We start from the raw sequence: 57671 nt of genomic DNA, 5'->3' as shown, positions 1-57671 counted from the left end.
GGCGCCACCGCATTCCATCTGGGGCGTCTGGTGCGCACAGGGTAGGCCGGGCAGCCTGCGCATGCGCGAGCAAGGGGATCGCATCCTTCTCGATGGTGAAAAATCCTGGTGCTCGGGCGCCGCCGCCCTTACCCATGCCCTGCTTGGCCATCGCGACGAGCATGACCAATACTGGCTGCTCGCCATCGAGCTGGGCCAGCCAGGCGTGACCCTCATCGAGGACGACTGGGCCGCCGTCGGCATGGCCGCCACCCGCACTGCGCGCCTGCAACTGCACGGCGTCACCGCGCAGGTGATCGGCGGTCCCGGCTTTTACCTGGAACGTCCCGGTTTCTGGCAGGGCGGCATCGGCATTGCAGCCTGCTGGTACGGCGCTGCTGCCGCACTGGTATCGCTGCTGCGCGACAGCCTGGCGCAGCGTGCAGACAGCCACGCGCTGGCCCGGCTGGGCAACGCCCTGTGCCTGCAGCATTGCGCCGCGGCCTGCCTGCGCGAAAGCGCAGCTCGCATCGATTCCCACCCCGGCGCCAAGCTCATGCAGGAAGCGCTGCGCACCCGTCTCATCGTGGAACGCGCCTGCCTGCAAATCATCGAGGACCTGGGCGCAGCGCTCGGTCCGCATCCCTATTGCGGCAGCCGGCGCAGTGCGCGCCTGCTGGCCGACCTGCCGGTGTGGCTGCGCCAGAGCCACGCCGAACGCGACCTGGCGGCACTGGCCCAGGCCAGTCTTGAAGAGGAGTCGTCCCCATGCTCATTGTGAACCCCACGCCGCCCGCCAATGCGGCGGTCCATGTCCGCCATATCGATATCACGCACGGCACGGCCGAAGAGGTGTGGCAATCCTGCCAGCGCCTGCACGCCCTGCCCGAACTGGAGCTGTGCCACCTGGTGCCGGCGCGCTCGCGTGCCGTCATCCTGGCTCCGCATCCGGATGACGAGACCCTGGGCTGCGGCGGACTGATCGCCCAGCTCGCCGGGATGATGCGGGAGATCGCCGTGGTCGCCGTCAGCGATGGCGAGCGCAGCCACCCGGAGTCCTCTGCACTGGCATCACGCCTGCCGCTGTTGCGCCCTGCCGAGAGCATGGCCGCCCTCGAATGCCTGGGTGCAGGCCAGGCGCAGATCCTGCGGGCACGCATTCCCGACGGCCAGATCCGCCAGCACCGCCTGGAACTGAAAGCCTGGCTGATCGCGCAATTGCGCCATACCGACATCGTCTTCGCCCCCTGGCGCCTTGATGGCCATCCCGACCATGAAACCGTGGGCGAAGTGGCGGCCGAACTGGAGCATGAACTGGGCTGCAAGCTGGTGGAAGTGCCGATCTGGGGCTGGCACTGGGCGCAGCCGCTGGGCGGGGAATTCCCCTGGGGCCGCGCACGCAAGCTGGCCTTCGACGCCGAGACCGGCATGATGAAGCGACGCGCCCTGCGCTGCTACCACAGCCAGATCGGCCGGGACGGTGAGCGTGATCCGGTATTGCCGGCCGGGGTGCTGGCGCATTTCGTGCGACCTTACGAAGTGTTCTTCCTATGAGGGCAGCGCAACTGAGAAACACCCGCCATTTCGACCAGCTCTATGCCGGCAGCGAGGATCCCTGGAAGACCCGGGACAGCTGGTATGAACAACGCAAGCGCGCCCTGGTCGAGGCGATCCTGCCCCACCAGCACTGCACCGCGATCTTCGAGCCCGGATGTGGCAGCGGTGAACTGACCCTGCAACTGGCACAGCGCTGCCAGTGGCTGATGGCCTCCGATTTCTGCGCGGAGGCCGTGCGCATCACGCGCGAAAAGACGGCCCACCTGCCGCACGTACAAGTGCGCAGGCAGTCGCTGCCCGAACAATGGCCCGCCGGTGGACACGACATGCCGCAGGTCGACCTGATCCTCTTCTCGGAGCTCTGCTACTACTTCGATGCGCCCAACGTGGCCGAGATGGTGGCCCTGGCCACCACAGCGCTGGCACCCGCCGGCCACCTGTTGGCCTGCCACTGGAAGAAGGATTTCGATGACCGGCTGCTGGCCACGCGTCCCATGCACCAGCTCATCGATGCACACGCGCGCCTGAAGCGCCAGGCCTGTTATGAAGACGAGGACATCCTCATCGATCTCTGGCGCAAGATCTGATCCGCTTCACACCATCACCCTCGAGGAGAGAGCATGATCGGCATCGTCATCCCCGCCCACGACGAAGAAGCCACCCTGCACGCTTGCCTGCGCGCGGCCCGGGAGGCGGCGTCGCATCCACTGCTGCAGGGTGAAGCGGTCCGCATTGCAGTGGTGCTCGACAGTTGCAGCGATGCCTCCGAGAGAATTGCCCGGGGTCATCCTGTGACGGTGCTGCCATTGCAGGTGCGCAATGTCGGGCTGGCCCGTCATCACGGCGCCCAGGCGCTCATCGCCGAGGGCGCGCGCTGGCTGGCCTTTACCGATGCCGATACGCTGGTGGCGCCCGACTGGCTGGCGTCGCAACTGCAGTTGCAGGCCGATGCCGTCTGCGGCACCGTCACGCCTGACAGCTGGCGCGAGCATCCTTTGGAGGTGCAGCAGCGCTTCGCGCGCGACTATCATGACCGCGACGGACATCGCCATATCCACGGCGCCAATTTCGGGGTATGCGCGCAAGCGTATGCGCGTGCGGGAGGATTTCCGCCGCTGGCCTGCCACGAGGATGTAGGGCTGGTGCAAGCCCTGCAGGCCATCGGCGCGCACATCGCCTGGAGTGCCCGCGTGCGCGTGGTCACCAGCACCCGCAGCGCGAGCAAGGCACGCGGCGGCTTTGGCGATACCCTGCGCCAGTGGGCCGTCGAAGAATGCACGGCCATGCTGCCGGTTCAGCGCGCGCTGTCTCCGGCACGTACCACCTGCTGAGCCTGCTGGATGCTCACATGATGGTCCTGCACCGTATTGACCAGCCGCTGGCGTTTTGCGCGTGAGCCGAAATTGTTGGCGTAGATCCAGGTGAACTCCGCGCCCAGCAGGAAGATCTGCGCCGAGTAGTAAATCCACAGCAGCAGCAGCGCAAACGAGCCGGCCGCACCGAAGCCCGAGGTCATGCCGGTGCTGCCCAGGTAGAGGCCGATGAGGTACTTGCCGATGATGAAGAGCACCGTGGTGGCGACCGCACCGATCCAGACGTCATGCCAGGACAGCGTCACGCGCGGCATGAACTTGTAGATCATCGAGAAGAGCGTGGAAAACACCACGAAGGAGAGCACGAAGTTGAGCATCTGCAGCAGCAGTTGCCAGCCCTCGAACCAGCCGCCCCACCAGCGCCCCAGGGCGGCCAGCGCCGCACTGACCACCAGCGAGATGATCAGCAGGAAACCCAGGCCGATGATGAGCCCGAAGGACAGCAGCCGCGTGCGCGCCAGTTGCCATACGCCGCTCTTGCGCTTGACGGCGGGAATGCGCCAGATGCGGTCCAGCGCGCTCTGCAGTTCGGAGAACACGGCGGTGGCACCGATGACCAGCGTCACCACGGAAATGGCTGCGGCAATCAAGCCCTCGCGCGGCTGGCTCACCGATTTCAGCAAACCCTGGATGGCGAAGGCGCCTTCGGTACCGACGATGTCGCGGATCTGGTTGACGATCTCGCCCTGTGCCGCGTCGTGGCCGAAGAGCATGCCGGCCACCGCAATGGCGATCACCAGCATGGGCGCAATAGAGAAGATGGTGTAGTAGGCGATGGCCGCGCCCATGCTGGGCGCGAAGTCATCGATCCAGGCATTGATGGCCGCCACCGTCATCTGCCAGGCCTGCTGGGCGCGGGTACCGCCCTTGAGCATCTTGACCTCGGCGGCCGGGTCCAGGTAATCCGACGGTGCCGGTTCCAGCTTGGCCTTGACGATGTCGATGCGCGCGGGCGCGTCCGCCGGTGGCACAACGTCGTTGCGGGCCTTCTCGGCGGCCGCCTTGGCCCGCTCGGAACCCTTGCGCCAGGCGGCAATGAGCGGCATGGCCAGCGTGACCACGCGCAGGGCGCGCTCGAGCCCGGGCGGCACCGCTTCATGCCCGCCATGCCCGGCGTGGCTGTCATGAGCGGCCACCGCAGGCCGTGCGCGCGGCGCTGCCGCGCGTTTCTGGCGGCGCTTTCTTCCCAGCCACAGACCCACTCCCGCACTGAGCAGCGCACCGGCAACCAGGCCCCCCGTGGAGGGAGCGGCACGCTCGGCGGGATCACGGGTGGTCGCAGCAGTCTGGCGAGACGATGGGGAAGGGTCGTAAGAGCTGCTCATGGGGTCCTCGGCTTGGCATCTTGTTGTGGCAGTGTGACCGACACGCATGAACGATTGTTCCTGCTGCCCGCAAGCGCTTCCAGCCTTGTAGGAAGCCACTGTCAGCGTTCCGGACGGGCGACGGGAAAGCGCCGCACATGGTATAAAGTGAATCTTCGCGCAAGTAGCCACGGCTTGCAAAAAAGCCTGGATTTCGCACTGCGCATGAACCAGGCCGGCGCGAGCCGGTCTGTCTGAATTCTCCCCAGGCCATAGCGCCTGCCCTGCGTTTGCGCAACCTCATTGCGCGACGCGTCCGGGCGGCGCCGGCCCTTCCCCAACCTGACGAACGAGGATTGCCCATGTATAAGGACGTACAGCTTTTCATCAACGGCGAATGGACCGCCAGCGCCTCCGGCCGCACCATCGATGTCGTCAATCCGGCGACCGAAGAAGTGATCGGCAAGATCGCCCACGCCGACCGCAGCGATCTGGATCGCGCCTTGGAAGCCGCCAAAAAGGGTTTCGAGACCTGGCGCAACATGTCCGCCTTCGAGCGTTCCAAGATCATGCGCCGCGCGGCTGACCTGCTGCGTGAACGCGCCGACGATATCGCGCGCCTGATGACCATGGAACAAGGCAAGCCGCTGGGCGAATCCAAAATGGAAACCCTGGGTGCCGCCGACACCATCGACTGGTTCGCCGAAGAAGCCCGCCGCACCTACGGTCGCCTGGTACCAGCCCGCGTGCCGGGTGCCTACCAGATGGTGATCAAGGAGCCGGTCGGTCCGGTGGCCGCCTTCACGCCCTGGAATTTCCCGATCAACCAGGTGGTGCGCAAGCTCTCGGCGGCCCTGGCCGCAGGCTGCTCCATCATCGTCAAGGCGCCGGAAGAAACCCCGGCCTCCCCGGCTGAACTGATCCGCGCCTACGCCGATGCGGGCGTGCCGGCCGGTGTCATCAACCTGGTCTACGGCGTGCCGGCCGAGATCTCGGAATACCTGATCCCGCATCCGGTGATCAAGAAGATTTCCTTCACCGGCTCCACCCCGGTGGGCAAGCAGCTCGCGGCCCTGGCCGGCCAGCACATGAAGCGTGCCACCATGGAACTGGGCGGCCACGCTCCGGCCATGGTGTTCGATGACGTGGATGTGGAACTGGCCGCCAAGACCCTGGCCACCTCCAAGTTCCGCAATGCCGGCCAGGTGTGCGTCTCGCCGACCCGCTTCCTGGTGCAGAAGGGTGTCTTCAATGCCTTCGTCGACAAGTTCGTCACCTATGCCGAACAGCTGAAGGTGGGCAATGGCCTGGAGGCTGGCGTGGGCATGGGCCCGGTGGCCAACAAGCGCCGCATCCCGGCGCTGGAAGCCTTGATCGACGATGCCGTCTCGCAAGGCGCGCAGCTGCGTACCGGTGGCAAGCGCATTGGTAACAAGGGTTACTTCTTCCAGCCGACCGTGCTGACCAATGTGCCGCTGGACGCCCGCGTGATGAACGAGGAGCCCTTCGGTCCGCTGGCCATCATCAATTCCTTCGAGACCCTGGATGAGGTGATCACCGAAGCCAACCGCCTGCCCTTCGGCCTGGCCGCCTATGCCTTTGCCAAGTCGGCCAAGACCAAGCACGCCCTGGCCGCGCGCGTGGAAAGCGGCATGCTGACCATCAACCACCTGGGCCTGGCGCTGCCGGAACTGCCTTTCGGCGGCATCAAGGACAGCGGCTACGGTTCCGAAGGCGGTACCGAGGCCATCGAGGCTTACATCAACACCAAGCTGGTGACGCAGCTGGATGTCTGATGCCGCGCAGGTCGCATGACCTGCTGCAATGATCGCCCTGCGTGATCAAAAAAAATCGGCGGACCTGCAAGGGTCCGCCGATTTTCTTTTGGGGCTGTGCTGTTCATTCTTCGCCACCACCACCCGAGGGCGGCACCAAAATATCGCGGCTGCCATTGCGCGACATGGCCGAAAGCACGCCCGCCGTTTCCATCTGCTCCACCAGCCGCGCGGCGCGGTTGTAGCCGATGCGCAATTGCCGCTGCACCGAGGAGATGGAAGCGCGGCGCGTCTTGAGCACGAAGGCCACCGCTTCGTCGTAGAGCGGATCGGATTCGGCATCGCCCCCCTCGCCGCCGGCGAACATGTCGGCCTGGGTCGTGTCTTCGGAGATCGGCGGGGCCAGGATTTCTTCGATGTAGCGCGGTTCGCCGAAGGACTTCAGGTATTCCACCACGCGATGCACTTCTTCATCAGAGACGAAGGCACCATGCACCCGCTGCGGATAACCCGAGCCCGGCGGCAGGAACAGCATGTCGCCATGGCCCAGCAGCGATTCGGCCCCCATCTGGTCCAGCACGGTGCGCGAGTCGATCTTGGAAGACACCTGGAAGGCCACGCGGGTCGGGATGTTGGCCTTGATGAGGCCGGTGATCACGTCCACCGAGGGCCGCTGCGTGGCCAGGATCAGGTGGATGCCGGCCGCGCGCGCCTTCTGGGCCAGGCGCGCAATCAGTTCTTCCACCTTCTTGCCGACCACCATCATGAGGTCGGCCAGTTCGTCGATGACGATCACAATCGTCGGCAATTTTTCCAGCGGCTCGGGCGCGTCCGGCGTCAAGCTGAAGGGATTGGGGATCTTCTCGCCACGGGCGGCGGCATCGTCGAGCTTCTGGTTGTAGCCCGCCAGGTTGCGCACGCCCAGCTTGGACATCTTCTTGTAGCGGCGCTCCATTTCTTCCACCGCCCAGTTCAGCGCATGGGCTGCTTCGCGCATGTCGGTCACTACCGGTGCCAGCAGGTGCGGAATGCCTTCATAGATCGACAGCTCCAGCATCTTGGGGTCGATCATGATCAGGCGCACTTCCTCGGGGGTCGCCTTGTAGAGCAGCGAGAGGATCATGGCATTGATGGCCACCGACTTGCCCGACCCGGTGGTACCGGCCACCAGCATGTGCGGGGCGCGCGCCAGGTCGGTCACCACGGGCGTGCCGGTGATGTCCTTGCCCATGGCAATGGTCAGGTGCGAAGCGGATTTGCGATACGCCTGAGAATGCACGATCTCGGAGAGCTTGATCATCTGCCGGCGCGCATTGGGCAGCTCCAGGCCCATGCAGGTCTTGCCGGGAATGGTCTCGACCACGCGGATGGAGGTCAGGCCCAGGGCACGTGAAAGATCCTTCACCAGGTTCACCACCTGTGCGCCACGAACGCCTTGTGCCGGCTCCACTTCGAAACGGGTGATCACCGGACCGGCCTCGGCACCGAGCACCGTCACCGGCACCTTGAATTCGCGCAGGCGCTGCTCGATCAGGCGGCCGGTTTCCTGCAGTTGCTCGGGGTCGACCTCGATGCGGGATTCGGGGACTTCATCGAGCAGATCCAATGACGGCAGGGGGATGTCCACGCGCGGCTCGTCAACGTAGCCCTCGGGGGCCACGGCCGCCGGCTGTACGTAGCCCGGAACGGCGTCGGGCATGCGGACGGTGAAGGCCGCAGGGGACTGGAGCGGCGGCGCTTCAGCCGCGGGGTCCGGCAGCATGTCGAACCAGGGCGCATTGAAGGTGCCGAGGTCGATCGGTTCCGGTTGCGGCTCGGGCAGCGGTGTTGCCGGCTCGGGGGCGGCCATCGGGGCCATCGGTGCGGTGAAGGGCGGCACCACAGGAGCGACGGCCGCTGGCGGCAAGGGGATGGGCGCGGGCACTGGCCCCAGGGATTGCGGCAACGGCTGTCCCTGCGAGTTTAGCGGCACGATAGGCTGCACCTGCGGCGGCAAGGGTGCGGCCGGTGGCGTTTCCTGCTCGCCGTCGGCCTGCTGCAGGGAACGCATCAAGCGCGTCGGTACGACATCGGCACGCTCGGCCGGTTTGCCGGGCGCGCTCCCCGGTTCCGGGGTACGGCCCACGCTGCTGATGCGGATGCTGCGGGTAGGCTGGGCCGGTGCCGGATTGCCGCGGGCAATGGAGGGCGGGATCGGCCGAATCGGCGGCGACGGCGTGGCCGCGCGCGACAGGCTGGCATCAGCTGCCGCACTGGCCGCCGAAATGGCTCGGCTGGCGGCGGCACGGGCCAGCATGGCTTCGGTCGGACGCAGGCTTTCAAAGGCAGCCCATTCGGATTCCGGACGCGGCTTGGCTGCCGGGTCGGTCTGGCGCGGATTGATGGCAGGCCACTTGCCGCCCTGCGTGCTGCCGGCAGGTGCGGCCTGGCTGTTGCGGCTGCCACCGGTGAGGGCCGACAGCGGCACTTTCCAGTCGTCACGCGGCGCATTGTCTGCCGGGCGTTCCGGCGCCGGGGCCGGTGTCAGGCGCGCCGGCCGCGGACGCGGTGCGAAGGGCGACGCCGGCGGCATGCGCTTGGCCGCTGCGGAACCAGGGGAAGGCGCGCGCGGCATCGAGCTACGGCGTTCGGTGCTGGCAGGAAAACTGCTGCGGGCAGGTCCGGCACTGCCGTGCAGGCTGTTCATGCGCAATCGTTCACTTTCGGCGCTGCCGCGGCGCGGCGGGCCCAGGTCCAGTTCGGGATGCTCATCGCGGCCAGCCGGTGCGCCTCGGCCAAACATGGCGCCCAGCAGCCATTTCAGGCCCAGTGCCAGCAAACCCAGCATCAGGATGGCGGCAATGCCACGGCTGATCTTGCCGCCCACGGCATCCATCAGGGCGGCACCGAACAGGGCGCTGCCCGGCCCCTCTTCGCCCGTGACCAGTTGCGAACGTACCAGCGACTCGACCGCGCTGCTGGCAGCCAGCAGCAGCAGGCTGCCGCACCACAGGCGAATGGCGCCGCGCCCGCCGAAGATGGACTTGCGGCCGAGCGCGCGCGCTACCGTGCGCAGCAGCAGCGGCAGCAGCCAGAGGACCGACCAGCCAAACCATTTGACGAAAATCATGCTACTCCCAAACTTCACCGGCCTGGCAGCGCGCCAGCCGGCCTCGTGAATCCGAGCGATGCGAGCCGATGCTGCATCGCAGGCTGCGAGTGTAAACCAAACCGGTACCCTGCCGCCGCACATCGGGCGGCCTTTTGGTGCAGAGCACGCCCGGCCTCAACGGCCATGGCAATGACAATCCAGCACGTGATCGTTGATCACGCCCACGCCTTGCAGGTAGGCATAGATGATGGTGGAGCCGACAAACTTGAAGCCGCGCTTGGCCAGCTCCTTGGAAATCGCATCCGACAGCGGCGTCTTGGCCGGGCAGTCAGCCAGCGAGGCCCAGCGGTTGACGATGGGCTGGCCATCGACCTTACCCCACAGATAGGCATCGAGCCCGCCGACGTCTTGGCGCAGCTGCAGGTAGGCACGCGCATTGCCGATGGTGGCAGCCACCTTCAGGCGATTGCGCACGATGCCGGGATTGTTCAGCAATTGCGCCACCTTGCGCTCGTCATAACGGGCGATCTTCTCGGCATCCCAGTCGTCGAAGGCTTCCCGGTAGCTGTCGCGCTTGTTGAGCACGGTTTCCCAGGAGAGTCCGGCCTGGGCGCCTTCGAGGTTCAGCATCTCGAAAAGACGCCTTTCATCGTGGCAGGGCACGCCCCACTCGTGGTCGTGATACTGCACATAGCGGGGATTGGCCAGATTGACCCAGCCGCAGCGGACAAGTGTTTGCGTCATGATGGTGTTGTTTTCGTTCATTTCGCCGGATTCAGACCGGCGACAAGGGAGGTTCATCCATCAGCGCGATCTGCTCGCGCAGTTCCAGGATGCGGTCCTGCCAGTAACGTTGGGTGTTGAACCAGGGGAAGGCCACCGGGAAAGCCGGGTCATCCCAGCGCCGTGCCAGCCAGGCGGAATAATGGATCAGGCGCAGCGTGCGCAGGGCTTCGATGAGGTACAGCTCGCGCGGCTCGAATTCGCAGAAACTTTCATATCCTGCCAACAGGTCGGCCAATTGCCCCACCATCTCGCGCCGTTCGCCCGAGAGCAGCATCCACAGGTCCTGTACGGCCGGGCCGCTGCGGCTGTCGTCGAAATCGACGAAGTGCGGGCCGGCATCGGTCCACAGGACGTTGCCGACATGGCAATCGCCATGCAGGCGCAGGGTGCGAATCTCCCCTGCCCGCTCGTAGCAGCGCCGCACGCCCTCCAGCGCCTGCTCGACCGTGGTGCGCCAGGCGGTGGCCACGTCCATGGGGATGAAATCGTTCGCCAGCAGCCAGTCACGCGGTTCCTCGCCGAAGCTGGCGATGTCCAGCGCCGGGCGGGACTGGAAGGGGCTGCGCAGGCCGACCGCATGGATGCGGCCGATGAAGCGGCCAAGACGTTCCAGCGTGTCGGCATCGTCCAGTTCGGGGGCACGGCCACCGTGGCGGCGGAATACGGCAAAGCGGAAACCGGCGTGGCGATGCAGGGTGGCGCCATTGTCCAGACGCATGGCGGGCACGACGGGCACCTCTTCGTCGGCCAACTCCTGCGAAAAAGCATGTTCTTCGAGGATTTGTTCGTCAGTCCAGCGCAAGGGGCGATAAAACTTGGCCACCAGCGGCGGGCCGTCTTCCATGCCGACCTGGTAGACGCGGTTTTCGTAGCTGTTCAAGGCCAGCAGGCGGCCGTCGCCGTACAGGCCCAGCCCGTCGAGGGCATCGAGGACCGTATCGGGCGAGAGCGTGGCGAAGGAAGTGGCGTCGGGAAGGTCAGCAGATTGGGCGGGGGAATTCATGCGCCTATTGTACTGTCCACCAGCCTACCCGCCCCATCAGATTGCACGATCCGGGCCAGCAAACGGGCCGCAACACTCGCGCCCCCGGCCCAATGCCTTTACACTCCTGCCTTTAGCATCAGTCATTGGAACCATCATGCATCTCGACCAGCCCCTTTCCGACGCCGAATTCGACGAACTCGACGATTTTCTCCTCTCCGATCGCTGCGCCGATGACGTGATGACCATGGACACCCTGCACGGCTACCTGACGGCCCTGGCCATCGGTCCGCAGGAAGTGCTGATGGCCGAATGGCTGCCGCGCGTCTGGGGCAGCCGTCCGGAAGACACCCCCAAGTTCAAGAATGGCAAGGAAGCCGAGCGCATCACCAGCCTGATCGCGCGCAGCATGAACGAAATCGCCATCACCTTCGAGGTCGCTCCCAAGGAATATGAACCGCTCTTCTGCGAGCGCGAGCACGAAGGCAAGCCGCTGCTCGACGCCGAAGCCTGGGCCTGGGGCTTCTGGGAAGGCATTCAATTGCGCGCGGCGCAGTGGGACGAAATCTTCCACTCCAACCTGGCCCCGCTGATGCGCCCGATCTATCTGCTGGGCTCGGAAGAGCTGGAAGAGGAAGAAACCAAGCTCATCGACGACCCGATCAAGACCCACAAGCTGGCCATCGAGATCGAATCGGCCATTCCGCACATCTACCGCTACTGGGCGCCCAAGCGCAAGTCGGCGGTCGAGCAGGTCCAGCGCGATGCACCCAAGACCGGCCGCAACGATCCCTGCCCCTGCGGCAGTGGCAAGAAATACAAGAAGTGCTGCGGGGCGGACTCGGAAGAATGATTCACCAGGCCCCATGAAAAAGGCGCGCCGGATGCCGGGCGCGCCTTTTTGCTTCATACAGGACGGTTTTTGCTGCCAACCGCCCACTCCGCGGGGATCACTCCTTGATGAAGTGCTCGCGGTAGTACTTCAGTTCTTCGATCGATTCCAGGATATCGGCCAGGGCGGTGTGCATCTGGCGCTTCTTGAAACCGGTGGCGATTTCGGGCTTCCAGCGCTTGCACAGTTCCTTCAGGGTCGACACATCGAGATTGCGATAGTGGAAGAATTCTTCCAGCTTGGGCATGCCGCGCACCATGAAACGGCGGTCCTGGCAGATGGAATTGCCGCACATGGGCGACTTGCCGGCCGGGACGTATTGCTTCAGGAAGGCGATGATCTGCTGTTCGGCGTCGGCTTCGGTGACGGTGGAGGCCTTGACGCGGTCGATCAGGCCGGAGCGGCCGTGGGTGCCCTTGTTCCAGGCGTCCATGCCGTCCAGCAGCTCGTCGGACTGGTGGATGGCCAGCACCGGGCCTTCGCCCAGCACGTTCAGTTCGGCATCGGTAACCACCACGGCCACTTCGATGATGCGATCCTTGTCCGGATCCAGACCGGTCATTTCCATATCGACCCAGACCAGGTTCATTTCATTGGGCCGGACAGGCGCGGCGGGGGCTTGTGACATAATTCTTCCTTATTGACGGGATGGGGCCTGGCCCCATCTACTGCAGGGTTCATTGCTGGGTTCGCTCGCCCGGATCGCACCGGACGGCACGGCCAACAGGCCCGCCACCTCTGCCGGCTGGGGCAGGGAGCGGGCCTGGGCCTCGAACTTCCGCCATTTTCGCACAGGGAAAGCATGTCTTCACTTTCGTTTTCAGTTTTGTTCGTCGTATTCCTGGCCATCAGCCTGGGCGTGCGTTTCTGGCTGGCTTCGCGCCAACTCCGCCATGTGATCGCCCACCGCGCGGCGGTGCCGCCCGAGTTCGCGGAAAAGATCCCGCTGTCGGCCCACCAGAAAGCGGCCGACTACACCGTTGCGCGCACCAAGTTCGGCCTGGTGACGCTCATCGTCAATGCTGCGGTGCTGATCGGCTTCACCCTGCTGGGCGGGCTGCAGTGGCTCTCCAGCCTGCTGCTGGGCTGGACGGGCGAGCCGGGCATGGTCTACCAGATCGCGCTGGTGGCGGGCTTCGGGCTCATTTCGGGGGCGGTCGACCTGCCCTTCGACTACTACCGCCAGTTCAGGCTGGAAGCCGGCTTCGGCTTCAACAAGATGACGCGTGGCCTGTTCTTCAGCGACATGATCAAGCAAACCCTGCTGGGTGCCGTGATCGGCCTGCCGCTGCTGTGGGTGGTGCTGGTGCTGATGGAAAAGGCCGGCGCACTCTGGTGGTTCTATACCTGGATCGTGCTGTGCGCCTTCCAGCTGCTGATGCTGGTGATCTATCCCAGCTTCATCGCGCCGCTGTTCAACAAATTCACCGCGCTGGAAGACGACAGCCTGCGCAGCCGCATCGAAGGATTGATGCAGCGCGTCGGTTTCGCCTCCAAAGGCCTGTTCGTGATGGATGGGTCCAAGCGCAGCGCGCATGGCAACGCCTACTTCTCGGGCTTCGGTTCGGGCAAGCGCATCGTCTTCTTCGACACCCTGCTGGCGCGCCTGGCCCCGCATGAGATCGAAGCGGTGCTGGCCCACGAGCTGGGCCACTTCAAGCTCAAGCACATCCTCAAGCGCGTGGTCGTCATGTTCGGCCTGTCACTGGCCTTCCTGGCCTTGCTGGGCTACCTGAAGGGCCAGGCCTGGTTCTATACCGGCCTGGGCGTGGAGCCGCTGCTGCTGGGCAGCAACGATGCGATGGCATTGATCCTGTTCATGCTGGTGCTGCCGATCTTCACTTTCCTGTTCTCGCCGCTGTCCTCGCTCTCCTCGCGCAAGCACGAGTTCGAGGCCGATGCCTTCGCCGCGCAGCATACCGATGCGCAGGACCTGGTATCGGCACTGGTCAAGCTGTACGAGGACAACGCCTCTACCCTCACGCCCGATCCGCTGCACTCGGCCTTCTACGATTCGCACCCGCCGGCGTCGCTGCGCATCCAGCACCTGCACGCTGCCATCGCCGCCCATCGCGCAACGCCCGGCACGGCCGCCGCAGCGGGCAGCCACTGAATTTTTTGATCATCTACAAGGCGGGCTGCATGAATGAAACAGCCCGCCGCAGGAGAACCCCATGAGCATCACCGCAAGCACCCTCGCCGCATCCCGCAGCGTCCAGCCCATCGCCGCGCTGGATGACGCTGCCATCGCCGCCCACCTGGCCGCGCTGCCCGACTGGAAGATCGACGGCGGCAAGCTGGCGCGCAGCTTCGCCTTCGGCAACTATTACGAGACCCTGGCCTTCGTCAACGCGATGGCCTGGATCATCCATGCCGAAGACCACCACCCGGAACTGACCGTCACCTACAACCGCTGCAGCGTGAAGTTCGACACCCACAGCGTCAACGAAGGCCGTGGCGGATTGTCTGCCAATGACTTCATTTGCGCGGCCAAGGTCGACGCCATTTTCGCCCAGCGCGCCCCGGCCTGATGGGAGTCCGCAAGCAAGGCGCGCGCAGCGCCAGGGCAGGATCGGCCGCCAACCAGGCCGCGCTGGAACAGGGGCTGGTCATTGCCGCCCACGGCCGTCACTATCTGGTGCAGGCCGGTGAACAAAAACTCAATTGCGTCACCCGTGGCAAGAAGAGCGACGTGGCCGTGGGCGACCACATCCGCCTGGCCCGCACCTCGGCGGACCAGGGCGTGGTGGAGAGCATCGACGAGCGCCGCACCCTGCTCTATCGCTCCGACCAGTACAAGTCCAAGCTGCTGGCGGCCAATGTGGATCAACTCTTCATCGTGGTGGCCACTGAACCGAGCTTTTCGGATGACCTGGTCTCGCGTTCGCTGGTGGCAGCCGAGTCGGCCGGCGTCTCGGCGCACCTGATCCTGAACAAGACCGACATCACCGAAGCCTTGCCCAAGACCCGCGAGCGCCTGCAGGTGTATGCGCGCCTGGGTTATCCGGTGCACGAGGTCTCGGCCAAGGCCCAGCCGGAAGAAACGCGCGCGGCCTTCATGCCGCTGTTGGCCGGCAAGAGCACCATCCTGATCGGGCAGTCGGGGATGGGCAAGTCTTCCATCATCAACCTGATCGTGCCGGACGCCGACATCGCCACCCGCGAGATTTCGGCCGCGCTCGATACCGGCAAGCACACCACCACCTTCACCCGGCTGTACCAGATGGAGCAGGAGGCCAGCATCATCGATTCGCCGGGCTTCCAGGAGTTCGGCCTGTACCAGCTCTCCGAAGGCATGCTGGAACGCGCCTTCCGCGACTTCACGCCCTACCTGGGCAAGTGCCGCTTCTACAACTGCCATCACCTCAACGAGCCGGGCTGCGCGGTGCTGGAGGCAGTACAGGCCGGCGCGATTGCGGGGATGCGGCACCAGCTGTATGCGCAGCTGGTGCATGAGTCTTCGCAGACCTTGTACTGATCCCGCTCGCGCCCAGTCAGAACTTGTAGGCCGCCGTGAGCACCAGCGCACGCGGCGCGCCCGGCACGATCTGCGACACGCCGGTGGCGCTGGCATGGTATCGGCGGTTGGCCAGGTTGGTGGCCGCCAGCGTGTATTCAGCGCGCGCCAGGCGATAGCCCAGCAAGGCGTCCCAGCGGGCATAGCCGGGCAGTTCGAGCAGGTTCTCGCGATCGGCAAAGCGTGCGCCTTCATAGACCACGCCGGTCTCGCCAAACCAGCCTAGCGGTGGCGCATAAGAAATGAACAAGCTGCCGTTGCGCGCCGAAACTCCCGACGGGCGCTTGCCCGCCAGTTGCGCCTCGGCCTGGACAACGCGGGAATTCTGCTGGGTCCAGCCACCGCGCACGAACCAATCGCGTGCCAATTCCCCTGCCACGCTGAACTCGATACCACGATTGCGCTCCAGCCCGGTCTGGGTGAATTGCTCAGGCTGCACCGGATCGCGCACGAGGCGGTTGTAGAGTTCCAGTTCGAACCAGGCCAGGGTGGTACTGATGCGGCGCTGGAACCAGTCGCTCTTGACCCCGGCTTCCAGCTGGCGGCTGAACTGTGGCCCCAGGTCGTTGACATTGCCCTTTGCTCCTGGCGTGATGCCGATCACGTCGCCGCCGACCGGCGCGTAATTCTTGCTCCATGACGCATAGACGTGATGATCCGGCAGCGCCTCCCACACTGCGCCGATGCGCGGGCTCAGGGCAGTGGTGGAGCGCTCGCTGCGCAGCTTCTGCAGCTGGTTGCGGGAATCCACCTCGAAGTGGTCCCAGCGCAAGCCCACCAGCCCTTTTATACGGCCACCCAGGTCGATCTGGTCTTGCGCATAGAAACCGGCCGTCTTGACCTTGTGGTAGTTCATCTGCCAGGGCTCGGGCCGGGAGCCCTCATTGTCGTGCTGGTCAGGCTCAGTCAGGGACACCGGGCGCGCCGAGCCCATCCACAGGCGCGGCTCGCGCTTCTGCCAGCCGTACTCGGCGCCCGCCAACAACTGGTGCCGCATTGCGCCCGTGGCGAGATTGCCCAGCACTTCCAGGTTGGCCTGCACGTTGCGCTGCTGCAGGTTCTGCTGGAAGCGGCTGCGCTGCACCCTGCGCAGATCGCGCCCGGCACTCACGAACGGCTGGCTGACGAAGGTATTGTCGAAGTCGCTGTTGAGGTCGAACACGCTGACCATCTGGCGCAGGCTCCAATCGGGCGCAATGGCGCGCGTGAGCGTGGAGCGCAGGCTGAGGCTGGTGTCGCGGATGAAATCGCGCCCCGCCGCGCCGAAGAAGGTGCGATCCGACGCCTGCGGCAGGGCATAGCCACTGGCCGTCCCGTTACGGGAGAGTGCCGTTACCCGCGCAGGCAGGCCGCGGTCGGGGATGCGTTCGAATTCATCGTAATCGGCTTGCAGCAACCAGCTGTCGCGGCCGGACTCCCACTTCAGCGCGGGGGCAACATATTGACGCGTGCCGCGTACCTCTTCACGGAAGTGGGGTTCATGTTCACGCCCGGCATTGATGCGCAGGGCCCATTGCTCGGCCAGCGGCCGGTTCCAGTCCAACGCCGCGCCCTGTTGGCCCCGGCTGCCCCAGGTGGCCGAGGCCTGGCCGTAGGCCTCGCGCGTGGGCTGCTTGCTGATGCGGTTGATCACGCCGCCGCCACTGCCACGTCCATACAGCACGGCGGCCGGTCCCTTGAGGATTTCGATGTGATCGATGTTGCCCAGGCTGCGCACGTATTGCGCATCGTCGCGCATGCCGTCGAGCAGCGTATCGCCCGCATTGGAAAAACCGCGCAGCCGGAATGCATCGAAACGCGTATCCGAGACATTGGAAATGCCCGGCACGCCGGCCAGCGCCGCCGCCAGCCCGCGCCCGCCGTACGCTTTGACCTGCGCGGCATCGACCGCCTGTATCGTCTGCGGCACATCACGTACATCGGTGGCGGTACGGGTGGCGCTGCTCAACGGGCCAGGACGGGGATCGTGCAGGTTGCGATGACTACGGACTTCGACGGCAGGCAGGCCTGCGGAAGCGCCCTCCTCGCGCTCGGCGGTCGTCCCGGCAGCGGCAGCGCACACAGGAAACGCGAACAAGGCCGCCACCAGCGCCGCCGGCAAGCTGCGCATCTTCGACGGGCAGCCAGGCGATGGGGAAGAGGAGCGGTGCAACACCCGCAACGAGTGCGGACGAGAAGAAGAGGCATGCGACATGACAGCTGTTCCTTTCAGGCAAGGGAAAGCTGCGGATTCTAGTCACATGAATGACAACAATTCTCATTTACGGCATTACATTGGGCTATCTCTCGCACTTAATAAGCATTCCTCGAAAAAGCTGGATATGCATTTCGAAAAGTTTCTTCACGCGTATCGAAGGAATTCGAAGCGCACGCACGGTGGCGTGCGCAAGACTTCATCTATCACTCCAATTCGCCAAACCGGAGGGGTTTCCCGGGAGCAAGTACCACGGGTATCTTTTTAAGCCGAATCCCTTATAATCTAAGGAGTTAACGACTATCGGCGGCAGGCGCCACACTGGCCGCCGTTTTTATTTATGGCAATCAAACACTACCTTCAGTTTTCCGACTTTACGCTTGATGAATACGAGTACGTGATCGAACGTTCCCGTGTGATCAAACGTAAGTTCAAGAATTACGAGCCCCATCACACGCTGGCCGATCGTACCCTGGTAATGGTGTTCGAAAAGAACTCGACCCGCACCCGCCTCTCCTTCGAGGCCGGCATGCACCAGATGGGCGGCGCGGCGATCTACCTCAACACCCGCGACAGCCAGCTTGGCCGTGGCGAACCGGTGGAAGATGCGGCGCAAGTGATGTCGCGCATGTGCGACGTCATCATGATCCGTACCTATGGCCAGGAGATCATCGAGCGCTTTGCCAAGCATTCGCGCGTGCCCGTCATCAACGGCCTGACCAACGAGCAGCATCCCTGCCAGGTGCTGGCCGACGTGTTCACCTACATCGAGCATCGCGGCAGCATCCAGGGCAAGATCGTGGCCTGGGTGGGTGATGCCAACAACATGCTCTATTCGTGGCTGCAGGCAGCCGAGGTGTTTGGCTTCCATGTCAACGTCTCCACCCCCAAGGGCTACGACATCGATCCGGCCCAGGTCTCGCCGGGCAACAAGAACTACACCTTCTTCGCCGATCCGGCCGATGCCTGCCAGGACGCCGACCTGGTCACCACCGACGTGTGGACCAGCATGGGCTTCGAGGCCGAGAACAATGCCCGCCTGAAGGCCTTCGATGGCTGGATCGTGGACCAGGCCAAGATGTCGCGCGCCAAGAAGGATGCGGTCTTCATGCACTGCCTGCCCGCGCACCGTGGCGAGGAAGTGGCCGCCGAAGTGATCGACGGCCCGCAATCGGTGGTCTGGGACGAGGCGGAAAACCGCCTGCACGTGCAGAAGGCCCTGCTCGAATACCTGGTGCACGGCCGCTTCGATTAAGCCGCCTGCCACCCTACTGCAAGAATCACGCTCAACACTTCAATCATCGCAACGTCAAGATCATGTCCAACATCCTGCAATCCGTCCCGGTCAATCAAAAAGTCGGCATCGCCTTCTCCGGCGGCCTCGATACCAGCGCCGCACTGACCTGGATGCGCCAGAAGGGCGCCATCCCCTACGCCTACACCGCCAACCTGGGCCAGCCGGATGAGCCGGACTATGACGCCATCCCCAAGAAGGCCATGCAATACGGTGCCGAACTGGCGCGCCTGATCGACTGCCGCGAACAGCTGGCCAATGAAGGTATCGCCGCCCTGCAAAGCGGCGCCTTCCACATCTCCACCGCCGGCATCACCTACTTCAACACCACCCCGCTGGGCCGTGCCGTGACCGGCACCATGCTGGTGTCGGCGATGCGTGAAGACAACGTCGACATTTGGGGCGACGGCAGCACCTACAAGGGCAACGACATCGAGCGCTTCTATCGCTACGGCCTGCTGGTGAACCCCAACCTGAAGATCTACAAGCCCTGGCTGGACAGCACCTTCATCGACGAACTGGGCGGCCGCAAGGAGATGTCCGAGTTCATGATCAAGTCCGGCTTCGACTACAAGATGTCGGTGGAAAAGGCCTACTCGACCGACTCCAACATGCTGGGCGCGACCCACGAAGCCAAGGACCTGGAATTCCTCAACAGCGGCATCAAGATCGTGCAGCCCATCATGGGCGTGGCGTTCTGGCGCGATGACGTGGAAGTCAAGGCAGAGACGGTCACCGTGCGCTTCGAAGAAGGCCGTCCGGTGGCGTTGAACGGCAAGACCTTCGCCAGCATGACCGAGCTGATCCTGGAAGCCAACCGCATCGGTGGCCGCCATGGCCTGGGCATGAGCGACCAGATCGAGAACCGCATCATCGAAGCCAAGAGCCGCGGCATCTACGAAGCCCCGGGCCTGGCCCTGCTGTTCATCGCCTACGAGCGCCTGGTCACCGGCATCCACAACGAAGACACCATCGAACAGTACCGCGACAACGGCCGCAAGCTGGGCCGCCTGCTGTATCAAGGCCGCTGGTTCGATTCGCAAGCCATCATGCTGCGCGAAACCGCCCAGCGCTGGGTGGCGCGCGCCATCACCGGCGAAGTGACGGTGGAACTGCGTCGCGGCAATGACTACTCGATCCTCAACACCGAGTCGCCCAACCTGACCTACCACCCGGAACGCCTGACCATGGAAAAGGGCGAAGGCAGCTTCTCGGCCATCGACCGCATCGGCCAGCTGACCATGCGCAACCTGGACATCGCCGACACCCGCCAGAAGCTGTCGATCTACCAGAACACCGGTCTGCTCGATTCCAGCACTGCCGTGTCGCTGCCGCTGCTGGGCAAGGACGAAAAGTAATTCCCGCTGGATTCACCTTTACCGTTTAATGGAAGCGATTCGATGAGCACTCAATTCGACAACGTCACCGTCCTGAAAAAGGGCAACGTCTACTTCGACGGCAAGTGTGTCTCGCACACCGTGCTGCTGGCCGATGGCAGCAAGAAGACCCTGGGCGTGATCCTGCCCTCGACGCTGAACTTCAGCACCGGCGCACCGGAAATCATGGAAATCAACGGCGGCAGCTGCCGCGTGCGCCTCAAGGGCGAAGAAGCCTGGAACACCTACGCTGCAGGCACCACCTTCAGCGTGCCGGGCAACTCCAGCTTCGATATCGAAGTGACCGAGACCCTGGATTACGTCTGCCACTTCGGCTGATACATCCCGAGCCTGAATGAAAAAGCCGTCCGGTAGCGATACCGGACGGCTTTTTTACGTCTTCACACAGGAGTGCGCTCAGATGAAGACCGGTTCCGGCTCCAGCTGGACGCCGAACTTTTCCTTCACATCATCCTGGATCGCCTTGGCCAGCCTGGCCACTTCCGCCCCCGTGGCACCGCCCCTGTTGACCAGCACCAGGGCCTGTTGTTCATACACGCCTGCACGCCCCATGGTCTTGCCCTTCCAGCCGCAGCGGTCGATCAGCCAGCCGGCGGCCAGCTTGTAGTGAGCATCATCGACGCGATAGCTGACCAGGTTGCTGTATTGCGCCAGCAAGGTATCGCGCAGGCGGGCCGGTACGATGGGGTTCTTGAAGAAGCTGCCGGCGTTGCCGATCCTGGCGGGATCGGGCAGCTTGCGGGTGCGGATGGCGATGACGGCCTCGGCGATGTCACGTGGACCGGGCTCGGTGATGCCGCGCTCCTGCAGGGCCTGGGCCACGTCGGCATAGTTGGCGTTGGCTTCCCAGCGCTTCGGGAGGGCGAAGGTCACCTCCAGGACCACGGCACGGTCGCGCAGCGCATGCTTGAAGATGCTGTCGCGGTAGCCGAAGCGGCAGGCCTCGCGGTCCAGCGTCAGCAATTCGCCGCTGATCAGGTCGAAGGCTTGCAGGCTGTGGAAGCGGTCCTTGATCTCGATGCCATAGGCGCCGATGTTCTGGATGGGTGCAGCACCGACGCTGCCGGGGATGAGTGAAAGATTCTCCAGCCCACCGAGGCCCTGCTGCAGGGTCCACTGGACAAAGGAATGCCAGTTCTCCCCGGCAGCAGCGCGCACGTAGATGAAGTTGTCGTCTTCGCCGGAGATGGTTATGCCCCGGTTCTGCATATGCAGCACCAGCCCGCTGAAGTCTTGCGTCAAGAGCAGGTTGCTGCCGCCACCCAGGACCAGGCGCGGCAAGGCCATGAGGCCAGCATCCTCGCACAGGGTCCGTAGCTGCTGGAGGTCGTCGACAGGCAGGTAAGCATGGGCACTGGCCTCGATGCCGAAGGTATTGAGGGCGCGCAGCGAAACGTCGTGCCGGACGGGAAGTGAAGAAGTGCTCATAGGGGTGGGATTATATCGTCCGCGCGCGGCAAAACCGCTGTCAGAGGCCAGGCGATGGCGGCGGGCGCGCCACTCCGTTAAAATCACGGCTCAGACGCCGGCCTTCGCCGGCTGCAAGAACATAAGGAACAAGCCATGCCCTCATTCGATACCGTCTGCGAAGCCAACCTGGTGGAAGTCAAGAACGCCGTGGACCAGGCCAACAAGGAAATCTCTACCCGTTTCGACTTCAAGGGCACTGACGCCCGCGTCGAGCAAAAGGAGCGCGAGCTGACCGCCTTTGCCGACTCCGACTTCCAGCTCAGCCAGGTGCGCGATGTGCTGACCAACAAGATGACCAAGCGCAACGTCGATGTGCGCTTCCTAGACGAAGGCAAGATCGAGAAGATCGGCGGCGACAAGGTCAAGCAGGTCATCAAGGTGAAGAACGGCATCGAAAGCGACGACGCCAAGAAGATCGTGCGCGTCATCAAGGACAGCAAGATGAAGGTGCAAGCCAGCATCCAGGGCGACGCCGTGCGCATCACCGGCGCCAAGCGCGACGACCTGCAGGCGGCCATGGCGCTGCTGCGCAAGGAGATCAAGGAGATTCCGCTGGAGTTCAACAACTTCCGCGACTGATCCCCTGCATCGCATTCCACAAAAAACGCCGGCTATTGCCGGCGTTTTTCATGGTCGTACGTGAGCTGCTGAACTTCAGGCGGCGTCGCGTTCGTCGCCCACCAAACGGCGCTGCTTGACCGAATCCGCCAGGCCCTGCAGCACCTGCAGGCTTTCTTCCCAGTTGATGCAGCCATCGGTGATGGATTGGCCGTAGGTCAGTTCCTTGCCCGGCACCAGGTCCTGGCGGCCGGCGACCAGGTGCGATTCCACCATCACGCCGACGATGCGGGTGTCGCCCGCTGCCACTTGGCGTCCGATGTCGGCGCAGACCGGGATCTGGTTTTCCGGCTTCTTGGAGCTGTTCGCATGCGACGCATCGATCATCAGGCGCGCCGCCAGGCCGCTCTTGGCGATGTCCTGGCAGGCGGCTTCCACGCTGGCTGCATCATAGTTGGGCTGCTTGCCGCCGCGCAGGATGATGTGGCAATCCTCGTTGCCTGCGGTGGAGACGATGGCCGAGTGGCCGCCCTTGGTCACCGACAGGAAATGGTGCGGCTGCGACGCGGCCTTGATGGCATCCACGGCAATCTTGACGTTGCCATCGGTACCGTTCTTGAAGCCCACCGGGCAGGACAGGCCCGACGCCAGCTCGCGGTGCACCTGCGACTCGGTGGTACGGGCACCGATGGCACCCCAGCTGATCAGGTCGGCGATGTATTGCGGGCTGATCACGTCCAGGAATTCGGTACCGGCCGGCAGGCCCAGGTCATTGATGTTCAACAGCAGCTCGCGGGCCGCGCGCAGGCCGTCGTTGATGCGGAAGCTGTTGTCCATGTACGGGTCGTTGATCAGCCCCTTCCAGCCCACCGTGGTACGCGGCTTCTCGAAGTAGACGCGCATGACGATTTCCAGCTCGTTCTTGTGGCGCTCGCGCTCCACCACCAGGCGGCGCGCATATTCCATGGCGGCCTTGGTGTCGTGGATGGAGCAGGGGCCGATGACGACCATCAGGCGGTCGTCCTGGCCGTGCAGGATGCGATGCAGCGCAGTGCGGGCTTCAGCGGTAGTGCGCTCGACCTTTTCGGTGCAGGCGAATTCGCGGATGAGATGCGAGGGGGGGACCAGTTCTTTCATTTCTCGGATGCGAAGATCGTCAGTGCGCGGCATTTTTTTCTCCTGGTGTACTGCAAAGATTCAGCTGGAATATTGACCAAAAAAAAACCGCCATCACTGGCGGTTTTTTAGGAAATCGGTTTTGTCTTTTTACGAACGCTTACCGCTTTTCACCGCCGTGGGGCTGGAATAGCTAAAGTAAAAATAAAAGTAAGCGCGGGCGAAAGACATGTCTGGCGTCATGGGTTAAGTGAAGCAGGCATTCATAGTGCTACAAATCACGGGCTTTGGCAAGCAACAAGACGAAATCGGCATGCTGCGCTGCAAATGCACCTTTTATTCATTTAGATGGACTTTAATGAATACTTATTTCCTAATATGCCGATTAATAACGCTCAAACACAATAAAAAATCTGCCCTCGTGCAAGCCTTGCCCGACCTGCAGCGCCCTGCCAGCTGTGGCATTCCTGCAAAAAAAGTGAATATTTGATCTAACCACGTCGTTTCACACTGCCTACGCAAGTCATATTCGCGGTGTATCAATGAAAAAAAACGCCGGTGAATGACACCGGCGGTTTTCACAAGAAACGATGCTGGGATGAACGATCAGGCGGTTCCGCCCACGGTCACGCCATCCAGGCGCAAGGTCGGCTGCCCCACTCCGACGGGAACGCTCTGGCCTTCCTTGCCACACACGCCGACACCCGAATCCAGGCGCATGTCATTGCCGATCATGGAGACGCGGTTGAGCACATCCGGACCATTGCCGATCAAGGTTGCGCCCTTGACCGGATAGGTGATCTTGCCATCCTCGATCATATAGGCCTCACTGGCCGAGAAGACGAACTTGCCGTTGGTGATATCGACCTGGCCGCCGCCGAAGTTGACGGCATACAGGCCATTCTTGACCGAGGCCAGGATCTCGCCCGGGTCCTTGTCACCGCCCAGCATGTAGGTATTGGTCATGCGCGGCATGGGCAGGTGCGCAAAGGATTCGCGGCGGGCATTGCCGGTGACGTCCATCTTCATCAGGCGGGCATTCATGGTGTCCTGGATGTAGCCCTTCAGGATGCCGTCTTCGATCAGCGTGGTGCACTGGGTCGGATTGCCTTCATCATCGATGTTGAGCGAACCGCGGCGATCGGCAATGGTGCCGTCATCAACCACCGTCACGCCCTTGGCAGCGACGCGCTCGCCGATGCGGCCGGAGAAGGTGGATGAGCCCTTGCGGTTGAAATCGCCTTCCAGGCCGTGACCGATGGCTTCGTGCAGCAGGATGCCGGGCCAGCCGGGGCCGAGCACCACGGTCATCGGGCCTGCCGGAGCCGGGCGCGAATCCAGGTTGACCAGTGCGGTGGCCACCGCTTCGGAAGCATACTTCTCCAGCAGGGTGTCAGAGAAATAGCCATAGTCATAACGTCCGCCACCACCGCTGCTGCCCATCTCGCGACGGCCGTTCTGCTCGGCGATGACAGTGACCGACACCCGCACCAGCGGACGGATATCAGCGGCCAGCACACCATCGGCGCGCGCCACCAGCACCACGTCGTATTCCCCGGAAAGGCTGGCCATGACCTGCTTGACGCGCGGGTCCTTGGCACGGGCGATGCGTTCGATGCGCTCCAGCAGTTGCACCTTGGCCGTGGCGTCCAGCGAAGTCAGCGGATCATGCGGCAGGTACAGCGCACGGCCACCGGCCGGGGTCATGGCGCCGGCCACCTTGATCTTGCCGCTGCCCTGGCGGGCAATGGTGCGGGTGGCTGCGGCGGCATCCAGCAGGGCCGATTCGGAAATCTCGTCCGAATAGGAGAAGGCGGTCTTGTCGCCCGACACGGCGCGCACGCCCACCCCCTGGTCGATGGAGAAGCTGCCGGTCTTGACGATGCCCTCTTCCAGGCTCCAGCCCTCGCTCTTGGTGAACTGGAAGTAAAGGTCGGCGTAATCCACCTTGTGCGTGAACATGCTGCCCAAGGCCTTGAGCAGCTTGGATTCGTCCAGGCCGAAGGGAGTCAGCAGCACGTCGCGCGCCACTTGCAGGGCGCCCATGTTGGGTTCAAATAATTTCATAGCGTCTTGTCGGAAGGCAAAAAGGTCAAAGCTTGCGATGGCGCAGCGCCGGCAAACTTTCTCGAACGTATTGTAGACGATGGGGATCAATGTCGCCGATCACAAGCCCCTCCCCCTCGGGGAGAACCGAGACGATCTCGCCCCAGGGATCGACCAGCATGCTGTGGCCCCAGGTGCGGCGGCCATTGACGTGCTCGCCGCCCTGCGCCGACGCCAGCACGTAGCATTGGTTTTCGACGGCGCGGGCGCGCAGCAGCAACTCCCAGTGCGCGCGGCCGGTGGTATAGGTGAAGGCGGCAGGCATGACGATCAGGGCGCACTCGCCCATGGCACGGTAGAGCTCCGGAAAGCGCAGGTCGTAACATACCGACAGCCCGACCCGCCCGAACGGCGCCTCGAAGCTGCGTACCTCGCTGCCGTATTCGATGGTGCGGGCCTCGTCGTAGTTTTCTTCACCCCGCACGAAATTGAAGAGGTGGATCTTGTCGTAACGCGCCACCCGCTGGCCATCCGGTCCATAGACCAGTGAAGTATTGAGCACCTTGCCGGAAACCGCCGACTGCAGCGGCAGCGTGCCGCCCACCAGCCACAGCCGGTGCTCGCGCGCCAGTGCGCCCATGAGTTCCTGGATCGGGCCGCTGCCATCGGCTTCGGCATGGGCCAGCTTGTCACGTTCGTGGCGGCCCATGATGGGCCAGTACTCGGGCAGCAGTACCAATTGCGCGCCCTGCCCTGCCGCTTGTGCGACCAGGCGCGCGGCGGCGTCGAAGTTCTGCTGCAGTTCGGGGGTGGAGACCATCTGGATCGCCGCCAGCTTGAAGGAATCGCTCATGTCTGCCTCTTTGCCTGCGTAGGGGAGTTGAAAACAATGCCGCCAGTATGGCCCATCCGCGCCAGCCGCGTCGGGCCAGCGCCGGATCTTCAGGCGCCGGAATTGATGACCGGCCCCGGCTCCGGCGTGCGGCGCCGCTGTACCGGTGCTGCGGTCGGCGCAGGGGCCAGCTCATCGCCCTGCTTGCCGTTGCCCTGGCCATCCCCGCCCTTCTTCATCAGCTCCCGCGCGCGCTCGCCATCAATCGGCGAGACCTGGCCCTGCTTGACCACGACGGGGTCGCTCCAGGGACCGGTGACCTTGTATTCGAAACTGAGCGACTTCATCACCGGATTGCGCAGGAACAGCTGCGCCAGCAAGGTACCAACGCCCACCACCGGATTGACCGCCATGGCCACCACCGAGGCCGTGCCAAGGTTGATCTCGGGGATGACCACTACCTGCAGGTCCTGGGTTTCGCGGGCGATGTCGGCCGAGCCGCTCATCAAGACGGAAGCCGTCACACCCGTCATCTTGAGGTTGTCCGTACTGGCGATGCCCTTGGCGATGCTGGCCGTCCCGGCCACGGTATCGAAGGCGAAGCCCTCCGAGAACACGTCACGGAAGTCCAGCGTCAGCCGGCGTGGCAAGGCCTGCAGGTTGAGCACGCCCAAGAGCTTGGCCGCGCCCGGATCCACCTTCAGGAACTGGCCCGAATGCACATCCATGTGGACCTGTCCGGCCAGGGTCGCCATGTCCATTGCATAGGGCGGCGCCTTCCAGCTGAGGTCGCCGTCGAGCTTGCCGCGTCCGCCACGGATGGTGCCAGGATAACCGAAGCGCTCCAGCAGCTTGCCCGCATCCTCGATGTCGAGTGCGTAAGTGAAATTGGAGGTGTGATTGCTGCCGAAGGTGAGCCAGTTGCCCGCTGCCCGGAATTGCGCATCCGGATTGGCCAGCAGCAGCCGGCTGATGCGCCATTCGCGGCCAACCGAGGTGAGGATGTTGCTGGCATCGAGCTCCAGCCGGCCCAGCTTCTTGCCGGCCAGCTCGAACTGCTCGGCGCGGATGTCCAGGGCAGGCATCTGCACGTTGTCGTCGGTCTTGGCTGTGCCGGCGGGCTGGGCGGTGTCAGCCGCCGGACCGGACTTGGGAATGACCAGCGAAGACAGGCGCGCCGTGACCTTGCCGGCACCACGTGCGCTGCCGGGTTCGTCCCAGGTCACCGTGCCGGCGGCTTGCTGGGACTCCAGGTTGATCTGCCAGGCATTGCGGCGATGCGCGGCTTCCAGGATCAGCTTGGTGAGCTTCTTGCCCATCAGGTTCAGTTCGCCGACACGGGCCGAGACGCTGTCCGGCTCAAGGTATTGACTCACATCGGCACTACCCAGGCGATGGCCGGCTGCGGCGCCGCCGGCCTCCTTGCCGGCCAGGTCATTCTTCAGGGCCAGCCACGCATCGGCATCCAGGCTATCGGTGGCCAAGGCCAGCTTGAGGCCAGACGCGGGGGTTGGTGCAGGCTGGTTCCAACCGATGCCGCCACTGGTGACACGCCACTCGTTACCCGTGCCGGCCACGCGCTCGCGCACATAGCGCGAAGCCACGTTCGGTCCCAGCGCCACGCGCATTTCTTCACGTTCGATCAGCGGGTCCGAAGAGCCCAGCGGCAGCAGGTCGAATCGCATCGACAGGGTGTCCTGGACGCCTTTGCGCAGGGGCACCGGCAGATCCACGCCAAGACCGGCCAGGTTGGACTCCACCGTCACCTCGGGCTGGCGCTGGCGCACTGCCACCGTGGCGGTGTAGCGGGTGCCGCCCGAAAAGCGCGCCAGCAGGCGCTGCAGCGAAGCGTCGGGATATTGCTTGCGCAGGTTGTCGATGTTGACGGCGCCTTCCAGTCGCACCTGGCTGCTGCCATCCTTCTGGGTGCCGCCGCTGATGGCCAGGCTGTCGCCCAGGAACTGGCCGCGCACGCCATTGAGCGTGAAGCCATGTTCGTTGAATTCGACCTTGCCGCTGGTCCGATAGATGGGCGGCAGTTCCGGCATCAGGTCCACATCATTGTTGGCAAAAAGGAAGGCTCCCTGGGCGCGGGTGTCGATGGCATGGTGCAGCGGCATCTGGAATTTCAGCTCCAGGCGGCCCTCGCCGGTGGCCGTACTGTGCTCCATGAAATTGCCGGTCCAGCGCGCCACCGGGCTCTGGTTCACGTATTGCAGGAAGACCGGCATGGTGCCATTGGCGACGCCATCGATTTCCAGCACGGCATCATGTGAATCGACATCGGCCACGCGCGCGCTCACCGGCCCCAGGCGTGCGCCCAGCGTGCGGGCGCTGTCGGCCTTGATTTCCAGGCGCGTGCGGTCGAAGCTGATGCGCCCGCGCCCCTCTTCCAGCAGCGGCCATTCCGGCTCCTTGCCGTCACGGCCCACATGGCCAGGGGTGTAATTCAGTTTCAGGCCTTCAAAGTCGCCCGAGAGCTGGAACACGCCCTTGGGCTGTTCACCCGGCTTGGCGGTATGGAAGGGGAAATCGGCCAGCGCCCCCTTGAGCTTGAACTGCACATCCTTCAGGTGACCGGCCAGCAAACCCTCGGTGAGCCAGCGGTGCAGCGGCTCGCTCATGCGCTGCGGCAGGTAGCGGCGGATCGCCTGCACATCGAAACTGGTCAGCTCGCCGTGCAGGTCAACGCTGCCGGAGGAGCGGCCCTGCAGCGGCATCAGGTGCTGGCCGCTGAGGCTACCGGCCACGCCGGGCTGGGCAAACTGCATCTGGTCCAGATCCACCTGCAGGGTCTGGTCCTTCAGGTATTGCCAGCGCGCCTGCAGCTTGAGGCTGTCAAAAGGCAGGCTGGGCTCGCGGAAAAGATCGGCCGGCAGCTCGACCACCATCTGCCGGGCATCGACCTTGACCGATCCGCCCTTCTCGCTGGCATCGATCTCACCGGAAAGGTTGCTGAAACCGGGGAAGGCCGCCCATTGCGCGCGCGCCTGCTGGGTGCCGTTCTTGCGCGGCTCGACATGGGCCGGCAAGCCCTTCAGGCCCAGCCCCTGGAACTTGCCGCTGACGCGATAGGAACTCAGTTCAGGATAGGTGCCCTGCCATTGCACGGTGAAATCGTGCAATTCGCCGCGCGGTGCCAGGTCGTCCAGCAGCTTGCGCTGGGACGGTGCCAGCGGCAGGCGCGTGGCCAGTTGCGACAGGGTCTGCAGGTTCAGGTAAGTGGCCTTGACGCTGGTGCGCTCGGCCTTGAGCGGACTGGCCGGTTCATAGCTCTCGGCAATCGAGGTCGGTGGCAGGACGAAACCGTCCGGGGTTTCGATGGAAAAATCGGTCAGCGTCACCTGGTGGCCATTGGCGCCGAAGGTCGGCACGCCGTCCTCGGGATTGTTGCCCAGGGTTTCACTGGCGGAAATGCGGCCATTGACGCGCTTCAGGGACAACGGTTCCAGCTGGCGCGACAGGCGCGCATTGAAGTCGGTCAAGCCCAGGTCGGCGGTGAAGTTGGCGATCTTGGCGTGGTCCAGCGTGAGCCAGGCCCGCACCGAACCACGGCCGCTGTTGATGGCAATGGGATAGTCCAGCCAGGCGCGCCAGACCGACAGGTCGGTATTGCGCAGGTCGGCATAGAGCAGGCCCTTCCAGCGGGCGATGTCGGAACTGCGCGCAAAGGCCGGGTGGCTGAAGTCGGCCCGCACATCCAGGGGCGCCGCCATGTCCTGCGGCGGGATGGCGCGCAGCGAAAGCCGATGGCGCAGCCAGCGGTTGTGCAGCACCAGGTTGACGTCTTCCAGCACCAGTTCGGGCGCGCGGCGCAATTCGTCATCCCAGCGCAGCTTGCTGTGACGAATCACGATTTCGCGCTGCGACAGCAGCCAGTCCAGGTTGCTGCCGTCGCCCCCCGCCGGCACCGGGATGCCGGCCACGTAGAGCTTGCCGGCAGGATCGCGGCGGATGGCCAGGTCGGCGCCCTCGATGCTGAGGTTTTCCAGCCGCAGGGAGGCCACCAGCACGCTGCTCCACGAGAGCGTGGTCGACACGCGCGGCAAGCTCAGGGCGGCTTCGCCCTCCTGGTCGTGGACGGTGAGGTTGGTCAGCGAGAGTTGCGGACGCAGGCCGCTCCAGGAGGCCTCGATGGATTCGATGCTGACCGCGCGGCCGATCTGGTGCGACACCAGGGCTTCGATGCGCGGCTTGTAGTGGCCGATCTCGGGCAGCACCGCATAGCGCAGCACCAGGAACACGGCACAAAAGACGAAGTAAGCCGCCAGCAGCAGCTTGAGGGTAAAACCCAGGACGTGGTGGGTGGCCCGGTTCAGGCGCCGATAGCTGCCCCGTGCAAATCGCCAGCACAGCGCCCAGCGGCCGGGCTTGGGTGTGGCGTTATGTTGTTCTTGGGACATCAGGTTGCAAGGCGGCTCGGCAAAAATGGGAATCGGGCAGGCAGCATGATCGCATGGAAAACAAGCCCATGCCATCTTGGCAAAGGGGCTATGAGGGCCAAAAACGGCGATAAGTTTAAAAAGGGAGGCTAGAATCGCCTGATTCGCCGTTTTGGACGCCCTTCGTCAGCGCGGAGTCAGTCCGGCTTCAGCCAACATTCAGCTTTGCCTGCTTTGTCGGCGACGGTCGGGCGGGACTTGAGCCGGGAAGCGCGGGTTTTCTTCCTTTTACACCTTGTTGTGGAGCTTTGCGGTCACTTATGCCTGTTCATCATCCTTCCCTGGTCGACGCCTCCGCTTCGCGCTACTACACCCGCTGGACCCAGGCCGATCCCGCCCGGCCGGCCCTGGTCGCCGCCGCTGCTGCGACCCCCATGGACCGCAGCGCCATGCAGCATCACCTGGCGCAGGACCTGCAAGCTGGCCTGAGCCTGCCGGCGGCCATGCGCAGGCTGCGCAATCTCATCATCTGCAGCCTCATCACCCGCGACCTCGACGGCCGCGCCGACCTGGCCGAGGTGGTGGCCACCATGACCGGCTTTGCCGATTTCGCCGTGCAAACCCATCTGGCCGCCCTGATGCAGGAACAGACCGCGCTCTACGGCACACCCTTGGGTGAAGAATCGGGCCGGGCACAGGAAATGATCGTGCTGGGGATGGGCAAGCTGGGCGGGGGCGAACTGAATGTTTCTTCCGACATCGATCTCATCTTCGTCTATCCGGAAGATGGCGACACCCGGGCCGAGGCCGGCCAGAAATCGCTGTCGAACCATGAATTCTTCGTGCGCCTGGGCAAAAAGCTCATCGGCGCGCTGGCCGAGATCACGGAGGATGGCTTCACCTTCCGCGTCGACATGGCGCTGCGTCCCAATGGCAACTCCGGTCCGCTGGTGGCCAGCTTCAACATGGTCGAGGAATACCTGGTGCGCCAGGGCCGCGAATGGGAGCGCTACGCCTGGACCAAGGCGCGGGCACTGACCGGCACCGAGGAAGACATCGCCGCACTGGAGGCAATCAGCCGGCCCTTCATCTTCCGCCGCTACCTGGACTTCGGCTCCATCGACGCGCTGCGCTCCATGCACGGCCAGATCCGCGCCGAGGTCAAGCGCCAGGAAGCCCTGCACCCCGACCGCAGCAACAACGTCAAGCTGGGACGGGGCGGCATCCGCGAGATCGAATTCACCAGCCAGGTGTTCCAGCTGATCCGCGGCGGACGCGATCCCGAGCTGCGCGACCGCTCCACCCGCACTACCCTGCGCACCCTGGCGGCCAAGGAACTGCTGGCGCCTGACGTGGTGGAGCAACTCCTGGATGCCTATACCTTCCTGCGCGACCTGGAACACCGCCTGCAATACCTGGAAGATGCGCAGACCCACACCCTGCCCGTCAATCCCGACGACTTGCTGCTGGTGGCCAACATGATGGGCTACGCCGACAGTTCGGTGCTGCTGCAGGCGCTGGAACGCCAGCGCGCCATCGTGGCAGCGCAGTTCGATGCCATCTTCGCCGACAAGCAATCCGAAGGCGACAACGAAGGTCCCGCCTGCGCCGTGAGCGAGAACGACAACCTGGAAGGCCTCACCGATGCCCTGCGCCTGGTCGGCTTTCCCGAGGAAGACATCGAGGATGGTGCGCGCCGCCTGCACCTGACCTGGCAGTCGCCGCGCATGCAAAGCCTGCCCGAGGCCAGCCGCAACCGGCTCAATACCGTCATCAACAACGGCCTGCCGCTCTTGGCCGCGCTGCATTACGACCAGTTGCCGGCGCTGGGGCGGCTGCTCGATTTCCTGGAAGCGATCGCCCGGCGCGCGGCCTACCTGGCCCTGCTCACCGAGTATCCCTACGCGCTGCAGCGCCTGGTGCGCATGATCGGTGCCAGCGGCTGGGCCGCCACCTACCTGACGCGCCATCCGCTGCTGCTCGACGAACTGCTGGACGACCGCAACCTCAAGCTTGCCTCCGACTGGAACGCCTTTGCCGACACCTGCCGCCGCCAGCTGGCCACGGCCGAGGGCGATACCGAGCGCCAGCTCGACATCCTGCGCGAATTGCACCACGCCGAGCTGTTCCGCCTGCTGGCCCAGGACCTGGAGGGCGACCTGTCGGTGGAAAAACTGGCCGACGAACTCTCGGCCCTGGCCGACGTGCTGGTCCAGGTCACCATCGAGGCAGTGTGGCAGACCATTGCCCAGCGCCACCGCGAGGTGCCGCGCTTTGCCGTGATCGCCTACGGCAAGCTGGGCGGCAAGGAACTGGGCTATGCCTCGGACCTGGATGTAGTCTTCCTCTACGATGACGACGACCAGGACGCCCCGGGACTCTACGCCAAGCTGGCCCAGCGCTTCATCACCTGGATGACCAGCCACACCCCGGCCGGCACGCTCTTCGACATCGACATCGCGCTGCGTCCGGATGGCGCCAGCGGGCTGCTGGTGTCACCGGTGTCGTCCTTCGAGAAATACCAGTTGAATGCCGCCTGGATCTGGGAACACCAGGCCCTGACGCGGGCCCGCTTCTGCGCCGGGGATGCGGCCATCGGCGAGCGCTTCGAGGCGCTGCGCGAACGGGTGCTGCGCCAGCCGCGCGATGTGAACAAGCTGGAAGAAGAAGTCATGTCCATGCGCCGCCGCATGCGCGACGCCCATCCCAACCGCAGCATGATGTTCGACCTGAAGCACGACGAAGGCGGCATGATCGACATCGAGTTCATGGTGCAGTACCTGGTGCTGCGCCATGCCTGCGACCATCCGCAGCTCACCGGCGACATCGGCAACATCGCCCTGCTCAAGCTGGCCGGCCAGCTCGGGCTGATTGACGCGCTGCTGGCGGCCGAAGCGGCCAATGCCTACCGCCTCTTCCGCAAGCTTCAGCACCAGATCCGCCTGCAGGGCTCGGACCGCGCCCACATCGATGCGATCCGGGTGGAACATGAACGGGCTTGCGTGATCCGGCTGTGGCAGCAGGTCTTCGGCTAACCTACCTGCCGGAGCATGAATGAAAAAGAAAAAGCGGGATGGACCTCATTCGGTCCATCCCGCTTTCATTTGCCTGCTTGCGTAAGTGCTTGCGTACTGAAGGCGAGCGCAATGCTTGTGCCTTGGGTCCCGGCTCAATACTTGGGCGGCGTCTTCTCTTCGCGGCTGGCACGGCGATCGCTGCTGCTGTCGCGCGAGGACGAAGAACTCTCCCGGTCGCGCGAACGGCCGCTGTCGCGGTTGGCGTCACGCTCGCGGGCGCGGCTGCGGTCGCTGTCCTTGGCATCCTTGTCCTTGCCGTCCTTGGCCTTGGCGTCGTCCTTGGCAGGTTCGGCCGCAGGTGCGGGCGGGGTCACGGTCTGGATGCCCTTGGCGGCCATGTATTCGTGCATGTCCTTCCAGCCGGTGAAGATGCCGGCCTTCAGGGCGTCGGGATTGCGCTGGTAGCAGTCTTCCAGGCTCTGGCCGGCCTGGCGGCAGCCGGCGCCCAGGGCAATGCCTTCGGCCTTGGCTTCTTCCGGGGTCTGCTTGGGCTTGGAAAAGCTGCTGATGTAGTCGCACGCGGACAGCGAGAAGCTGACGGCGGAAATCAGGGCCAGGTTGGCCAACAGGCGGCGGGCCTGGGAGGAGCTTGCTGACATGCGTTCCCTCATTGGGTCGGTTGCTCTTGTTGTGGACAGGCAATGCGCAAATGGACAAAAGGCCATTGCAAGCGGTGCTTGCAACAGCCTTTGAGTCCTTTTGCAGGCTGATACGTCTATTTTCACCTTGGCAAGCAAGCTTGCATACGAGGAAAAGAAGCCGAAACAGCCCTGAAATTGACGCTCCCGGCCAGGGAACCCCGGCCGGTGCGGCAGAACACGCGTCTTACTTGGCGTTGGCCAGGGCGACGGTGGTGTCGAGCATGCGGTTGGAGAAGCCCCACTCGTTGTCGTACCAGGACGACACCTTCACCAGGCGGCCGGAGACCTTGGTCAGGGTGGCGTCGAAGTTGGACGATGCCGGGTTGTGGTTGAAGTCCACCGAAACCAGCGGGTCGGTGTTGTAGGTCAGGATGCCCTTCAGGGGACCGTTTTCGGAAGCGGCCTTGAGGATGGCGTTGACTTCATCCACGGTGGTGTCGCGCGAAGCCACGAAGGACAGGTCGACGATGGACACGTTGATCGTCGGCACGCGGATGGCGTAGCCGTCCAGCTTGCCGTTCAGTTCCGGCAGCACCAGGCCGACGGCGGCGGCAGCACCGGTCTTGGTCGGGATCATGGACTGGGTGGCCGAACGGGCGCGGCGCAGGTCTTCGTGGTAGACGTCGGTCAGCACCTGGTCGTTGGTGTAGGCGTGGACGGTGGTCATCAGGCCGTTTTCCAGACCGATCTTGTCATGCAGCGGCTGCACCAGCGGGGCCAGGCAGTTGGTGGTGCACGATGCGTTGGAGATGACGGTGTCGGAAGCCTTGAGCACGCCGTGGTTGACGCCGAAGACGACGGTCGCATCCACATCCTTGCCGCCGGGAGCGGAGATGATCACCTTCTTGGCACCACCCTTGATGTGGGCGCTGGCCTTTTCCTTGGTGGTGAAGAAGCCGGTGCATTCCAGCACCACGTCCACACCCAGCTCGCCCCAGGGCAGCTCGGCGGGGTTGCGCTGGGCCAGCACCTTGATGCGGTCACCGTTGACGACGATGGAGTCGCCATCCACGGTCACGGTGCCCGGGAACTTGCCGTGGGCGGTGTCGTACTGGGTCAGGTGGGCATTGGTCTTCGGATCGCCCAGGTCGTTGATGGCGACGATCTCGATGTCGTGCTTCTTGCCGCCTTCGTAGTGAGCGCGCAGGATATTGCGGCCGATGCGGCCATAACCGTTGATTGCTACGCGAATTGCCATGCTCTTCTCCTCAAGTAGTAAAAATCAATGCAAACCGGTAGTCGGGAAAGCGACCAGGCCAACAGCTTGCCCCTCTTCGGAGCCGCCGATCAGACATGGATCCTTCTTTTCCGGCCTTTTTGTTCAGTTGTTCTTGCCGTCCCTCTTTGCCCTGCTGGTCCCGCCGATCAGTCTGGTGCCGCCCTCACCCGCTCAGGAGTGAAGCTTGCGCCAGACGAAACCGATCTCGTCGAGTTCACTGCCATCGTCCCAGGTGAACGTTTGTTCATAAAGCCTTTCGGCCCCGAGCGACTCGAAAAATTCCCCGGCGCCTTCGTTCTTGCTCAGCACCCAGGCCATGAGGCCGGTCGCACCGGCACTGATGAGGGTGGCCGCCACATTGGCCAGCAGCCGCTTGCCCAGTCCCTTGCGCTGCTCATCGGGCAGCACGCAGATGGCGGTCAGCTCGGCATCGCAGCCAAAGCGCGACTCGGCCAGGGTCATGCCGGAAGCGAAGCCGATGATCTCGCCGCCGCTTTCGGCGACGAAGGTGCAGGCCGCGTCCGAGGACGCTTCCAGCACCTGCTCCCACAGCTTGACGCTTTCCTCTGGCTTGAGGTGATCCAGGTAGCTGTCGGGCACCAGGCCGCGATAGGCAGCACGCCAGGCGTCGATGCGCACTCCGGCGATGGAGGCCGCATCGCCCTTCCTGGCGCGGCGGAACAGGACTTCTTCAGTCATGGACACCAGACTGCTCAAGCCAGTACTGCCTTGGCCTTGGCCACCACGTTCTCGACGGTGAAGCCGAAGTGCTTGAACAGCACGCCGGCCGGGGCCGACTCGCCGAAGGTATCGATACCGACCACGGCGCCTTCCAGGCCCACGTACTTGTGCCAGAAGGCGGTCACACCGGCTTCGATGGCCACGCGCGGCACGCCGCGGGTCAGCACGGAGGCCTTGTAGGCCGCGTCCTGGCGGTCGAACACGTCGGTGGAGGGCATCGAGACCACGCGCACGGCGATGCCTTCAGCGGTCAGGGCATCAGCGGCCTTGGTGGCCAGTTCGATTTCGGAACCGGTGGCCATCAGGATGACCTTGGCATTGGGTGCATCGCGCAGCACGTAGCCGCCACGGGCGATGTCCTTGACCTGGGCGTCGGTGCGCTCCTGGAACGGCAGGTTCTGGCGCGAGAAGATCAGGGTGCTCGGACCATCGTGACGCTTGATCGCTTCAGCCCAGGCCACGGCGGTTTCGGTGGTGTCGCACGGACGCCAGTTGTCCAGGTTGGGGATCAGGCGCAGGCTGGAGACGTGTTCCACCGACTGGTGGGTCGGGCCGTCTTCGCCCAGGCCGATGGAGTCGTGGGTGAACACGAACAGCGCGCGGGTCTTCATCAGGGCTGCCATGCGCAGGGCATTGCGGCTGTAGTCGGAGAAGGTCAGGAAGGTCGCGCCGAAGGGCAGGTAGCCGCCATGCAGGGCGATGCCGTTCATGATGGCGCTCATGCCGAATTCACGCACACCGTAGTTGATGTGGTTGCCGCGCTGGTCGGCGCGCACGGCCACCGATTCCTTCCAGTTGGTCAGGTTCGAGCCGGTCAGGTCGGCCGAGCCGCCCAGGAATTCCGGCAGCGCCTGTGCGTAAGCCTGGATGGCGTTCTGGCTGGCCTTGCGGGTGGCGATGGTTTCCTTCTTTTCCAGCGTGGAATTGATGTAGGCGGTCACGGTCGATTCGAACGCGGCCGGCAGCTCGCCCTTGAGGCGACGCAGCAGTTCGGCGGCCTCGGCCGGGTATTGGGCGGCGTAGCTGTCGAAGGTCTGCTTCCAGCTGGCTTCGAAGTCGGCGCCGGTGGCCTTGGCGTCCCAGGCGGAGTAGACATCAGCCGGGATCTCGAAGGGGGCGGAAGTCCAGCCCAGCGCTTCGCGCACGGCGGCGATTTCCTTGTCGCCCAGGGCAGCGCCGTGGACCTTGTCGGTACCGGCCAGGTTGGGCGAACCCTTGCCGATGACGGTACGGCAGCAGATCAGGGTCGGCTTGTCGGCCAGCTTGGCCTGGTGGATCGCGGCGCTCACCGCCTCGACGTTGTGGCCGTCCACGGCCGGGATGACGTTCCAGCCGTAGGCTTCGAAGCGCTTCGGGGTGTCGTCCTTGAACCAGCCTTCGACGTGGCCGTCGATGGAGATGCCATTGTCGTCATACAGCACGATCAGCTTGGACAGGTTCAAGACGCCCGCCAGCGAGCAGGCTTCATGCGAGATGCCTTCCATCAGGCAGCCGTCGCCGACGAAGGCGTAGGTGTAATGATCGACCACGGCCAGGCCGGGCTTGTTGAATTCGGCGGCCAGCAGCTTCTCCGCCAGCGCCATGCCCACCGCATTGGTGATGCCCTGGCCCAGCGGACCGGTAGTGGTTTCCACGCCCGGGGTGATATGCACTTCCGGGTGGCCGGCGGTCTTGGAATGCAGCTGGCGGAAGGACTTGATGTCGTCCATCGACAGGTCGTAGCCGGTCAGGTGCAGCAGGGCGTACTGCAGCATCGAGCCGTGGCCGTTGGAGAGCACGAAACGGTCACGGTTGGCCCAATGCGGGTTGGACGGATTGTGGCGATAGTGCTTGGCCCACAGGGCCACTGCGATTTCGGCCATCCCCATCGGCATGCCCGGGTGTCCGGAATTGGCTTTTTGTACTGCGTCCATCGCCAGCGCGCGGATCGCGTTGGCCATCTTGTCGGTGGGGAGAGTGGAAATCATGTCGAGGTCAGAGTTTGCTGTGCTGGGGGGCGCCGCAGGCGCACAAATCGGATGTTCAAGCCAATGCGCCGGCCCGGAAGACCGGGTAACGGCGCGGGCCCGTATTTTACCAGAGTGCGCCGGGGGGATTAAAATTCGGGACCAGCCCCTGACCGGACTGACAACTTTTTTCATGTCTTTTTGATCTTCTTCGCCCAGGACCCAGCCCCATGCCCCGCTTTTACTTCCCGCACCCCCTCGGCATCGGCTCGGCCCTGGTCCTGCCCGAGCAGATTGCCCATCACATCCAGGTACTGCGCCTGCAGCCGGGCGACACCGTCACCCTGTTCAATGGCGAAGGCGGCGAATACACCGCCAGCCTGAGCACCCTCGAAAAGAAGCGCGCCCACGCCGAAGTGAAGACTTTTTCACCCCGCGAGGCCGAGCTGCCCTATGCGCTGACCCTGGCCCAGGCCCTGCCTGAAGGTTCGAAGATGGACTGGATCGTCGAAAAGGCCGTGGAACTGGGCGCCACCGCCCTCCAGCCGCTGGCCGCGCAGCGCTGCGTGGTGCGGCTCTCGGGCGAACGGGCCGCGAAGAAGCAGGCCCACTGGCAAGGCATCGTCCATGCGGCCGCCGAGCAATGCGGCCGCAATCGCCTGCCGCACTTGGGCGAAGTCACCGACTTCAAGCGCTGGATCGCCCAGAGCGACCTGCATCGGCGCATCCTGCTCTCCCCGCGCGGCACCGAGCCGCTGTCGGGCTGGGCGCGGCACCATCCGCCGCAGGCCGTGACCGTCATGGTCGGCCCCGAAGGCGGCTTCAGCGAGGAAGAAGAAGACCTGGCCTGCGCCCAGGGTGCGCTGATGCTGTCCATGGGCAGCCGCGTGCTGCGTACCGAGACCGCCGGGCTGGCGGCATTGGCGGCCTTGAATGCGGTGTGGGGAGAGCTTTGAAGAAAGCTTCATCCGGGTGATTTTCCGGCGGCCCGGCCGATTTCCCGGATTTCCCTCTTGGTGAACCAATGATTAGGCGACCCCGTTGCGGGAATATATAAAAAATTGTATATTGCCGCATGTCCGATCCCAAACCCGTCGAGTTCCGAGGCAGCGCCCTCGATGACCTTCGAGCCTTTCCTCTTGAGGCAAGGCGGGAAGCTGGTCATCAGCTGGACCAAGTACAAAACGGCCAGGAGCCGGACGATTGGAAGCCCATGATCACCGTGGGCCAAGGCGTGAAGGAGATTCGGATCCGGGACGCCTCCGGCGCGTTCCGTGTCATTTATGTTGCCAAGTTCGCCGATGCCGTCTATGTACTTCACTGCTTCCAGAAGAAGACAGAGAAGACCAGCAAGACCGATCTGAACCTGGCCGCAAAGCGTTACCGCGATTTGTTGAAGGAGTTAGGGCAATGAGCAAGCAACGATTTTCCAGTATCTGGGATGCGATCGAGGACACCCCGGAAGAAGCGGAGAACATGAAGCTGCGTTCCGTCCTCATGACGGCACTCAAGAACCACCTCACCCGCACGGAAATGAGCCAGGCACAAGCCGCCAAGCTCTTCGGAGTGACTCAGCCGCGTGTCTCCGACCTGATGCGAGGCAAGATCAATCTGTTCGGACTCGATGCGCTGGTGAACATGGCCACGGCCGCCGGCCTGCACATTGAAATGCGTGTGATCGAATCTGCCTGAGCATCCCGAAGCTCGTCGTTTCACGAGCGGTACGCCGCCGTCCGGGTTTCAGCCTTGTGGCAAGATGGACATAGTGGATATTGACCAGAAACTTGCTTGATTCCCGTGCAGCCGTCCTGGCCGACGTCCAAATTCGGCGCACGCCTCCCCATTTTGTCTCGCTGACAAAACTCTTCATTTCCCCTCGCGCAACTTTCCCTCCAGCACTTCACCTCGCAAACCCGCGTGGTGAACCGTTTTCCCGTTTTTCAGCCGCGTGACGGGGGAGCTGGCACGCCTCCTGCTTAAAGATATTCAATCTTGTATTCAAGTTTGAATATCCACCATGACCGCTACCCACGCCCTGCAGCAAGCCGCCCCCGAGGCCGCTCCCACCACCATCGCCGCCACCCTGGCGGCCTATCGCGAAGGCCGCAGCACGCCCGGCAAGGTGGTGGCCGAACTGCTGGCCCGCATCGAGAGCGCCGGACGCGACGAAGTCTGGATCAGCCGGGTGCCGCCCAAACAACTGAAACAACAGGCCGCGGCGCTGGACCTGATGCTGCAGATCAAGGGCGAAACCGTGCTGGAGAGCATGCCACTGTTCGGCATCCCCTTCGCCGTGAAGGACAACATCGACGTCGCCGACATGTCCACCACCGGGGCCTGCCCCGAATTCGGCCGACTGGCCAGCGTGAGCGCCACCGTGGTGCAACGCCTGCAGGCCGCTGGCGCGCTGCTGGTGGGCAAGACCAACCTGGATCAGTTCGCCACCGGCCTGGTCGGCGTGCGCTCTCCCTACGGCGCGGTACGCAACGCCATCAAGCCGGAATACGTCTCCGGCGGCTCCAGTTCGGGTTCGGCGGTGGCCGTGGCACTGGGGCAGGTCATGTTTTCCCTGGGCACCGACACCGCAGGCTCGGGCCGCGTCCCCGCAGCCTTCAACCACCTGGTGGGCCTGAAACCCACCAAGGGCCTCATCAGCGCGCGCGGCCTGGTACCGGCCTGCCGCACCCTGGATTGCATCTCCATCTTCGCCCACGACGTGGCCGATGCCTGGCGCGTGCTGCACAGCGCTTCCGGCTTCGATGCCGAGGATGGCTATTCGCGCCGCCCCACCATGCTGGGCGTGAAGCGCCGCGGTTATCGCATCGCCATTCCCGAACAATGTGAATTCTTTGGCGACAGCGTCGCCCAGGAAGCCTGGGAACGCAGCCTGGCGCAGATCGCCGCCCTGCCCGGCGTGAGCCTGGCGAAGATTCCCTTCGCCCCCTTCAGCGCCGCCGCGCAGCTGCTGTACCAGGGCCCGTGGGTGGCCGAGCGCCGCGCCGCGCTGGGCGACTTCTTCCTGGAGAACCCGGAAGCCATCCACCCGGTGGTGCGCCAGATCACTGCCCAGGCCGAGGACTACGACGCCGTGGACAGCTTCAACGCCCAATATCGCCTGGCCGACCTGCGCCGCCAGGCCGAAAACCTGCTCGAAGGCAGCGACCTGATGCTGGTGCCCACCACCACCACCTTCCCCACCATTGCGGAAGTGGAAGCCGATCCGGTGGTGCGCAATGCGCAGCTGGGCCATTACACCAACTTCGTCAACCTGATGGACATGTCGGCCCTGGCCATCCCCGCCGTGTGGCGCCGCGATGGCTTGCCCGCCGGGGTGACCCTGATCGGCCCCGCCGGTGCCGACCACCTGCTGGCCGAAGCCGGCGCGCGCCTGCAGCAGCAACTGGGCGGCGCGGCGCAAGCCGATGCGATCGCGGCCACACCGCTGCCTTTCAACGAAAGCACCATCAAGGTCTGCGTGGTCGGCGCCCACCTGGCCGGCCAGCCCCTGAACTGGCAATTGCTGGAAGCCGGTGCGCGCCGCGTGGCCGTCACCCGTACCGCTGCCCACTATCGTCTCTACGCCCTGGCGGGGACCACGCCACCCAAGCCGGGCCTGGCCCGTACCGAAGGCGACGGCGCCGCCATCGCGGTGGAAGTGTGGGAAATGCCGCTGCGCCAGTTCGGTGGCTTCGTCGCCGCCATCCCGGCACCGCTGGGCATCGGCACGGTGGAGCTGGCCGATGGCAGCAGCGTCAAGGGCTTCATCTGCGAGCCGGCCGGCATTGCCGGGGCCACCGACATCACCCACCACGGCGGCTGGGTCAACTACCTCAATTCGCTGCACTGACCAGAACACCCTCACCACGGAGCTGCTCATGAAAAAGAACAACCCAACCGCTGTCCACGATGCCAACCGTCGCAGTTTCATCGCCAAGGCGGGCGCCGTCGCCGCTACCGCAGCCATCGCGGGCGCCCCGGCCATCTTGCGTGCGCAGACGGTCCCGATCCGCATCGGCTACTGGCCGGTGGCCGCTGGCCTGCCGTTCTACGCCGCCGTGGAAGCGGGTTACTTCAAGCAGGCCGGACTGGACGTGCAGGCCCTCAAATTCGCCGGCGCCCAGCAGGTGATGGAAGCCATGCTGGCAGGCCGCGCCGACGGCTCGGCCAATGGCACCGGGGCCGGCAACCTGGCCATCGGCGAGATCGCCCAGCCGGGCCTGTTCAAGATCTTCGCCACCAATCCCAGCAATGCCAAGTACGTACTGGATGAGTTCCTGGTGCCCAAGGACAGCGCGGTCAAATCCATCGCCGACCTCAAGGGCAAGAAGGTCGCCTCCGGCCCCGGCATCCAGAACGTCACCCTGGCCAAGACGGTACTCGAACGCGCCGGTGCCACTGGCGCGACCGTAGTCGAACTGCCCATCGGCCAGCATGTCGCTTCGCTGGCCGCCGGCCAGGTCGATGCCGCCTACACGCTGGAACCGACCGGCACCGTGGGCCGCATGAACAACACCACCCGCGTGCTGGAAGCCGGCGTGATCGCCAAGTACATCCTGGGTGACCCGATGGCCCCCTGGCACGGCGGCGCTGCCGCGCTGACCACCGAATTCATCAAGAAGAATCCGGAACTGGCGCGCAAGTACATCGCCGCCTATGCGCGCGGCATCGAGCTGGTGCGCAACAATCCGGACCAGGCCCGCACCTACCTGAAGGGCTATACCGCCATCGAAGGTTCGCTCACCAATGAAGTGCCGCTGGCGGCCTACATGCTCTACAACGAGTTCAAGCCCAGCGACCTGGCCTACTTCCAGAAGTTCTACGACCTGTTCGTCGAGAAGGGCGTGTTCTCGCAACGCATCGTGGTCGACAACCTGATCTACAAGGGCTGAGGCCATCATGAACGAGACCATCGCCCCTGCCGTGACCGTGGCGCCCAAACCGGCGGCCTCGGCGCCGCCTGCCGCGCCTGCGCCCAAGGCACCGCGCAAGGCCCCTGCCCTGGGCCGCCTGCTGCCCATCGTCGGGCCCATCGCGCTGTTCGTGATCTGGGACCTGGTGGTGCGCGCCGGCTGGATCAAGGCCATCCTGCTGCCTCCGCCCGAAGCCACGCTCATGGCCATGTTCAAGGGCCTGGCGGGAGGACCGCTGCTGCTGGATTTCACGGTGACCGTGATCCGCACGCTGGAAGCCTTCGCCATCGCCGCCGTGCTGGGCCTGCCCATCGGCGTGCTCCTGGGCAGCAACGAGCGCGCCTATCGCAGCGTGGAATTCCTGATCGATTTCTTCCGTTCCACGCCCTCCTCCGCGCTGATCCCGCTGTTCCTGCTGATCTTCGGTGTCTCCGACATCAACAAGGTGGCCATCGCCGCTTTCGGTGCCTTCCTGATTGTGCTCTTCAACAGCGCCTATGGCGTGCTCAATGCGCGCAAGCAGCGGGTGATGGCGGCCAAGGTGATGGGCGCTTCGCGCTGGCGCATCTTCTGCGACGTGCTGATCTGGGAAAGCCTGCAAGCCAGCTTCGTGGGCCTGCGCAGCGCAGTCTCGATGGCGCTGGTGATCGTGATCGTGGCGGAGATGTTCATCGGCTCCGAAAACGGCCTGGGCCACCGCATCATCGATACCCAGCAAGTCCTGAACGTGCGCGAGATGTATGCCGCCATCCTCTCGGCGGGCGCGCTGGGCTATGCCCTGAACGTGGTCTTCATCGTCATTGAAAAACGCATCGTGCACTGGAGTGGAAGATGAGCGTCGTGATCAGCCCCAAAATCGACCTGCCCCCGGAAACACCCTTCGTTCCCGGTCCCCCGGGCACCCACATCACCATTCGCGGCCTGACCAAGTATTTCGCCGGCTGGCCGCTGTATGAAAACTTCGACCTGGACATCCCCAAGCAGCAGATCGTCTCGGTCTTCGGCCCCAATGGCTGCGGCAAGTCCACGCTGATCAACATGATTGCCGGCCTGATCCCGATTGACGCCGGACAGATCCTGTTCGACGGAAAATCGCTGGCCCAGACCAAGATCGGCTACGTCTTCCAGAACTACCGCGACGCCATGTTCCCGTGGCTGCGCACCATCGACAACATCGCCTATCCCCTGAAGCTGGAAGGCAAGTCCAAGGCCGAGATCAAGCGCCGGGTCGACGAACTGGTGGCGTCCTTCGACGTGAAGTTCGACCTGATGCGCTATCCCTATGAACTCTCGGGCGGCCAGCAGCAGACCGCCTCCATCATGCGTGCCCTGGCACCGGGGCCGGAAGTGCTGTTCCTCGATGAACCCTTCTCGGCGCTGGATTTCGAGATGACGCTCTTCATCCGCGAGAAGCTGCAGCAGGTCTTCTTGCAGACCGGCACCACCATGGTGCTGGTGTCGCACGACCTGGAAGAAGCGGTCTACCTGGCCGACCAGATCCTGCTCTTGACCAAGCGCCCGACGGCGGTGGCAGACATCTTGCATTACCAGGATCCACGGCCACGCACGGTAGAGACGCTGTCGCAGCCCGGCTTCATCGCGGCCAAGAAACTGTCCATGGAAATCTTCCAGCGCGAAGTGCGCAAGCCGGCGCGCATGCAGGCGCCCGGTTCGCTGACGCTGTCCTGATTGCCTTGCAGGATCCTGTGCAGGCTGAGGTACAGGATCCTGTCCCGAAAGAAGTACCGAATTTGTCTTGCCCCACCCCAACCATCCACGATCACACTGGAGCAACAACATGCAAAACCGCCGCGATTTTCTGAAACTGTCCGGAGCTGCCGCACTGGGCGCTGCCTTCCCGCTGGAACTGCTGGCTGCCGGCCCGCTGACCGTGGGCTTCATCTACGTCGGCGCGCGCGACGACTTCGGCTACAACCAGTCGCATGCGCAAGCCGCAGCCATCATCAAGAAGATGCCCGGCGTGAAGGTGATCGAAGAGGAAAAAGTGCCCGAGACCGTGGCCGTGCAAAAGACCATGGAAGCCATGATCCAGCAGGACGGCGCAACCCTGCTCTTCCCGACCTCCTTCGGCTACTTCGATCCGCACGTCCTCAAGATCGCCGAAAAATATCCCAAGGTGCGCATCGCCCACTGTGGCGGCTTGTGGACGGCGGGCAAGCATCCCATGAACGTGGGCAGCTTCTTCGGCTACATCGAAGAGTGCGAATATCTTTCGGGTGTAGTGGCCGGCCACATGAGCAAGAGCAAGAAACTGGCCTTCATCGCCGCCAAGCCGATTCCGCAGGTACTGCGCAACATCAACGCCTTCACCCTCGGCGCGCAGTCGGTCGATCCGTCCATCACCTGCCACGTCATCTTCACCGGTGACTGGTCGCTGCCGGTCAAGGAAGCCGAAGCCGCCAACAGCCTCATCGACCAGGGTTGCGATGTCATCACCTGCCACGTCGATGGCCCCAAGGTGATCGTGGAGACGGCTGAGAAGCGCGGCATCATGACCACCGGCTACCACGCCAGCCAGGCCTCGCTGGCCCCCAAGGGCTACCTCACCGGTGCCGAGTGGAACTGGGCCACGCCTTATACCGAGATCGTCAAGGCCACGCTGGAGGGCAAGCCGATGATCAACTTCCTGCGCGGTGGCCTGAAGGATGACTTCGTCAAGATGTCGCCCTATGGCGCGGCTGTGAGCGCGCCGGCCAAGAAGAAGGCCGACGAGATCAAGGCGCAGATGCTGGCCGGCAAGTTCCAGATCTTCAAGGGACCGATCAAGGACAACAAGGGCAATACCGTGATCCCGGCCGGCACCACCCAGGTCCAGACCGATGTGGCGCTGGAGAAGATGAATTACCTGGTGGCCGGCGTGGTCGGCCAGGTCTGATTGCTGATCCTTGATGCAGGACGGTCTCATGACATCCCTCCCCGCTCCCGGGGTGGCGGCTGCCGCCACCTCGCCCTGGCACCGCTTGCGCTCGGCGCTGCTCAACGGCAGCGCACCGGCCCTGCCCACGCTGTGCGCGCTGGCCGGGACGCTGCTGCTGTTCGTGCTGTTCCTGCTGGTGCAGGGCAAGCCGGCGGGCGAGGCTTGCCTGCTGATCTTCCAGGGCGCCTTCGGCACCCTGTTCGCTTGGCAGAACACCCTGCAGCGCGCCGCGCCCCTGCTGTTGACGGCGCTGTGCGTGGCCTTGCCGGCGCGCGTGGGGCTCATCGTCATCGGCGGGGAAGGTGCGCTGGCGCTGGGCGGACTGGCGGCGGCAGTGATACCGCAACTGCTGCCGGACCTGCCCTCGCTGGTGATGCTGGCCGCCATGGCGCTGGCGGCGATGCTGGCCGGCGGGCTGTGGATCGCGCTGTGCGGCGGCCTGCGCCAGTGGCGCGGGGTCAATGAGACCATCTCCAGCCTGCTGCTGTCCTATCTGGCCGTGGCCGTCTTCAAGCATCTGGTGGAAGGGCCGCTGCGTGATCCGGCCAGCCTGAACAAACCCTCGACCCTGCCGCTGCCCGATCCTTACCTGGTGGGCTCGCTGCCGGGACTGGAAGTGCATTGGGGCCTGGCCTGGGGGGCAGTGGCCTGTGTGGCTGCCTGGGTGTTCCTGCGCCATAGCGTCCAGGGTTTCGCCATGGGCGTGGTCGGCGGCAACGTCCGTACGGCGCGGCTGGTGGGCTTGCCGGTCAATCGCCTCATCCTGACGGCCTGCGCGCTCGGCGGTGCCGCAGCGGGACTGGCAGGCATGTTCGAGGTCAGTGCCGTGCAGGGCAGCGCCACCAGTGCGCTGCTGGCCGGTTATGGTTTCTCCGGCATCCTGGTGGCCTTTGCGGCACGCCAGAATCCGCTGGCCATCATCGTCTGCGCGCTGGTCATCGGCGGCGTGGAAGCCAGCGGAAGCCTGCTGCAGCGGCGCCTGGACCTGCCCGACGCCACCACGCTGGTCCTGCAGGGCCTGCTGTTCTGCAACCTGCTGGCCTGGGAAGCCATTACCGGGCGCATGTCCGCACTCAAGCTGCGCTGGCAGCAACAGGCACAAGTCATCCCCGCCAAGGAGGCCGGCCATGCATGACATCGATCTCACCACCCTGCTGCTGGCGCTCTTCGCGGGCGCGATCCGGGTGGGTACACCGTTTCTCTTCGTGAGCCTGGGCGAATGCCTGACCGAAAAAGGCGGACGCGTGAACCTGGGCCTGGAAGGCATCCTGGTCTGCGGTGCCATGACCGGTTACGCGGCCTCCTTCTACAGCGGCTCGGCCTGGCTGGGTGTGCTGGCGGCGGGCTGTGCGGGACTCTTGCTGGGGGTGTTGCATGGCGTGGTGTGTTCGCTGCCGCGCGTCAACGACATCGCCTTCGGCATCGCGCTCATGCTGCTGGGGACGGGGCTGGCCTTCTTCCTCGGCAAACCCTTCATCCAGCCGCAGGCGCCGATGCTGCCCTCCATCGACCTGGGTGCCTGGAGCAGCAATGACCGCCTGCACCATGCGCTGCAGATCAATGCGCTGTTCTTCATCGGCGTAGTGCTCGCACTGGTGCTGCAGTGGGGCTTGTCGGCCACGCGCTGGGGACTGGCCTTGCGGCTGGTGGGCGACCATGCCGAGACCGCACGCGCCCTTGGTTATCGCCTCACCGGCACGCGCATTGCGGCCACGGCCGCAGGCGGATTCCTGGCCGCCGTCGGCGGTGCCTACCTGTCGCTCTATTACCCCGGCAGCTGGAACGAGGGACTCTCCAGCGGCCAGGGTCTCATGGCGGTCGCGCTGGTGATCTTCGCGCGCTGGCAGCCGTGGCGCTGCCTGCTGGCCGCGCTCCTGTTCGGTGCCGCCGGTGCACTGGGCCCGGCCTTGCAGGCGGTGGGCGTCACCTCCGGCTACTACCTCTTCAACGCGGCGCCGTATGCGCTCACGCTGTTCATCATGATCCTCACCTGCCGCCCCGACCGCACGCTGTCGAGTGCACCGGGCGAGCTGAGCCTGACCCGATAAATCCACTTGCCCCAAGGAGAAACCATGTCCGAACGCTACATCCAGGCCGAACCCTATCCCTGGCCCTATGACGGCGCCCTGACCCCGGCCAATACCGCGCTCATCGTCATCGACATGCAGACCGACTTCTGCGGCATCGGCGGCTACGTGGACAAGATGGGCTATGACCTGTCGCTCACGCGCGCGCCCATCGAACCGATCAAGAAAGTGCTGGCCGCCATGCGCGCCGGGGGCTACACCATCATCCATACCCGCGAAGGCCATCGCCCTGACCTGTCCGACCTGCCGGCCAACAAGCGCTGGCGCTCGCGCCAGATCGGCACCAACGGCGTGGGCATCGGCGACGCCGGCCCCTGCGGCCGCATCCTGGTGCGCGGCGAGCCGGGCTGGGAAATCATTCCCGAACTGGCCCCCATCGCCGGCGAGATCATCATCGACAAGCCGGGCAAGGGCTCCTTCTGCGCCACCGACCTGGAAATGATCCTGCACACGCGTGGCATCCGCAACATCGTGCTCACCGGCATCACCACCGATGTCTGCGTGCATACCACCATGCGCGAAGCCAATGACCGTGGCTTCGAATGCGTGATGCTCGCGGACTGCTGTGGCGCGACCGACCACAACAACCACCTGGCGGCGCTGTCCATGATCAAGATGCAGGGCGGCGTGTTCGGCGCGGTCTCCGATGCGGCCGCACTGATCGATGTGATCGGGGCCTGACATGCACGCCCTGGAGCTGGAGATCATCAATGCCGGCAAATCCTTCGGCAGCTTTCGTGCGCTCGATGAGGTGTCGCTGAAGATCCGCGCCGGTACCATCCACGCACTGCTGGGCGAGAACGGTGCGGGCAAGAGCACGCTGGTCAAGGGCCTGGTCGGCTACAGCCCGCTGGACCAGGGCAGCATCGTGGCCGACCGCCGCGAGGTGGAGATCCGCAGTGCGCGCGTACCCAACCAGCTCGGCATCGGCATGGTCTACCAGCACTTCACGCTGGCCCCCAGCCTGACCGTGGCCGAGAACCTGCTGCTGGCGCGCGGCGACCTGCCGTGGCGCATCCGCTGGCGCAGCGAGCGCGCCGTGCTGGAAGAATTCATGGCGCGCATGCCCTTCAAGCTGGGGCTGGAGCGCGCGGTGAGCAGCCTCTCCGCAGGCGAAAAACAGAAGCTGGAAATCTTGAAGCAGCTTTATCTGCGTCGCCGTTTCCTGATCCTTGATGAACCGACCTCGGTGCTGACCCCGCAGGAAGCCGACGAGGTGCTGGGACTCATGCATGCCCTCACGCGCCAGCAGGAACTCACGGTGCTGATGATCACCCACAAGTTCCACGAAGTGACTGCCTATGCCGACGATGTGACGGTGCTGCGCAAGGGCCGCCTGGTCGGCAGCGCCCGGGTTTCCGACACCACGCCGGATGCCCTGGCGCACTGGATGATGGGCCACGCGCGCGCCGAGAAAAAACAGGTGGAGCGGCCAGCCGTGCCAGCGCAGGCCCGCTTCGGGCTTGAAGTGAAGGAACTGACCGTCAACAACGATCGCGGCGTGGCTGCGGTGCGGGCCCTCTCGCTGCAAGTGAAGCGCGGTGAAATCGTGGGCCTGGCCGGTATCTCCGGCAATGGCCAGAAGGAACTGGTGGAAGCCCTGCTGGGCCAGCGCCGCCACCTGCTGGGCGAGATCCGCATCGAGGATGCGCCCTATGCGGCCACGCGCGAGGAGATGCGACGGCTGCGTGTCTTCGCGCTACCGGAAGAACCGCTGCGCAACGCCTGCATCGCCGGCATGAGCGTGGCCGAGAACATGGCGCTGCGCAATTTCGATGTCGCCCCCTTCAAGCGCAGCGGCTGGCGCGTGGACCGCAGTGCCATGAAGCGCCAGGCGCAATCCCTGATCACTGCCTTCAACGTCAAGCCGCCTGCACCGGAACGCCCCATCGGCACGCTCTCCGGCGGCAACGTGCAGCGTGCCGTACTGGCGCGTGAGCTGGGCGAAGAGGGCAATGCAGGCGCGGCCAACGTGCTCATCGTCGCCAATCCGGTCTTCGGGCTGGACTTCGCCTCGGTGGCCGACATCCATGCCCGCCTGCTGCAAGCGCGCGCACGCGGCGCGGCGGTGCTGCTGGTGAGCGAAGACCTGGACGAACTGCTGGAACTGTCCGACCGCATCCTGGTGATGACCGAGGGCCGCATCGTGCACGTGGCCCAGGACGTGGCCACGCAAGGTGCGGACCGCGCCGCCCTGGGCCGCTGGATGGCGGGCCACTCCGAACAATCTACCCACGCCGAGGCCGCATGATCCGTATCGACGCCTTCCCCTATCCCTATCAGTTCCATCCGCGCAGCACCGCGCTGGTGGTCATCGACATGCAGCGCGACTTCGTCGAAGAAGGCGGCTTCGGCAGTGCGCTGGGCAATGATGTGCGGCCCCTGGGCGCGATCGTGCCGACCGTGGCGGCGCTGCTCGCGCTGGCACGCCAGGCGCAGATGCTGGTGGTTCATACCCGAGAATCGCATTTGCCCGACCTGTCGGACTGCCCGCGCGCCAAGCGCTTGCGCGGCAACCCGACGCTGGGCATCGGCGATGTCGGCCCGATGGGCCGCATCCTGGTGCGTGGCGAGCCCGGCAACCAGATCCTGCCGCAACTGGCGCCCCTCGATGGCGAGATCGTCATCGACAAACCCGGCAAGGGCGCCTTCTACGCCACCGACCTGCACGCGCAGTTGCAGGAGCGCGGCATCACCCACCTGCTGGTGGCGGGCGTCACCACGGAAGTGTGCGTGCAGACCTCGATGCGCGAGGCCAATGACCGGGGCTATGAATGCCTGGTGGTGGAAGATGCCTGCGCCAGTTATTTCCCTGAATTCCATCGCGCCACGCTGGAGATGCTGACCGCCCAGGGTGGCATCGTCGGCTGGCGTGCGCCGCTGGCGCAGCTGCACAGCGCCGTAGCCGCCTACCAAGGAGAAACGCCATGATGCAAGTGAACCTGCCCCATGTGGTAGCCGAGGTCGAACAAGCTTTTACGGATTACGAATACGCCCTGCTCATCAACGACATCCCGGCCCTGGACCGCTGGTTCTGGTATGCCCCCGAAACCGTGCGCTATGGTGTGGGCGAAGTGCTGCTGGGCGGCGAGGCGATCCGCCAGTACCGCAAGACCTGCACCCCGGTGCCGGCCTCGCGCAAGCTGCATCGCACCGTTGTCACCACCTTCGGCAGCGACTATGCTACGGTCTCCACTGAATTCACCGACCATACGTCCGATCGCATCGGCCGCCAGATGCAAACCTGGGTGCGCATGGACGAAGGCTGGCGCATCGTCGCCGCCCATGTCAGCCTGATGGCATGAGTCCGCAGCCACCCAGAACCAGAATGCCCGCACCATGACCGTCACCGTCGCCAACCCGCTCGCCGAACAGGTCTATCACCGGATCAAGGACGACATCTTCAGTTTCCGGCTGCTGCCGGGAGACAATTTCACCGAGACCGAAATGGCCCAGCGCCAGGGCGTCTCGCGCACGCCCTTGCGGGATGCACTGTTCAGGCTGCAACGCGAGGGCTATCTGGAAGTGGGATTCCGGCGCGGCTGGAAGGTCTGCCCGATCGACTTCGACCGCCTCGACAATCTCTACGACCTGCGTATCGTGCTGGAAATGGCCGCGCTGGAGAAACTCTGCAGCCAGCAGGAGCCGACGGCCGAACTGGACCAGTTGAACGCCATCTGGCTGGCCGAACCGGAGGCGCGCCATACCGATGCCGTCAAGGTGGCCGAGCTGGACGAAGCCTTCCATACCAACCTGGTGGCCGCAGCCGGCAATGTGGAAATGACCCGGGTGCATACCGAGGTGACGGAAAAGATCCGCATCGTGCGCCGGCTGGACTTCCTCAAGAAAAAGCGCATCGACGCCACCTACGAGGAACACGGCAAGATCCTGCAGCTGATCGCCAAGCGCAAGGCTACCGAAGCCCAGATCCTGCTGCGTGCCCATATCACCCAGAGCAAGCTGGAAGTCAGGAAGATCACCATCTGGATGCTGGCCGAGGCGCGCCAGCTCCAGGAGCCCGAAGCGGCGCTGTCGCGCTGACACTACCGGGAAGAAACTTTCATGTGAAGGTTTGTCAACATTTCCCTGTAGAAAGATGAAAAATTGCGCTGCCTGTGGGCTTCAGGCGGCTTGATCCGTGCCAAGCCGCCACCAAATCAAGGAAAGCCTCCGAAACCATTTATAATGGAAGGCTTTTGCAACAGCGCATCTTTCCAGCGGCTCAATGAAGGTATTTCGCGGACTTCCCACAGCCGAATCGCGCGCCCCGTGCGCGCTGACCATCGGCAATTTCGACGGCGTGCATCTGGGCCACCAGGCCCTCTTGGCGCGCGTGCGCGAGGCCGCCGGCACCCTGGGGCTGGACGCGGCGGTGATGACTTTCGAACCGCATCCGCGTGAATTCTTCGCCCAGCTGGCCGGCACTCCCGAACGCGCCCCGGCGCGCATCGCCAACCTGCGCGACAAGCTCGAAGCGCTCTCCCATTCCGGCATCGACCGGGTGGTGGTGGAGCATTTCGGCAGCCATTTCGCCGCCCTCTCCCCACAGGACTTCATCGAGAAGATCCTGGTGCAGGGCCTGCACGTGCGCTGGCTCATGGTCGGTGACGACTTCTGCTTTGGCGCCCGCCGCGCCGGCACGCTCGATACCCTGATCGCGGCCGGCAAGCAGCACGGCTTCGAGGTCCATGCCCTGCCCACGGTGACCAATGCCGGTGTGCGCATCTCGTCGTCGGCCGTGCGCGCGGCGCTGGCCGAGGGCGATTTCACCCTGTCGCAACAGTTGCTGGGCCACCCCTACGCCATCAGCGGCCGGGTCGTGCACGGCAAGAAACTGGGCCGCACCATCGGTTTCCCGACGCTGAACATGCGCGTGGGCCACAAGCGTCCTGCGCTCTCGGGCATCTTCGTGGTGCAGGTGCACGGTTTGGCCGAACAGCCCTTGCCGGCCGTGGCCAGCCTGGGCGTGCGTCCGACGGTGGACAACAGCGGCCGGGTGCTGCTGGAAACCCACCTGCTGGACTTCAAGGGCGATTGCTACGGCAAGCTGGTACGGGTGGAATTCCTCAAGAAGCTGCGCGACGAAGAAAAGTATGTCGACCTGCCCACGCTGACCACGGCCATTGCCCGTGACGTGGACAATGCCCGCGCCTGGTTCCGTGAAAACGCCGGCTTCGCCGTCTCGGCCACCGACCGAATTTGAACGCTGGGCGGTTGCCGGAGCCCTGCTCCCGCAGCTGTCCAGCCGCCCCATCCTGCATCCTGCCTGCCGCAGCGCGCCCTGCTTGTGACGCCCTGCCTGGCCCCGGAATCAACCTGCATTCAACGAAAGCTCTGTCATGTCCAACAACGAATCCTCCGCCAAGCCCGGCAAACCGGAAAAAGCCGGCAAGGCGCCCTCCAAATACCCGGTCAACATGACCGAAACCGGCTTCCCCATGCGCGGCGACCTCGCCAAGCGCGAGCCGCAGTGGGTCAAGGAATGGCAGGAAAAGAAGGTCTACGAGCGCATCCGCAAGGCCTCGGCCGGCCGCCCCAAGTTCATCCTGCACGACGGCCCCCCGTATGCCAACGGCGACATCCACATCGGCCACGCCGTCAACAAGATCTTGAAGGACATGATCGTCAAGGCCCGCAACATGGCCGGCTTCGACGCCCAATACGTGCCGGGCTGGGATTGCCACGGCATGCCCATCGAGATCCAGATCGAAAAGCAGTTCGGCAAGAACCTGCCGGTGGCCGAAGTGCAGGCCAAGGCGCGCGCCTACGCAGGCGAGCAGATCGAACGCCAGAAGGCTGACTTCATCCGTCTGGGCGTGCTCGGCGAATGGGACAACCCCTACAAGACCATGAACTTCTCCAACGAAGCCGACGAGCTGCGCGCACTCGGCACGATCCTGGAGAAGGGTTACGTCTATCGCGGCCTCAAGCCCGTGAACTGGTGCTTCGACTGCGGCTCGGCGCTGGCCGAAGCTGAAGTGGAATACCAGGACAAGCGCGACCCGGCCATCGATGTCGGCTTCCCGTTTGCCGAACACGACAAGGTCGCCACCGCTTTCGGCCTGGCCGACCTGCCGACCCGCAACGGCTACATCGTCATCTGGACCACCACCCCCTGGACCATCCCGTCCAACCAGGCGTTGAACGTCCATCCGGAATTCGAGTACGCGCTGGTCGAGACCAGCCGCAACGGCGAAGCCACCCTGCTGATCCTGGCCAAGGACCTGGTGGAATCCTGCCTGCAGCGCTTCGGCCTGGAAGGCAAGATCATCGCCACCACCACCGGCGAGAAACTGTCCCTGATCCGCTTCCATCATCCGCTGGCCAAGGCCGACGCCGGCTACGACCGCCTGTCGCCGATCTACCTGGGTGAATACGTGACCGCCGACAGCGGTACCGGCATCGTGCACTCGGCACCGGCCTACGGTATCGAAGACTTCATCTCCTGCAAGGCGCACGGGATGAAGGATGACGACATCCTCAACCCGGTCATGGGCGATGGCCGCTATGCTTCCTGGCTGCCGCTGTTTGCCGGCCTGACCATCTGGGAAGCCTCCAAGCCCATCTGCGGCAAGCTGGAAGAAGTGGGTTCGCTGTTCAAGCTGGTCATGTTCGACCACAGCTACATGCACTGCTGGCGCCACAAGACCCCCATCGTCTATCGCGCCACCTCGCAATGGTTCGCCAGCATGGACAACACGCCCAAGGATGGCGGCCCCAGCCTGCGCCAGACCGCGCTGCAAGGCATCGAGGACACCGCCTTCTTCCCCGGCTGGGGCAAGGCGCGCCTGCACGGCATGATCGCCAACCGTCCGGACTGGACCCTGTCGCGCCAGCGCCAATGGGGCGTGCCCATGGCCTTCTTCGTGCACAAGGAAACCGGTGAACTGCATCCGCGTACGCCCGAGCTGATCGAGCAGGTCGCCCAACGCATCGAGAAAAGCGGCATCGAGGCCTGGCAGGCACTGGATCCCAAGGAATTGCTCGGCGACGATGCCGAACACTACGTCAAGAACCGTGACACGCTGGACGTCTGGTTCGATTCCGGCACCACCCACCAGACCGTGCTGCGCGGCTCGCACGCACAGCAGTCGCAGTTCCCGGCCGACCTCTACCTGGAAGGCTCGGACCAGCATCGCGGCTGGTTCCACTCGTCGCTGCTGACCTCGTCGATGTTGAATGGCCGCGCGCCTTACAAGGCCCTGCTCACGCACGGCTTCGTGGTCGATGGCGAGGGCAAGAAGATGTCCAAGTCCAAGGGCAACGTGGTGGCCCCGCAGAAGGTCTCGGACTCGCTGGGCGCGGAAATCCTGCGCCTGTGGGTGGCCTCGACCGACTACTCGGGCGAGCTGTCGATCTCGGATGAAATCTTGAAACGGGTGGTGGAAGCCTATCGCCGCATCCGCAACACCCTGCGCTTCCTGCTGGCCAACACCTCCGATTTCGATCCGGCGCAACACGCCGTGCCGGTGGCGCAGATGCTGGAAATCGACCGCTATGCGATCGCCAACATGGCGCGCCTGCAGGGCGAGGTGCTGGCGCACTTCGAGACCTATGAATTCCACCCGGTGGTGGCCAAGCTGCAGATGTACTGCTCGGAAGACCTGGGCGGCTTCTACCTGGACATCCTGAAAGACCGCCTCTACACCAGCGGCGTGGAGTCGGCTGCTCGCCGCTCGGCCCAGACCGCGGTGTGGCACATCACCCAGTCGCTGTTGCGCCTGATGGCACCGATCCTGTCCTTCACGGCCGAAGAAGCCTGGCGCTTCTTCGCCGGCAAGGATGCCTTCGAGGCCAGCGGCGAAACCATCTTCTCGCAGGTCTATTACGCCCTGCCGGAAGTGGCTGATGCCCAGGCCCTGCTGGACAAGTTCGCCGTGCTGCACGAAGTGCGCGCAGCAGTCACCAAGCAGCTGGAAGAAGTGCGTATCGCCGGCAGCATCGGCTCTTCCCTGCAGGCCGAAGTAGAACTGAAGGTCGCCGGCGACAAGGCCGCCCTGCTGGAAAGCCTGGGCGATGACCTCAAGTTCGTCCTCATCACCTCGGCTGCCCGCGTCACCCCGGTGGCCACGGTGGAAGAGGAAGCGGTGGTGGTGACGCCTTCGGCGCATCAGAAATGTGAACGTTGCTGGCACTATCGCGCTGATGTCGGGTCTCATGCCGATCATCCGGGCCTGTGCGGTCGCTGCTACAGCAACCTGTTCGGCCAGGGCGAACAGCGTCGCTTCGCCTGATCCGGGCGGGACGGCCTTGCTAGCGGCCCGCTGCACCTGAATGCAGCGGGCCGTCCACTCCAACAAGAACATCCATGGCAACCAAAAAGCGCTCCTCCTCTTCCGGCTCTTCGTCCACCACCCAAGGGCTGCTGCCCTGGCTGGGCATCGCCACCATCGTGCTGCTGCTGGACCAGCTCACCAAGATCACCATCCTGAAACTGTTCCACTACGGCGAATCGCTGCCGGTGACCGGTTTCTTCAACCTGGTCCTGGTCTACAACAAGGGCGCGGCCTTCAGCTTCCTGGCCGCCAGCGGTGGCTGGCAGCGCTATCTCTTCACCGCCATCGGCATCGGTGCGGCGGTGTTCATCATCCACCTGCTGCGCAAGCATCCCGGCCAGCGCATGTTCTGCTGGGCCCTGGCCCTGATCCTGGGCGGTGCGATCGGCAACGTCATCGATCGCGTGGTGTATGGACATGTGATCGATTTCCTCGACGTCTACGTCGGCAACTGGCACTGGCCGGCCTTCAACCTGGCCGATAGTGCGATCTGCGTGGGTGCGGTATTGTTCGTCGTGGACGAACTGCGCCGCGTCTCCAAGAAGTAAGGCAAGTCCGCACGTCTGCAAGTCTGAACACGCCTGCGGTACGCCGCATTCCGGGAGCAAACAATGGATCTGGCTGGCAAGAAAATCGTATTGGGCCTGACCGGCGGCGTGGCCTGCTACAAGGCCGCCATGCTGGCGCGCGAACTGGGCCGCGCCGGTGCCACCGTGCACGTGGTGATGACCGAGGCGGCCACGCACTTCATGACCGCCGTCACCATGCAGGCCCTCACCGGCAACCCGGTCTACACCGACCAATGGGATGCGCGCATGGACAACAACATGCCGCACATCAATCTCACCCGCGATGCCGATGCAGTCGTCATCGTGCCCTGCTCCACCGATTTCATCGCCAAGCTGGCGCACGGGCAGTGCGACGACCTGCTCTCGACCTTGTGCGTGGCGCGTCCGGCACGGGTACCGCTGATGGTGGCCCCGGCCATGAACGTGGAGATGTGGCAGAACCCCGCCACCCAGCGCAACGTGCGCCAGATCCGCGAGGACGGCATCCTGCTGCTGGGCCCGGACGCGGGCGCGCAAGCCTGCGGCGAGGTCGGCGAGGGCCGCATGCTGGAGCCGGCGCAATTGCTGGAGGAGATCGTCGCGGCCTTCCAGCCCAAGCTGCTGGCGGGCCGCCGCGTGCTGCTCACGGCCGGGCCGACCTTCGAGCCCATCGATCCGGTACGCGGCATCACCAATCTGTCTTCCGGCAAGATGGGCTATGCGATCGCGCGTGCGGCGCGTGA

The 57671-nt window shown here is 64.4% G+C and carries 48 protein-coding genes (2 of these 48 running past the window's edge); 33 read left to right on the top strand and 15 right to left on the bottom strand.

Annotated elements, in window-relative coordinates:
• The 4 genes in view from FYB76_RS04235 to FYB76_RS04220 are tightly spaced (at most 33 nt apart) and all read left to right on the top strand, a layout consistent with a single transcriptional unit that may run on beyond the window.
• A protein-coding gene (locus tag FYB76_RS04235) for an acyl-CoA dehydrogenase (protein ID WP_154132789.1) crosses the window boundary here: on the top strand, positions 1-760 show its 3' portion. 299 nt of this gene lie to the left of the window's left edge; 760 of the gene's 1059 nt are visible here — the last part of the coding sequence; the start codon falls outside the window, past its left edge; it ends in the stop codon at positions 758-760.
• Positions 748-1533 carry a PIG-L deacetylase family protein gene (locus FYB76_RS04230; protein ID WP_154132788.1) on the top strand — a complete coding sequence of 262 codons (786 nt, stop codon included), beginning with the start codon at positions 748-750 and terminating at the stop codon, positions 1531-1533. The genes FYB76_RS04235 and FYB76_RS04230 overlap by 13 nt, the downstream gene beginning before the upstream one ends.
• On the top strand, positions 1530-2123 hold the full coding sequence (locus FYB76_RS04225) for an SAM-dependent methyltransferase (protein ID WP_154132787.1): 594 nt from the start codon (positions 1530-1532) through the stop codon (positions 2121-2123). The genes FYB76_RS04230 and FYB76_RS04225 overlap by 4 nt, the downstream gene beginning before the upstream one ends.
• Positions 2124-2156: 33 nt before the next feature.
• Entirely contained in the window at positions 2157-2867 is a 711-nt protein-coding gene (locus tag FYB76_RS04220; RefSeq protein ID WP_154132786.1) for a glycosyltransferase family 2 protein, read from the top strand.
• Here the strand turns inward: FYB76_RS04220 and FYB76_RS04215 are convergent.
• Positions 2831-4234: a YihY/virulence factor BrkB family protein gene (locus FYB76_RS04215; RefSeq protein ID WP_229296868.1), complete on the bottom strand. Its 1404-nt coding sequence runs from the start codon at positions 4232-4234 to the stop codon at positions 2831-2833. The two genes, FYB76_RS04220 and FYB76_RS04215, sit on opposite strands and share 37 nt — an antisense overlap.
• 341 nt (positions 4235-4575) lie before the next feature.
• Here FYB76_RS04215 and FYB76_RS04210 point away from each other — a divergent pair, with 341 nt between their 5' ends.
• Complete coding sequence (locus FYB76_RS04210; RefSeq protein WP_088755948.1) at positions 4576-6009, top strand: NAD-dependent succinate-semialdehyde dehydrogenase; 1434 nt, start codon at positions 4576-4578, stop codon at positions 6007-6009.
• Positions 6010-6112: 103 nt separating this feature from the next.
• Here the strand turns inward: FYB76_RS04210 and FYB76_RS04205 are convergent, their stop codons facing one another.
• The 3 genes from FYB76_RS04205 to FYB76_RS04195 all read right to left on the bottom strand — a co-directional run bounded on the left by FYB76_RS04205 (position 6113) and on the right by FYB76_RS04195 (position 10868).
• Complete coding sequence (locus FYB76_RS04205; protein WP_154132785.1) at positions 6113-9097, bottom strand: DNA translocase FtsK; 2985 nt, start codon at positions 9095-9097, stop codon at positions 6113-6115.
• Between the two features lie 156 nt (positions 9098-9253).
• On the bottom strand, positions 9254-9823 hold the full coding sequence (locus tag FYB76_RS04200; protein ID WP_154132784.1) for a DNA-3-methyladenine glycosylase I: 570 nt from the start codon (positions 9821-9823) through the stop codon (positions 9254-9256).
• Positions 9824-9854: 31 nt separating this feature from the next.
• Positions 9855-10868 (bottom strand): serine/threonine protein kinase, encoded by a 1014-nt coding sequence (locus FYB76_RS04195; protein ID WP_154132783.1) that lies wholly within the window; start codon positions 10866-10868, stop codon positions 9855-9857.
• A gap of 136 nt (positions 10869-11004) precedes the next feature.
• Between FYB76_RS04195 and FYB76_RS04190 the strand changes: the two genes are divergently transcribed.
• Positions 11005-11700 (top strand): UPF0149 family protein, encoded by a 696-nt coding sequence (locus FYB76_RS04190; RefSeq protein WP_154132782.1) that lies wholly within the window; start codon positions 11005-11007, stop codon positions 11698-11700.
• Between the two features lie 97 nt (positions 11701-11797).
• On the opposite strand, the gene orn is transcribed toward FYB76_RS04190, so the two are convergent.
• Positions 11798-12367: an oligoribonuclease gene (gene orn, locus FYB76_RS04185; RefSeq protein WP_008326970.1), complete on the bottom strand. Its 570-nt coding sequence runs from the start codon at positions 12365-12367 to the stop codon at positions 11798-11800.
• 174 nt (positions 12368-12541) lie between these two features.
• Between orn and FYB76_RS04180 the strand changes: the two genes are divergently transcribed.
• The 3 genes from FYB76_RS04180 to rsgA all read left to right on the top strand — a co-directional run bounded on the left by FYB76_RS04180 (position 12542) and on the right by rsgA (position 15217).
• Positions 12542-13852 carry a M48 family metallopeptidase gene (locus tag FYB76_RS04180; RefSeq protein ID WP_154132781.1) on the top strand — a complete coding sequence of 437 codons (1311 nt, stop codon included), beginning with the start codon at positions 12542-12544 and terminating at the stop codon, positions 13850-13852.
• Positions 13853-13913: 61 nt separating this feature from the next.
• A complete protein-coding gene (locus FYB76_RS04175) occupies positions 13914-14270 on the top strand; it encodes a 4a-hydroxytetrahydrobiopterin dehydratase (protein WP_154132780.1) in 357 nt (118 codons plus the stop codon).
• A complete protein-coding gene (rsgA, locus tag FYB76_RS04170; protein ID WP_145606404.1) occupies positions 14270-15217 on the top strand; it encodes a ribosome small subunit-dependent GTPase A in 948 nt (315 codons plus the stop codon). Before FYB76_RS04175 ends, rsgA begins: the two co-directional genes overlap by 1 nt.
• Positions 15218-15233: 16 nt before the next feature.
• On the opposite strand, the gene FYB76_RS04165 is transcribed toward rsgA, so the two are convergent.
• Positions 15234-17366: a TonB-dependent siderophore receptor gene (locus FYB76_RS04165; protein WP_154132821.1), complete on the bottom strand. Its 2133-nt coding sequence runs from the start codon at positions 17364-17366 to the stop codon at positions 15234-15236.
• A 424-nt stretch (positions 17367-17790) separates the two neighbouring features.
• On the opposite strand from FYB76_RS04165, the gene argF reads away from it, so the two are divergent.
• The 3 genes from argF (at position 17791) to FYB76_RS04150 (ending at position 20459) form a co-directional block, all read left to right on the top strand.
• Positions 17791-18705 (top strand): ornithine carbamoyltransferase, encoded by a 915-nt coding sequence (gene argF, locus FYB76_RS04160; RefSeq protein WP_088755956.1) that lies wholly within the window; start codon positions 17791-17793, stop codon positions 18703-18705.
• A 62-nt stretch (positions 18706-18767) separates the two neighbouring features.
• The gene (argG, locus tag FYB76_RS04155) at positions 18768-20102 is read left to right on the top strand and encodes an argininosuccinate synthase (protein ID WP_008326964.1); all 1335 of its coding nucleotides are present in this window, start codon (positions 18768-18770) and stop codon (positions 20100-20102) included.
• Between the two features lie 42 nt (positions 20103-20144).
• Positions 20145-20459: a pyrimidine/purine nucleoside phosphorylase gene (locus tag FYB76_RS04150; RefSeq protein WP_145606412.1), complete on the top strand. Its 315-nt coding sequence runs from the start codon at positions 20145-20147 to the stop codon at positions 20457-20459.
• Positions 20460-20537: 78 nt separating this feature from the next.
• On the opposite strand, the gene murB is transcribed toward FYB76_RS04150, so the two are convergent.
• A complete protein-coding gene (gene murB / locus FYB76_RS04145; protein WP_154132779.1) occupies positions 20538-21569 on the bottom strand; it encodes a UDP-N-acetylmuramate dehydrogenase in 1032 nt (343 codons plus the stop codon).
• A gap of 135 nt (positions 21570-21704) precedes the next feature.
• Here murB and FYB76_RS04140 point away from each other — a divergent pair, with 135 nt between their 5' ends.
• On the top strand, positions 21705-22190 hold the full coding sequence (locus FYB76_RS04140) for a YajQ family cyclic di-GMP-binding protein (protein WP_034333613.1): 486 nt from the start codon (positions 21705-21707) through the stop codon (positions 22188-22190).
• 75 nt (positions 22191-22265) lie between these two features.
• On the opposite strand, the gene aroG is transcribed toward FYB76_RS04140, so the two are convergent.
• The 4 genes from aroG to FYB76_RS04120 form a co-directional block, all read right to left on the bottom strand.
• Positions 22266-23339, bottom strand: a complete 1074-nt coding sequence (gene aroG, locus FYB76_RS04135) for a 3-deoxy-7-phosphoheptulonate synthase AroG (RefSeq protein ID WP_088755959.1) — start codon at positions 23337-23339, stop codon at positions 22266-22268.
• A gap of 552 nt (positions 23340-23891) precedes the next feature.
• Positions 23892-25352: a metalloprotease TldD gene (gene tldD, locus FYB76_RS04130; RefSeq protein ID WP_088755960.1), complete on the bottom strand. Its 1461-nt coding sequence runs from the start codon at positions 25350-25352 to the stop codon at positions 23892-23894.
• Between the two features lie 25 nt (positions 25353-25377).
• Entirely contained in the window at positions 25378-26184 is an 807-nt protein-coding gene (locus FYB76_RS04125) for a carbon-nitrogen hydrolase family protein (protein ID WP_154132778.1), read from the bottom strand.
• Positions 26185-26273: 89 nt separating this feature from the next.
• On the bottom strand, positions 26274-30566 hold the full coding sequence (locus FYB76_RS04120) for a YhdP family protein (protein WP_154132777.1): 4293 nt from the start codon (positions 30564-30566) through the stop codon (positions 26274-26276).
• A gap of 299 nt (positions 30567-30865) precedes the next feature.
• On the opposite strand from FYB76_RS04120, the gene glnE reads away from it, so the two are divergent.
• Positions 30866-33580, top strand: coding sequence for a bifunctional [glutamate--ammonia ligase]-adenylyl-L-tyrosine phosphorylase/[glutamate--ammonia-ligase] adenylyltransferase (gene glnE, locus FYB76_RS04115; RefSeq protein ID WP_154132776.1), 2715 nt, complete (start codon positions 30866-30868; stop codon positions 33578-33580).
• Between the two features lie 134 nt (positions 33581-33714).
• On the opposite strand, the gene FYB76_RS04110 is transcribed toward glnE, so the two are convergent.
• From FYB76_RS04110 to tkt, 4 genes are all read right to left on the bottom strand, one after another.
• Positions 33715-34221, bottom strand: coding sequence for a hypothetical protein (locus FYB76_RS04110; protein ID WP_154132775.1), 507 nt, complete (start codon positions 34219-34221; stop codon positions 33715-33717).
• Between the two features lie 226 nt (positions 34222-34447).
• Positions 34448-35461, bottom strand: a complete 1014-nt coding sequence (gene gap, locus FYB76_RS04105) for a type I glyceraldehyde-3-phosphate dehydrogenase (protein WP_034329725.1) — start codon at positions 35459-35461, stop codon at positions 34448-34450.
• A gap of 192 nt (positions 35462-35653) precedes the next feature.
• Complete coding sequence (locus tag FYB76_RS04100) at positions 35654-36181, bottom strand: GNAT family N-acetyltransferase (protein ID WP_175343114.1); 528 nt, start codon at positions 36179-36181, stop codon at positions 35654-35656.
• A 14-nt stretch (positions 36182-36195) separates the two neighbouring features.
• On the bottom strand, positions 36196-38238 hold the full coding sequence (gene tkt / locus FYB76_RS04095) for a transketolase (protein ID WP_277622426.1): 2043 nt from the start codon (positions 38236-38238) through the stop codon (positions 36196-36198).
• A 161-nt stretch (positions 38239-38399) separates the two neighbouring features.
• Here tkt and FYB76_RS04090 point away from each other — a divergent pair, with 161 nt between their 5' ends.
• The 19 genes from FYB76_RS04090 to coaBC form a co-directional block, all read left to right on the top strand.
• Entirely contained in the window at positions 38400-39125 is a 726-nt protein-coding gene (locus tag FYB76_RS04090) for a 16S rRNA (uracil(1498)-N(3))-methyltransferase (protein ID WP_154132774.1), read from the top strand.
• Positions 39126-39244: 119 nt separating this feature from the next.
• Positions 39245-39583 carry a type II toxin-antitoxin system RelE/ParE family toxin gene (locus tag FYB76_RS04085; protein WP_088755967.1) on the top strand — a complete coding sequence of 113 codons (339 nt, stop codon included), beginning with the start codon at positions 39245-39247 and terminating at the stop codon, positions 39581-39583.
• Entirely contained in the window at positions 39580-39861 is a 282-nt protein-coding gene (locus FYB76_RS04080) for a helix-turn-helix domain-containing protein (RefSeq protein ID WP_088755968.1), read from the top strand. Before FYB76_RS04085 ends, FYB76_RS04080 begins: the two co-directional genes overlap by 4 nt.
• Before the next feature lie 325 nt (positions 39862-40186).
• Positions 40187-42016 carry an allophanate hydrolase gene (gene atzF, locus FYB76_RS04075; RefSeq protein ID WP_154132773.1) on the top strand — a complete coding sequence of 610 codons (1830 nt, stop codon included), beginning with the start codon at positions 40187-40189 and terminating at the stop codon, positions 42014-42016.
• Positions 42017-42044: 28 nt separating this feature from the next.
• Positions 42045-43058, top strand: a complete 1014-nt coding sequence (locus tag FYB76_RS04070; RefSeq protein WP_154132772.1) for an ABC transporter substrate-binding protein — start codon at positions 42045-42047, stop codon at positions 43056-43058.
• 7 nt (positions 43059-43065) lie between these two features.
• Positions 43066-43914 carry an ABC transporter permease gene (locus tag FYB76_RS04065; RefSeq protein ID WP_145606443.1) on the top strand — a complete coding sequence of 283 codons (849 nt, stop codon included), beginning with the start codon at positions 43066-43068 and terminating at the stop codon, positions 43912-43914.
• Positions 43911-44768, top strand: a complete 858-nt coding sequence (locus FYB76_RS04060) for an ABC transporter ATP-binding protein (protein ID WP_154132771.1) — start codon at positions 43911-43913, stop codon at positions 44766-44768. The genes FYB76_RS04065 and FYB76_RS04060 overlap by 4 nt, the downstream gene beginning before the upstream one ends.
• 109 nt (positions 44769-44877) lie before the next feature.
• Positions 44878-45975, top strand: a complete 1098-nt coding sequence (locus FYB76_RS04055) for a BMP family ABC transporter substrate-binding protein (RefSeq protein ID WP_034330116.1) — start codon at positions 44878-44880, stop codon at positions 45973-45975.
• Positions 45976-46003: 28 nt separating this feature from the next.
• Positions 46004-47152: an ABC transporter permease gene (locus tag FYB76_RS04050; RefSeq protein ID WP_229296867.1), complete on the top strand. Its 1149-nt coding sequence runs from the start codon at positions 46004-46006 to the stop codon at positions 47150-47152.
• Positions 47145-48065, top strand: a complete 921-nt coding sequence (locus FYB76_RS04045) for an ABC transporter permease (protein WP_088755974.1) — start codon at positions 47145-47147, stop codon at positions 48063-48065. The genes FYB76_RS04050 and FYB76_RS04045 overlap by 8 nt, the downstream gene beginning before the upstream one ends.
• Positions 48066-48089: 24 nt before the next feature.
• The gene (locus FYB76_RS04040; protein ID WP_088755975.1) at positions 48090-48785 is read left to right on the top strand and encodes a cysteine hydrolase family protein; all 696 of its coding nucleotides are present in this window, start codon (positions 48090-48092) and stop codon (positions 48783-48785) included.
• Position 48786: 1 nt separating this feature from the next.
• A complete protein-coding gene (locus tag FYB76_RS04035; protein WP_154132769.1) occupies positions 48787-50355 on the top strand; it encodes an ABC transporter ATP-binding protein in 1569 nt (522 codons plus the stop codon).
• A complete protein-coding gene (locus FYB76_RS04030; RefSeq protein ID WP_154132768.1) occupies positions 50352-51035 on the top strand; it encodes a cysteine hydrolase family protein in 684 nt (227 codons plus the stop codon). Before FYB76_RS04035 ends, FYB76_RS04030 begins: the two co-directional genes overlap by 4 nt.
• Entirely contained in the window at positions 51032-51409 is a 378-nt protein-coding gene (hpxZ, locus tag FYB76_RS04025) for an oxalurate catabolism protein HpxZ (RefSeq protein ID WP_088755978.1), read from the top strand. Before FYB76_RS04030 ends, hpxZ begins: the two co-directional genes overlap by 4 nt.
• 34 nt (positions 51410-51443) lie before the next feature.
• Complete coding sequence (locus FYB76_RS04020) at positions 51444-52145, top strand: GntR family transcriptional regulator (protein WP_154132767.1); 702 nt, start codon at positions 51444-51446, stop codon at positions 52143-52145.
• A gap of 184 nt (positions 52146-52329) precedes the next feature.
• Positions 52330-53307, top strand: a complete 978-nt coding sequence (locus FYB76_RS04015) for a bifunctional riboflavin kinase/FAD synthetase (RefSeq protein ID WP_088755980.1) — start codon at positions 52330-52332, stop codon at positions 53305-53307.
• Positions 53308-53443: 136 nt separating this feature from the next.
• A complete protein-coding gene (ileS, locus tag FYB76_RS04010; RefSeq protein ID WP_154132766.1) occupies positions 53444-56338 on the top strand; it encodes an isoleucine--tRNA ligase in 2895 nt (964 codons plus the stop codon).
• A gap of 74 nt (positions 56339-56412) precedes the next feature.
• Positions 56413-56928 carry a signal peptidase II gene (gene lspA / locus FYB76_RS04005; protein WP_088755982.1) on the top strand — a complete coding sequence of 172 codons (516 nt, stop codon included), beginning with the start codon at positions 56413-56415 and terminating at the stop codon, positions 56926-56928.
• Positions 56929-56991: 63 nt separating this feature from the next.
• A protein-coding gene (coaBC, locus tag FYB76_RS04000) for a bifunctional phosphopantothenoylcysteine decarboxylase/phosphopantothenate--cysteine ligase CoaBC (RefSeq protein ID WP_088755983.1) crosses the window boundary here: on the top strand, positions 56992-57671 show its 5' portion. It continues 517 nt past the right edge of the window; only the first 680 of its 1197 coding nucleotides appear in the window; the start codon lies at positions 56992-56994; its stop codon lies beyond the right edge, outside the window.

Source organism: Herbaspirillum sp. CAH-3 (genome assembly GCF_009668275.1).
Classification (GTDB): Bacteria; Pseudomonadota; Gammaproteobacteria; order Burkholderiales; family Burkholderiaceae_D; genus Herbaspirillum; species Herbaspirillum aquaticum.
Note: the sequence above shows the minus strand (reverse complement) of the source record. Positions and strands in the feature narration are given on the sequence as shown.

Coding starts and splice junctions, on each gene's coding strand:
- FYB76_RS04230 (WP_154132788.1), top strand. CDS start 748: ATGCTCATTGTGAACCCCACGCCGCCCGCCAATGCGGCGGTCCATGTC.
- FYB76_RS04225 (WP_154132787.1), top strand. CDS start 1,530: ATGAGGGCAGCGCAACTGAGAAACACCCGCCATTTCGACCAGCTCTAT.
- FYB76_RS04220 (WP_154132786.1), top strand. CDS start 2,157: ATGATCGGCATCGTCATCCCCGCCCACGACGAAGAAGCCACCCTGCAC.
- FYB76_RS04215 (WP_229296868.1), bottom strand. CDS start 4,234: ATGAGCAGCTCTTACGACCCTTCCCCATCGTCTCGCCAGACTGCTGCG.
- FYB76_RS04210 (WP_088755948.1), top strand. CDS start 4,576: ATGTATAAGGACGTACAGCTTTTCATCAACGGCGAATGGACCGCCAGC.
- FYB76_RS04205 (WP_154132785.1), bottom strand. CDS start 9,097: ATGATTTTCGTCAAATGGTTTGGCTGGTCGGTCCTCTGGCTGCTGCCG.
- FYB76_RS04200 (WP_154132784.1), bottom strand. CDS start 9,823: ATGACGCAAACACTTGTCCGCTGCGGCTGGGTCAATCTGGCCAATCCC.
- FYB76_RS04195 (WP_154132783.1), bottom strand. CDS start 10,868: ATGAATTCCCCCGCCCAATCTGCTGACCTTCCCGACGCCACTTCCTTC.
- FYB76_RS04190 (WP_154132782.1), top strand. CDS start 11,005: ATGCATCTCGACCAGCCCCTTTCCGACGCCGAATTCGACGAACTCGAC.
- orn (WP_008326970.1), bottom strand. CDS start 12,367: ATGTCACAAGCCCCCGCCGCGCCTGTCCGGCCCAATGAAATGAACCTG.
- FYB76_RS04180 (WP_154132781.1), top strand. CDS start 12,542: ATGTCTTCACTTTCGTTTTCAGTTTTGTTCGTCGTATTCCTGGCCATC.
- FYB76_RS04175 (WP_154132780.1), top strand. CDS start 13,914: ATGAGCATCACCGCAAGCACCCTCGCCGCATCCCGCAGCGTCCAGCCC.
- rsgA (WP_145606404.1), top strand. CDS start 14,270: ATGGGAGTCCGCAAGCAAGGCGCGCGCAGCGCCAGGGCAGGATCGGCC.
- FYB76_RS04165 (WP_154132821.1), bottom strand. CDS start 17,366: ATGCGCAGCTTGCCGGCGGCGCTGGTGGCGGCCTTGTTCGCGTTTCCT.
- argF (WP_088755956.1), top strand. CDS start 17,791: ATGGCAATCAAACACTACCTTCAGTTTTCCGACTTTACGCTTGATGAA.
- argG (WP_008326964.1), top strand. CDS start 18,768: ATGTCCAACATCCTGCAATCCGTCCCGGTCAATCAAAAAGTCGGCATC.
- FYB76_RS04150 (WP_145606412.1), top strand. CDS start 20,145: ATGAGCACTCAATTCGACAACGTCACCGTCCTGAAAAAGGGCAACGTC.
- murB (WP_154132779.1), bottom strand. CDS start 21,569: ATGAGCACTTCTTCACTTCCCGTCCGGCACGACGTTTCGCTGCGCGCC.
- FYB76_RS04140 (WP_034333613.1), top strand. CDS start 21,705: ATGCCCTCATTCGATACCGTCTGCGAAGCCAACCTGGTGGAAGTCAAG.
- aroG (WP_088755959.1), bottom strand. CDS start 23,339: ATGCCGCGCACTGACGATCTTCGCATCCGAGAAATGAAAGAACTGGTC.
- tldD (WP_088755960.1), bottom strand. CDS start 25,352: ATGAAATTATTTGAACCCAACATGGGCGCCCTGCAAGTGGCGCGCGAC.
- FYB76_RS04125 (WP_154132778.1), bottom strand. CDS start 26,184: ATGAGCGATTCCTTCAAGCTGGCGGCGATCCAGATGGTCTCCACCCCC.
- FYB76_RS04120 (WP_154132777.1), bottom strand. CDS start 30,566: ATGTCCCAAGAACAACATAACGCCACACCCAAGCCCGGCCGCTGGGCG.
- glnE (WP_154132776.1), top strand. CDS start 30,866: ATGCCTGTTCATCATCCTTCCCTGGTCGACGCCTCCGCTTCGCGCTAC.
- FYB76_RS04110 (WP_154132775.1), bottom strand. CDS start 34,221: ATGTCAGCAAGCTCCTCCCAGGCCCGCCGCCTGTTGGCCAACCTGGCC.
- gap (WP_034329725.1), bottom strand. CDS start 35,461: ATGGCAATTCGCGTAGCAATCAACGGTTATGGCCGCATCGGCCGCAAT.
- FYB76_RS04100 (WP_175343114.1), bottom strand. CDS start 36,181: ATGACTGAAGAAGTCCTGTTCCGCCGCGCCAGGAAGGGCGATGCGGCC.
- FYB76_RS04090 (WP_154132774.1), top strand. CDS start 38,400: ATGCCCCGCTTTTACTTCCCGCACCCCCTCGGCATCGGCTCGGCCCTG.
- FYB76_RS04085 (WP_088755967.1), top strand. CDS start 39,245: ATGTCCGATCCCAAACCCGTCGAGTTCCGAGGCAGCGCCCTCGATGAC.
- FYB76_RS04080 (WP_088755968.1), top strand. CDS start 39,580: ATGAGCAAGCAACGATTTTCCAGTATCTGGGATGCGATCGAGGACACC.
- atzF (WP_154132773.1), top strand. CDS start 40,187: ATGACCGCTACCCACGCCCTGCAGCAAGCCGCCCCCGAGGCCGCTCCC.
- FYB76_RS04070 (WP_154132772.1), top strand. CDS start 42,045: ATGAAAAAGAACAACCCAACCGCTGTCCACGATGCCAACCGTCGCAGT.
- FYB76_RS04065 (WP_145606443.1), top strand. CDS start 43,066: ATGAACGAGACCATCGCCCCTGCCGTGACCGTGGCGCCCAAACCGGCG.
- FYB76_RS04060 (WP_154132771.1), top strand. CDS start 43,911: ATGAGCGTCGTGATCAGCCCCAAAATCGACCTGCCCCCGGAAACACCC.
- FYB76_RS04055 (WP_034330116.1), top strand. CDS start 44,878: ATGCAAAACCGCCGCGATTTTCTGAAACTGTCCGGAGCTGCCGCACTG.
- FYB76_RS04050 (WP_229296867.1), top strand. CDS start 46,004: ATGACATCCCTCCCCGCTCCCGGGGTGGCGGCTGCCGCCACCTCGCCC.
- FYB76_RS04045 (WP_088755974.1), top strand. CDS start 47,145: ATGCATGACATCGATCTCACCACCCTGCTGCTGGCGCTCTTCGCGGGC.
- FYB76_RS04040 (WP_088755975.1), top strand. CDS start 48,090: ATGTCCGAACGCTACATCCAGGCCGAACCCTATCCCTGGCCCTATGAC.
- FYB76_RS04035 (WP_154132769.1), top strand. CDS start 48,787: ATGCACGCCCTGGAGCTGGAGATCATCAATGCCGGCAAATCCTTCGGC.
- FYB76_RS04030 (WP_154132768.1), top strand. CDS start 50,352: ATGATCCGTATCGACGCCTTCCCCTATCCCTATCAGTTCCATCCGCGC.
- hpxZ (WP_088755978.1), top strand. CDS start 51,032: ATGATGCAAGTGAACCTGCCCCATGTGGTAGCCGAGGTCGAACAAGCT.
- FYB76_RS04020 (WP_154132767.1), top strand. CDS start 51,444: ATGACCGTCACCGTCGCCAACCCGCTCGCCGAACAGGTCTATCACCGG.
- FYB76_RS04015 (WP_088755980.1), top strand. CDS start 52,330: ATGAAGGTATTTCGCGGACTTCCCACAGCCGAATCGCGCGCCCCGTGC.
- ileS (WP_154132766.1), top strand. CDS start 53,444: ATGTCCAACAACGAATCCTCCGCCAAGCCCGGCAAACCGGAAAAAGCC.
- lspA (WP_088755982.1), top strand. CDS start 56,413: ATGGCAACCAAAAAGCGCTCCTCCTCTTCCGGCTCTTCGTCCACCACC.